We start from the raw sequence: 54,988 nt of genomic DNA on the forward strand, positions 1-54,988 counted from the left end.
GCAGGGCCGCCGCTACGGGCACCACCAGGAAGGGTGCGATCAACAGGGTGCGGACCAGGCCGCGGCCCCGGAACTTGCGGTCCAGGAGGAGGGCGAGACCCAGGCCCAGGACCAGGCTGGTCAGGACGACGCCGACGGTGAGCAGGATGGTCGTCCAGACCGACTTGCGCAGGGCCGCGTCGGTGAGGACCTCCGTGTAGTTGCCGAAGCCCGTGAAGCTGCGGGCGTCCGGGTAGAGGGAGTTCCAGTCGAAGAAGGAGATCACCAGCGTGGCCACGAACGGCAGCTGGGTCACGGCGATCATGAAGATCAGGGCGGGCAGGAGCGGGGCCCGGGTCGCCCAGGCGCGCATGCGGCCGGAGGGCTGCCTCTTCTGCGTGTGTACGGATGGTGCGGCCACGGGGGCTGTCGTTGTCGCGGTCATCGTCCCTCGTACTCCTCGGCAATCTCCTCGGCCAGCTTCTGGGACTTCTTCAGGGCCGACTCGACGGACTGGCGTCCGGCGATGGCCGCGCTGATCTCCTGCGAGACCTTGGTGCCGAGATCGGTGAACTCGGGGATGCCGACGAACTGGATGCCGGGCGCGGGCCGCGGCTGTACGCCGGGGTCGGTGGGCCGGGCGCCCTCGATGGCTTCCTTCGTCATCTCCTGGAAGGCGCCGGCCTCCTTGCGGTAGTCGGCGTTCGTGTAGGTCGAGGCGCGCTTGCCGGCCGGCACGTTGGACCAGCCGATCTCGTCGCCCACCAGCTGCTCGTACTCCTTGCTGGACGCCCAGGAGACGAACTTCCACGCCTTGTCGGGGTTGCGGGAGGCGTCCTGGATGCCCCAGGCCCAGGTGTAGAGCCAGCCGGAGGACTCCGTCTTGTCGACCGGCGCCGGGGCGTACCCGATCTTGCCCTTGACCGGGGACTTCGCCGACTCCAGGGAACCGGCCGCGGACGTGGCGTCGTACCACATGGCGACCTTGCCCTGGGTCAGGTTGTTGAGGCACTCGGCGAAGCCGGACTGGGCCGCGCCGGACTCGCCGTGCTTGCGGACGAGGTCCACGTAGAACTTGGTCGCCTTCTCGAACTCGGGGGAGTCGAGCCGTGCCTTCCAGTCCTTGTCGAACCAGGTGCCGCCGAAGGTGTTCACGACGGTGGTGAGCGGGGCCATGATCTCGCCCCAGCCGGGCAGGCCGCGCAGGCAGATGCCCTTCATGTCCGCCTCGGCGCCGTCGGTCTTGGCGGCGAGGTCGGCGACCTCGTCCCAGGTCGGGTTGGCGGGCATCTTCAGGCCCTTCTCGGCGAACACGTCCTTGCGGTACATCAGGAAGGACGACTCGCCGTAGAAGGGCTGTCCGTAGAGCTTGCCGTCCTCCGCGGTGAGGGACTGGCGCATGGGCTTGAGGACGTCCTGCTCGTCGTAGCCCGGGTCCTTGGCGACGTACGAGTCCATCTCGTGGAGCCAGTCGTTCTTGGCGTAGATCGGTATCTCGTAGTTGGAGAGCGTCGCGACGTCGTACTGGCCGGCCTGGTTGGCGAAGTCCTGGCTGATCTTGTCGCGGACGTCGTTCTCCGGCAGCACGGTGAAGTTCACCTTGATGCCGGTCTCCTTGGTGAAGTGGGCCGCGGTGAGTTTCTGCAGCTCCACCATCTGCGGGTTGTTGACCATGAGGACGTTGATGGAGTTGCCACCGGAGCCCGCACCGCCCGCTCCGGCCCAGCAACCGGAGAGCAGCGGGGCGAGCAGCGTCCCTGCGGCGGCCGCGGCGAACATCGCGCGCGGCCTCCGTCGGCTCTGGGTTCGCATGGATCACTCCTGGATGTATCAGTACAAATGGGATGACATGGGGAAGGCAAGGGGATGGCAGGGGCTCGCGAGGGACCTGCAGGGGGAGTGTGGTGCCGCTGTAGTGGGTCGGTTCGGTCGGGTTTTCGGACTCCTGGGTCAGACTCGGATGACCTGAGGGCCCTGCATCGAGTAGCGGTGGGCCTCGGAGGTGGGGAGGAACGTACTGGTGACGATCGCCTCCAGGGCGCCGATCTCCGCGAAGCGGCAGAAGCTGACGGCGCCGAACTTGGTGTGCACGCCCGCGAAGACCGTGCGGCGCGCGGCCCGGATGGCCTGGGACTTGACCTCGCTGACGGCCGGGTCGGGGGTGGTGAGGCCGTGTTCGCGGGAGATGCCGTTGGCGCCGATGAACGCCAGGTCGATGACGAAGCCCGCGAGCATCTTCGTCGTCCAGTGGTCGACGGTGGCCAGCGTGCCGGGCCTGACCCGGCCGCCCAGCAGCAGGACCGTCTTGTTGTCGGCCTCGGCGAGCGCGCCCGCGGTGGCCAGGGACGCGGTGACCACGGTCAGTGGCCGGTCCCTGGGCAGTGATTCGGCGATGAGCTGGGGGGTGAAGCCCTCGTCGACGAAGACCGTCTCCGCGTCCCCGAGCAGCTCGGCCGCGGCTGCGGCGATCCTGCGCTTCTCGGGTACGTGGCTGGTGGCGCGGAAGGCGAGCGTCGTCTCGAAACCGGCGCTCTCCACGGGGTAGGCGCCGCCGTGGGTGCGGCGGACGAGGCCGTGGTCCTCCAGGGCGCGCAGATCGCGGCGCACGGTCTCCCTGGCGACGCCCAGCTCGTCCGCGAGCTCGTTCACGTCGACGGCGCCCGTGCGCCGGGCGGTCTTCACGATCGCCCGTTGCCGTTCTTCCGCGCTCATGCCCGACACCCGCTTCCGCTCCCTTGCGTACGTGCCTACTGCCCGTTCGGGCCCGTTCGACCCTTGGGGGAAGTTCTACAGCGGGTACGCGCCACTGACCAGGTCTGTTGCGGGTCCGATGGCGCCCGTGTGTGCCCGTTGGGTGAGACGGGCGCCCGCTGCGGACCTGCGGCGGAGCGTAATTCGGGCAGGGGGCGTGCCCGAACGGCAGAGCGGACGGGCCCGTTCGGTGCCCGTCCGCCCTGTGAGGTCGTCCGTATGGAGTGGCTGGAAGTGTCGGCGGGGCCCGCTGCGGGCGGCCGGGAGCGTCAGTAGGGCCACACCGGGGGGTTGGTGACGAAGGCGCCGCCGAGGCAGGCGTGGTCCGGGTTCGCCGGGTCCAGTTCGCCCTGTTCCGCGATCAGCTTCTCGGCGTACTGCTCGGAGTCGTCCTGCGGCTCGTAGCCCAGTGCGCGGGCGGTCGACAGGTCCCACCACAGGCGGGTGTTGGCGGAGGAGCCGTAGACGACGCTGTGGCCGACCTGCTCGGCGGTCAGGGCCGCGTGGAGGAGGCGGGCGCCGTCGCCGGGGCTCATCCAGACCGACAGCATGCGTACGGTGGTCGGCTCCAGGAAGCAGGAGCCGATGCGCACGGAGACGGTCTCCAGGCCGTGCTTGTCCCAGTAGAACTGCGCCAGGTCCTCGCCGAAGGACTTGGAGAGGCCGTAGAAGGTGTCCGGGCGGCGCGGGGTGTCGATGGGGATGAGGGCGCCCGGCTCGTGGGGCGCCTCGCCCTCGGGGCGCGGGGTGAAGCCGACCGCGTGGTTGGAGGAGGCGAAGACGACCCGCCCGACGCCTTCCTCGCGCGCGGCCTCGTACAGGTTGTACGTGCCTTCGATGTTCGCCTTCAGGATCTTCTCGAAGGTGGACTCCAGGGAGATGCCCGCGAGATGGATGACGGCGTCCACGCCGCGCACGGCCTCGCGCAGGGCCTTCTTGTCGCCGAGGTCCGCGGTGATCGCGTCGGGCTCGCCCTCGATGGGCCGTATGTCGAGGAGGCGCAGTTCGTAGCCGTAGGCGGGGAGCAGTCCGCGCATCAGGGTGCCGAGGCCGCCGGCGGCGCCGGTGAGCAGGACGGTGCGGGGAGCGGTGCGCGGAGCGGGCATCCTCGGGTCTCCTAGAATCAGCAGCCGTATGCATATGCGTAAGCGTGTACGGCATTCACATCCATGGACACGCTATGGATCGTTCGCCGCTCACGTCAAGTGTCGCGCGAAGGGTGGGAATCCGCTGTCGGTCGCGCTCATTTCCGGTCCTTTCTTCCTCCGGATTTCCCCCAGTCTTCCTCCGGAACTGCTCCGGGAATGCGGGTTTGCCCGCTTGACCGGTCCCGACGGCGAGCTCTAGCGTGGGCGAGTTCAGAGATATGGACGCACATCAGAAACGTGCACGGGTGGCGTGTGCGTACATGCTCTAGGGAGAGCCCGTGTCGTCAGCCCCCCTCGCCGCTCGACTCAGTATCCCCAGCGGGCCGCTGTTCTTCCCCGTCACCGCGTACGACCGTGACGGAGCCATCGACCTGGACGTCTACCGCGAGCACGTCCGGCGGGGCGTCGAGGCCGGTGCCGCCGCCGTCTTCGCCTGCTGCGGCACCGGCGAGTTCCACGCGCTCACCCCCGAGGAGTTCCAGGACTGCGTCCGGGCCGCCGTCGAGGAGACCGCGGGCCGGGTGCCCGTCGTCGCGGGCGCCGGCTACGGGACCGCCCTCGCGGTGCGGTACGCGCGGCTCGCCGAGGAGGCCGGCGCCGACGGACTGCTCGCCATGCCGCCGTACCTCGTGGTCGCCGGGCAGGAGGGACTGCTGCGGCACTACACCGAACTGGCCGGCGCCACCTCGCTCGACATCGTCGTGTACCAGCGCGACAACGCCGTGTTCACCCCGGAGACCGTGGTCGCGCTGGCCCGCACCGAAGGGGTCATCGGCTTCAAGGACGGCACCGGCGACCTCGACCTCATGCAGCGCATCGTCAGCGCCGTACGGTCCGAGGTACCGGGCGAATTCCTGTACTTCAACGGGCTGCCGACCGCAGAACTCACCGGCCTCGCCTACCGGGGCATCGGCATCACGCTCTACTCGTCCGCCGTCTTCTGCTTCGCGCCCGAGATCGCCCTCGCCTTCCACCGCGCCTTCGGTTCCGGCGACGACGACACCGTCAACCGGCTGCTCGACGGCTTCTACCGGCCGCTCGTCGAACTGCGCGCCCAGGGTCGCGGTTACGCCGTCTCGCTCGTCAAGGCCGGGGTACGGCTGAGGGGGCTCGACGTGGGCGAGGTACGGCCGCCGCTGCACGAGCCGTCCGAGGACCACCTCAAGCAGCTCGCCCAGCTGATCGAACGCGGCCACGCGCTGCTGGAGGAGGCCAAGTGAGGGCATCGGCCTTCGTCTACCCGTGGGACGTCAACGGCGACCCCGGGGCGGCGGCACGCATCGCCGGACTCGGCGTACGGCAGGCGACGCTCGCGTCCGCGTACCACTCCACGCGCGCGCTGACCCCCCGGCACCCCCGCCACCGCATCGTCACCGCGCTGCACGCCGCCGTCCTCTACCCGCCGGACGCCGGACGCTGGCAGGGGCGCAGGCTGCGACCGTACGCCGCCGGGGACTGGGCGCCCGGCGACGCGTACGGGGAGGCCACCGAGGCCCTCGCGGAAGCCGGGCTCGACGTGCACACCTGGGTGGTCCTCGCGCACAACTCCCGGATGGGCGAGGAGTTCCCGGACACCTCAGTGGTCAACGCGTACGGAGACCGCTACCCCTGGGCCCCCTGCATCGCGCAGCCCGAGACGCGCGCCTACCTGACCGACCTGGCCGTCGAGGCGGCGGTCCGGCCGGGAGCGGCGGGCACGGAACTCGAATCCCTGGGCTGGTACGGGCTCCCGCATCTGCACGCCCACGACAAGACGTCCGGTGTGGCGCTCGGGGACGCCGGGACGTACCTGATGTCGCTGTGCTTCTGCCCGTCGTGCCGCGACGGGTATACGCAACTGGGTCTCGACGCCGACCAGTTGGCGTCGGCGGTTCGGCGCGCCCTGGAGCCCGTGTGGCGCGGCGAGACGCCCGCCGGGGGCTGGGAGGCCGTGGAGAAGCTGCTGGGCGGCGACCTCGCGACGGCCACGCGCGCGTGGCGTGACTCCGCCGCCCGCTCCCTCCAGACGGACGTCGTCGCCGCCGTCCGGGCGGCGGCCCCCGGCGGCTTCCGGATCCTGCTGCACGCGGACCCGGACTCGTACCACGTGGGCGCGAACGCCGGTGTGGACCCGCGGCACATCCTGGCGGTGGCCGACGGAGTGGTCGTGCCGTGCGGGGGAGGGTCCGGGCTGCTGACCCCCTTCGCGGCACACGCCGCAGAGGGAAACGTGCTGGCGGCCAACTTCCCCGTGGTGGCGGGAATGGGCGGCAGCCCCGGGACCCTCTACGAGGATGCGACACAGGCAGCCGGCCGAGGAGCCACCGAACTGCGGCTCTACCACGCGGGATTGGCGTCGGAGGAGGACTTGACCTTGGTGGAGCAGGCGCTGGCGAGGCTGGACCGACGGCGGGGCTGAAAAGCAGGGGCGACCCCCGTTGTTCAGGGGCGCGGGGAACGGCGTGGCCGGCCACGTCCGGGCGGCACTGTGACGAGTGGCGCGACCGCCGTTGTTCAGGGGCGCGGGGAACGGCGCGGCCGGCCACGTCCGGGCGGCACTGTGACGAGTGGCGCGGCCCCCGTTGTTCAGGGGCGCGGGGAACTGCGCGGCCAGCCACAGCCGGGCAGCACTGTGACGAGCCGCGCAACCCCCGCCCCCACCAACAGCCCCTGATACGGAACGAGTTCCACAAGACCGGCGCCGAGCGCGAGCCCCACCGCGTTCGGCGCGAACAGCAAGGTGTTCGCGGTCGCCGCCGTACGGCCGAGCAGCGCATCCGGAGTCTCGCGCTGCACAGCCGTGAGCGCCGCGATCAGAACGCACGGCAGCCCGACCCCCACCCCCACGGCCGAGCCGAGCGCCACCGCGTCGTACGGGAGCGCGCGAGCCGTCACGGCCACCGCGGTCAGCGCGATGCCGTACCGCGCGAAACGGTGTTCGCCCAGCCGGCGCAGGAGCGGCCCCGAGACCAGGCCGACCGCCACCGAGCCGGCGCCCTGGGCGACGTACAGCAGTCCCACGTACGCGGGGGAGTGCCCGAGGCCCTCCGCCACCGCGTAGACCGTCGCGCCGTTGACGCCCGCGAAGAGCATCGTCGTGCCACCGGCGAGGACGAGCGGGCGCAGGGCCGGGTGGCCCCAGAGGTAGCGCGCGCCCTCCGCGGTCCCGGCACGCCATCCGGCGGCGTCCTCCGACGGGCGCGGTGGCGGCTCGTGGACGCGCAGGAGTGTGTAGAGGCCCGCGGCGAGGGCGAAGGTCAGCGCGTCCAGGAGCGCGACGCGTGCGCCCCCGTACGCCGCGTACAGGCCCGCTCCGGCGAGCGGGGCGATCAGTTTCATGCCCTCGTTCGCCGTCATCCGCAGCCCGTTGAAGTCCCCGAGGAGCTGTGTGTCGACGGCGGTGGCCACCAGCGCCGCCTCCGCCGCGTCATGGACGACGCCGGCCGCCCCGTGGACGAGGAGCACGGCGAACAGGATCCACAGGGTGCCCGCCGAGTCGACCGCGAAGAGTGGCAGGAGGAGCGCGGCCAGCCCGAGGTTCGTCCACACCAGCAGTGGCCGGCGGCGGGTGCGGTCGGCGAGGGTGCCGAGGACCGGGCCGATCAGCGTGGGCGCCCAGAGCGCGAAGACGCAGAGGGCGGCCAGGCCGTCCGAGCCGGTCAGGTCCTTCACCCAGATCCCGGCCACCAGCCACATCGCCGACGAGCCGAAACCGGAGACCACGACTCCGCTCAGGTACAGGCCGGCGTTGCGGTCCCGCAGGACACGGACCACCGCCCACGCCGGCCGGGCCGCCCGGGACGTCCTGGCCGCACGAGACGTCCGCGGTGACCGCCATGACCGCCATGACCGCCATGGCCGTGATGACCGCGGCGTATGTTCCGTCTGTTCCGTCATGCCTGGTCATCGTGGGGCTAAGGCCCCGGGGCGGGGATCAGGCAGGTGCCTTAGCCGGGGTACGCAGCCGGGGTGCCGGCGCGTCGGCCCCTAAGGGACGGTGATGACGAGTTTGCCCCGCGGGTGGCCCTTCTCCAGATGGCGGACGGCGTCGGCGGTCTCGGCGAGGGGGTAGGTGCGGTCGACGGGCGGGACGAGCTTGCCGTTCTCGGCGAGGTCCTTGAGGGTCAGCAGGTCCTCGCGGCGGGCCACGGAGACGAGGTTTCGGAGGTTCTGGCGGACGAACGGCGAGAGCAGGACGGCCCGCAGCCCGCGGCTCAGCCCGCCGAACAGCGCGGTGCCGCCCTCGCCGCCGACGATCACGAGCGTGCCGCGCGGGGCCAGGGCACGGCGCAGCACGGGCAGGGGGCGCTGCCCCGCGTTGTCGACGATGACGTCGTAGCGGTGGGGGTGCGGACCGTCGGTGATGTCCTCGGTGGTGTAGTCGATGACGTGCGCGGCGCCCTGGGCCCGTACGAAGTCCGCGCCGCCGGGTCCGCAGACACCGGTGACCTCGGCCCCGTACACCGTGGCGAGCTGGACGGCGTAACAGCCGACCCCACCCGAGGCGCCGATGACGAGGACCCGTTGGCCCGGTTTCGGGCGGGCGGGGCCGCTCAGGGCCTGCAGGGCGGTCATGGCCGACACGGGGAGGGCGGCGGCCTGCTCGAAGGTGAGGCCGGCCGGTTTGAGGGCGAGTTTCGAGGCCTTGGAGCACGCGAACTCGGCGAAGGAGCCCTCGCAGTTGCCGAACACCTCGTCGCCCGGCTTGAAGTCGGTCACCTTCGCCCCGACGGCCTCGACCCGTCCGGCGCCGTCCCAGCCCCGCACCGGGTTCTTGGGCCTGCGGAGTCCGAGGACGGCGCGCGCCACCAGCGGGCGGCCGGTCATGAGGTGCCACACCTCGGGGCCGAGCCCGGCCGCGCGGATCTCGACCAGCACCTCGTCGTCGCGGGGGACGGGACGCTCGATCTCGCGCAGTTCCAGCAGGTCCGCCGATCCGTAGGCATCCTGGACGATCGCCTTCATGGCGTGGCTCCCCTCGTGGTCCCGGCACCGGGAATCCCGGCATTCCCGAGCATCCCGGCGGTTCGGACGCCTGGCCAGATTCCTGAGCACGATCTTGGGAGCGGAAGCGATGAGTTTCCGTACGGCGAGCGGTCTACCTCCCGACGACCCGGATACGACCCTGTGACGAGAGGAACCCACCATGGGAGACGGCGAGAGCACGGCGGCCACCCTCGACCTGGGGCCGCAGGCCCTGATCGTGGCGCGCGTCGCGGACGCGGTGCGCGAGGACCAGCTGGACGACGCCACGCCGTGTCCGGAGTACGCGGTACGCCATCTGGTCGGGCATCTGACCGGCCTCGCCGCGGCCTTCCGGGACGCCGGGCGCAAGGAACTCGGGGCCACGACGGACACCGCGCCCACCGCCGGGCTGCCCGGCCTGACACCCGGGTGGCGGGGCGAACTGCCCAAGCTGCTCGTCGAGTTGGCCGAGGCATGGCGTGACCCGGCCGCGTGGACGGGGCAGACGCGGGCGGGCGGGGTGGATCTGCCCGGCGAGATCGCGGGCATCGTCGCCACCGACGAACTCGTCGTGCACGGCTGGGATCTGGCCCGCGCGACCGGCCAGGAGTACGTGCCCGACGAGGCGGCACTGCGGGCGGCGTACGGGATGCTGGCCGCGTCCGTCGACGACCCGTCGCGCGGCAGCATCTTCGGCCCGGTGGTGGCCGTCCCGGAGGGCGCGCCCCTGCTGGACCGGGTGATCGGGCTGAGCGGACGGGACCCGGGGTGGCGGGCCGCCGCCGGGGAGCGCTGAGGGGATCGCAGGCCCCCGGACCTCAAGCTCCGGGCCCCACGCTTCGGACCTCAAGCTCCGGGCCTCAAGCTCCGGGCCCCATGCTCCGGGCCTCAAGCTCCGGGCCTCAAGCTCCGGGCCCCATGCTCCGGGCCTCAAGCTCCGGGCCTCAAGCTCCGGGCCTCAAATTCCGGGCTTCAGGGGCCCCGGGCAGTTTCACCGTGACGCGCAGGCCGCCGTCGGGGCGCGGGGTGAGGGCGAGCGTTCCGTCGTGCGCGTGGGCGATGGTCCTGACGATCGCCAGGCCGAGGCCGACGCCTCCGTGATCGGTGTGGACGCGTTCGGTGCCGCGCCGGAACGGCTCGGTGAAGGTCGAGGCCAGCTCGGGGGAGATCCTCTCGCCGGAGTTCTCGACCGTGAGCACCACACCGCCGGGCCGGACGCCGGTCCGCACCCACACCGTGCCGCCGCCGGGCAGATTGTGGACGATCGCGTTCTGGACGAGGTTCGTGGTCAGCTGCAGGAGGAGCGCGTGCGATCCGGTGGTCAGGGTGATGTCGCCGCGGGTCTCCAGGGTCACGCCCCGCTTCTCCGCGAGGGGCAGCAGCGTTTCGGCGGCCTCCTCGGCCAGGAGGGACAGGTCGACGTCCTCGCGGGTGAACGTCCGCCGCTCGGCGCGGCCGAGCAGGAGCAGCGCCTCGGTGAGGTCGATGGCCCGCGTGTTGACGGCGTGGAGGCGTTCGACGACCTCGGCGTGGTCGTGGTCCGGATCGGTGCGGGCCACATCGATGAGGGCCTTCGAGATCGCCAGCGGGGTGCGCAGCTCGTGCGAGGCGTTCGCCGCGAACCTCCGCTGTTCGGCGACGTGTTCTTCGAGCCGGGCCAGCATCGAGTCGAAGGCGTCGGCGAGTTCGCGGAACTCGTCCTTGCGGCCCGGCAGCCGGATGCGGTGGGAGAGCGCCCCGGCCGAGGCGAGGCGGGTGGCGCCGGTGATGCGGGTCAGCGGGGCGAGCATCCGGCCGGCCAGGACCCACCCTCCGACCAGGCCGAACACCAGCAGGAACGCCAGCACGGCGGCCGCCCTCGGGGCGAACACGCGCAGCAGGCCGGACCGGATGGGGAAGACACCGTGCGTGGTGTTGTCCTCGGCGTTGATGAGCATCGCCCGGTCGGGGACGTACCGCAGGAGGAACAGCCACACCGCGGCGAGCAGCAGAACACCGGCGAGCATGAGGAACCCGGCGTAACTGAGGGTGAGTCTGGCGCGCACGCTCAGCCCGGGGGCCCTATCCACCCTCGTCCCCCTCGTGTTGGGCGTCTCCCTCGTGTCGGGCATCCGCCGCCTCCGGCCGTGGCTCGATGCGGTAGCCGACGCCCGGCACCGTGGTGATGATCCAGGGTTCGCCGAGCCGTTTGCGCAGGGCCGAGACGGTGATGCGCACGGCGTTGGTGAACGGGTCGGCGTTCTCGTCCCACGCGCGTTCCAGCAGCTGCTCGGCGCTGACGACACCGCCCTCGGCGGCGACGAGTACCTCCAGCACGGCGAACTGCTTCCGGGTCAGGGCGACATAGCGGCCGTCGCGGTAGACCTCGCGGCGGAACGGGTCCAGCCGCAGGCCCGCGATCTCCCGTACGGGCGGCCTGCTGTGGCCGCGTCTGCGGTCGAGCGCGCGGAGCCTGAGGACGAGTTCCTGGAGGTCGAACGGTTTCGTGAGGTAGTCGTCGGCGCCCAGCTCGAACCCGCTGGCCTTGTCGTCGAGACGGTCGGCGGCGGTGAGCATCAGGATCGGCATGCCGCTGCCGGAGGCGACGATGACCTTGGCGATCTCGTCACCGGACGGCCCGGGAATGTCGCGGTCGAGCACGGCGATGTCGTACGCGTTGACGCCCAGCAGTTCCAGCGCGGTGTCGCCGTCGCCCGCGAGGTCCGCCGCGATCGCCTCCAGGCGCAGGCCGTCGCGGATGGCTTCCGCCAGATAGGGCTCGTCCTCGACGATCAGCACTCGCATGTGCTTGAGGCTACGAGCCGACGCCTATCGCCGGCGTATCGAAAACCGGATACATGTGGGCAACATCGCGCCGCCTTGACTGGCGGTATGACTCGAAACCCGCCCCCTGCGCGATTACCGACCCGCCCGACCCGCCCGACCCGCCGTATCCGCCGGTTCCGCCCGCTCCTTCTCGTCGTCGGGGCAGTGGTCCTGGCAGGCGTCGTGGCGGGCGTGGCAGCGATCGCCCTCGCCCTCGGCCCGCAACTGCCGACGTCCTGGCTGTCGTCGAGACCGTCGTCGGAGTCCTCGGCGAGGTCTTCGCTCTCCTCGGCCGACGGTGTCGTCCCCGAGGGCGTGACGGTCTTCGACGACACGTACGAGGCCGTGGCGAGACTGGATCCGGAGCTGCTCGACGCCCTGCGCGACGCCGCGACGGCAGCCGCGGCCGACGGGGTCGAGTTCTACGTCAACAGCGGCTGGCGTTCGCCGAGGTACCAGAACCGGCTTCTGCGCGAGGCGGTCGCCGCCCATGGGTCCGAGGAGGAGGCCGCCCGATGGGTGGCCACTGCGGCGACGTCTCCGCATGTGTCGGGGGACGCCGTCGACATCGGGCACTCCGACGCGGCGAAGTGGCTGTCCGAGCACGGCGTGGACCACGGGCTGTGCCAGATCTACCGGAACGAGCCCTGGCACTTCGAACTGCGTACCCAGGCGATCGGGCACCGGTGCCCGGACCTGTATGCCGACCCCACCGAGGACCCGAGGATGCAGCAGTGACCGACAGTGAGCGGGGACGGACGATGACACAGGGCGACACGGAGGACTTGGCGGACATGGCTGACGCGACCGGCGTGACCGACACGGTGGACGTGACAGACACAGCGGGCGTGACCGGCACGGCGGGCGTGACCGGCACGGCGGGCACGGCGACCACGGCCCGTATCCGCCGCACGGTCCGCGCAGGCCTCCGCCCGGCCCCCTGGAAGCGCGGCCCGCTGCTCACGGTGCTCGCGCTGCTCCTCGGCCTGACCCTGCTGCTGCACGCGAGCATCCCGAACCGGATCGGGAACCTCGGCAGCTTGGTGGAGACCTTCCTGCCCTGGTTCGGCCTGTTCGTCCCGGTGCTGCTCGTCGGTGCGCTGTGGCGCCGCTCCGCCTCCGCGGTGCTCGCGCTGCTGCTGCCGGTCACGGTGTGGCTGCACCTCTTCGGCGGGCTGCTCGGCGACAGGTCCCAGCCGGGCGGCGACCTCACCGTGGCGAGCCACAACGTCGGCGCCGCCAACCCCGATCCGGCCGGCACCGCCCGCGCCCTGGCCGCCTCCGGCGCGGACGTGCTGGCGCTGGAGGAGGTGACCCCTCAGGACCGGGGCACGTACGAGAAGGGGCTGGCGAAGGCGTACCCGCACCACACGGTCCTCGGCACGGTCGGGCTGTGGAGCAGGCTGCCCCTGTCGGACACCCGGCCGGTCGACCTCAGGACGGACGTCGGCCTGCTGGCGAGGACCAGGCCGGCCGACGCGACCTCGGCCGAGAACCGGGCGCTGCGCACCACGGTGGCCACGGAGCACGGGCCGCTGGCGGTGTACGTGGCGCACCTCGGATCCGCCCGGGTGAACCCCAGGTCGGGCTTCTGGACGGACTCGCGGGACAGGAACGCGCAGGCGCTCGGCGAGGCTGTCGCCGCCGAGCCGAACGAGCGGGTGGTGCTGCTCGGCGATCTGAACGGCACCATGGACGACCGCGCGTTCGACGGGCTCACTTCGCGACTGCACTCGGTGCAGGACGTGGCCGGGGACGGCTTCGGCCTCACCTGGCCGGCGAGTTTTCCGGTGGCGCGGATCGACCAGATCCTGGTCCGCGGGGTGGAGCCGAGGAGTGCGCGGGTGCTGCCGTCCACGGGCAGCGACCACCTGCCGGTGGCGGCCGCGATCGACTGGTGATCCCACGGCCCCGTACGTCGACCGCAACTTCTTTTGTCGGAAGCATTGACGAAACACAGAGGCGCTTCTAGCTTCGTCGCGTCGTACTTCGTACGTCATATATGAGACGAGATACGCGAGATCAGATACGCGATCCCTCGATCCCTGAGGGCTCCGCGCCACCGATCCGTGTCACCGAGAGGCGAGCATGACCTCTGCGCCCACGCCGATCCCCTCCCGCACGCAGTTCGTGCAGGAGGGGATCAAACACCGCATCCTCACCGGGCAGTTGACGCCGGGGCAGGCCTTGGTCGAGACCGAGCTCGCCGCACAGTTCGGGGTGTCCAAGACCCCGGTGCGCGAGGCGCTCAAGACCCTGGCCGGTACCGGGCTGGTCGTGATGAACCAGTACAAGGGCGTCACGGTGCGCATGGTGGACGCGGACATGGCGCGCGAGGTGTACGACGTGCGGCTGCTGCTCGAACCGGAGGCCCTGCGACGCTCCGTGCTGCGCGGCACCTCCCTCGACACGGCGCGTGAGGCGCTGGAGCGCGCCGACGCCGCCACCGACACCGCCCAGCGGTCCCTCGCCAACCGCGAGTTCCACCGCTCCCTGTACGTCCGCTGCGGCAACCCGCTGCTCGGCCGGATGCTGGACGAGGTCCGGGACCAGGCCGCCCTGGTCTCCGCGGTGGCCTGGGCCGCCGACCCGTCCTGGGAGCGCGAGGCCGCCGAGCACCGGGAGATCCTGCGGCTCGCCCTCGACGGCGACTCGGACGGCGCGGCGCGCGCCCTGTACTCGCACATCGCCTCGTTCGTGCAACGGGCCTTCCCCGAGGCCCAGGGAAAGGGTGAGCAGGAATGACCGCGAACACGACCACGTTCGAGGCCCAACGGGCCGCCCTCGCCGACGTGGTGGCGATCCCCGTGACCCCCTTCGCCGAGGACGGCTCCATCGACCAGGACGTGCACCGCGCGCTGCTGCGCCGGGCGCTCGACGGCGGTGTCCGCATCGTCACCCCGAACGGCAACACCGGCGAGTTCTACGCCCTCAGCCCCGACGAGCGGCGCCTGGTCACGGAGTTGACCGTCGACGAGGCGCGGGGCCGGGCCACCGTCCTGGTCGGAGTCGGGCACGACCTGCCGACCGCCGTCGCCTCCGCCCGCCACGCGCGGCAGCTCGGGGCCGAGATGGTGATGGTCCATCAGCCCGTGCACCCGTACGTGTCGGAGGACGGCTGGGTGGACTACCACCGGGCGATCGCGGAGGCCGTTCCCGAGCTGGGTGTGGTCCCCTACATCCGCAATCCGGTGCTCGCCGGCGCCCGGCTCGCCGAACTGGCCGACGCCTGCCCGAACGTGATCGGCGTGAAGTACGCCGTGCCGGACGCGGCCCGCTTCGCCGCCTTCGCCCGGGACGCGGGGCTCGAACGCTTCGTGTGGGTGGCCGGACTCGCGGAGCCGTACGCGCCCTCGTACTTCTCGGCGGGCGCCACGGGCTTCACCTCCGGCCTGGTGAACGTCGCCCCGGCCGTCTCGCTGAACATGATCGAGGCGCTGCGCTCCGGTGACTACGCGGGCGCGATGAAGGTCTGGGAGCAGATCCGCCGCTTCGAGGAACTGCGCGGGGCCAACGGCTCCGCCAACAACGTGACGGTCGTGAAGGAGGCCCTGGCCTCGCTGGGCCTGTGCCGCCGGGACGTCCGCCCGCCGAGCAGGCAGCTCCCCGAGTCCGAACGGGCCGAGGTCGCCGCGATCGCCGGGGGGTGGTCCATATGACCGACGTCGGCCCATCGACGCCCGCCAGCGGTGAAAGCCCGGCTCCGGAGCGGCAGTTGCGCAGCCACCAGTGGTACGGCACGGAGGGACTGCGCTCCTTCAGCCACCGCGCCCGCACCCGTCAGCTCGGCTACCTTCCCGAGGAGCACCTCGGCAAGCCGGTCATCGCGATCCTCAACACCTGGTCCGACATCAACCCCTGCCACGTCCATCTGCGCGACCGCGCCCAGGCGGTCAAGCGGGGTGTGTGGCAGGCCGGCGGCTTCCCCCTCGAATTCCCGGTGTCGACGCTGAGCGAGACCTTCCAGAAGCCCACCCCGATGCTCTACCGCAACATGCTCGCGATGGAGACCGAGGAACTGCTGAGGTCGTACCCGGTGGACGGGGCCGTCCTGATGGGCGGCTGCGACAAGTCCACGCCCGCGCTGCTGATGGGCGCCGCGTCCGTCGACCTGCCGACCGTGTTCGTGCCCGCCGGGCCCATGCTGCCGGGCCACTGGCGCAACGAGATCCTCGGCTCGGGTACCGACATGTGGAAGTACTGGGACGACAAGCGCGCCGGGCTCATCGGTGACTGCGAGATGACCGAACTGGAGAGCGGTCTGGCGCGTTCGCCGGGACACTGCATGACCATGGGTACGGCGTCCACGCTGACCGCCGCCGCCGAGGCGCTCGGGGTGACCGTGCCCGGCGCCTCCAGCATCCCCGCGGTCGACTCGGGGCACGACCGGATGGCCGCCGCCTCGGGGCTCAGGATCGTCGAACTGGTCCGCAAGGACCGGAAGTTGTCGGACATCCTCACCCAGGAGGCATTCGAGGACGCCGTGACGACCGTCCTCGGACTGGGCGGCTCCACCAACGCGGTGATCCACCTCATCGCCATGGCGGGACGCGCGGGCGCCCGGCTCACCCTCGACGACTTCGACCGCATCGCCCGTACGGTGCCGGTCCTCGCGAACGTACGGCCCGGCGGCCGGAGGTACCTCATGGAGGACTTCCACTTCGCCGGCGGACTGCCCGGGTTCCTGTCGCGGATCACCGATCTGCTGCATCTGGACCGGCCGACCGTCTCGCACGACACCCTGCGCGAACAGCTCGCCCCGGCGCAGGTGCACAACGACGAGGTCATCCGCACCCGGGAGAACCCCGTCGCCGCCGAGGGAGGCGTCGCCGTCCTGCGCGGCAACCTCTGCCCCGACGGCGCGGTCATCAAGCACATCTCCGCCGAGCCGCACCTGCTCAAGCACACCGGCCCCGCGGTCGTCTTCGACGACTACAGGACCATGCAACGCACCATCAACGACCCGGAGTTGGGCATCACCGCCGACACCGTGCTGGTGCTGCGCAACGCGGGACCCAAGGGCGGCCCCGGCATGCCCGAGTACGGGATGCTGCCGATCCCCGACCATCTGCTGAAGCAGGGCGTACGGGACATGGTGCGGATCTCCGACGCCCGGATGAGCGGGACGAGTTACGGCGCCTGTGTGCTGCACGTGGCACCGGAGTCGTACATCGGCGGGCCGCTCGCGCTGGTCCGCACCGGGGACAGCATCACGCTCGACGTCGACGCGCGTTCCCTGCAACTGAACGTGGACGAAGCGGAGTTGGAGCGGCGGCGGGAGCGGTGGACCGCACCGCCCGAGCGCTTCGAGCGTGGCTACGGCGCGCTCTACAACGACCAGATCACCCAGGCCGACACCGGCTGCGACTTCGCCTTCCTGGCCCGGCCGGGCAAGGTGCCGGACCCGTACGCGGGCTGATCCGTACCACCCGGGGCCGTCTCGCACCGCGCGGCCCGGCTTCCGCACACCGTACGTGAAAGCGCTTGCCATCAAGATCGCGCGCCCGTACCACCGGCCCGACCCGTACCACCGGCTCGATCCGTACGACCGGTTCGACCGCACCACCGGCTCGACCCGCACACCCGAGAACGGAGAACAGTCATGGCACAAGCCGCAGCCGTGGCGAAGCAGCCCGCGCCACCGAGGCGGCGCCGTGGCTCGGCGACGCCCCGCAGGCTCCCGTATCTGCTGATCGCCCCGGCGGTACTGCTGATGCTGGGCTTCATCGCCTACCCGGTGCTCAGCGTCTTCTACTACAGCCTGCAGCACTACAACCCCACCAAGCCGTGGCGCAACGGCTACGCGGGCTTCGACAACTTCACCCGCATCTTCACCGAGGACCCGCAGTTCTGGGACACGCTGGTCTTCAGCGCCAAGTGGGTCGTCGTCGAGGTCGGGCTGCAGCTGCTGTTCGGTCTGGCCCTCGCGCTGATCGTCAACCAGACCTTCGTGGGCCGCTCACTCGGCCGCGCCATGGTCTTCTCACCCTGGGCCGTCTCCGGGGTGCTCACCTCCGCGATCTGGGTCCTGCTCTACAACTCCCAGACGGGCATCACCCGTTACCTCGCGGACATGGGCATCGGGGAGTACGGCACGAGCTGGCTCTCGGACACCTCCACGGTCTTCCCGGCGGCGGTGGTCGCGGACCTGTGGCGCGGAGTCCCGTTCTTCGCCATCCTCATCCTCGCCGACCTCCAGTCCGTGTCGAAGGACCTCTACGAGGCCGCCGAGGTCGACGGCGCCAGCCGCCTGAGGCAGTTCCTGCACATCACCCTGCCGCACCTGAAGGACGCGATCATCCTCTCCACCCTGCTGCGCGCGGTGTGGGAGTTCAACAACGTCGACCTGCTCTACACGCTCACCGGCGGCGGACCCGCGGGGGAGACGACGACACTCCCGCTCTACATCGCCAACACCAGCGTCGACGCGCACAACTTCGGCTACGCCTCGGCCCTGACCACCGTCGCGTTCGTGATTCTCCTCTTCTGCTCGATGGTCTATCTGCGGCTGAGCAAGTTCGGAGTGGGTGGGGACAAGTGATCACCAAGGACATCGACACCATTGCTCCGGCCGAGCGGTCCGCGCCGGTGGCCGACGAACCGCCGCAGCGCCCCCGCAAGGGCAGGCGCGCCTGGGACGAGGCCCCGCGCTGGCAGATCTACCTCCCGCTCGGCATCTACCTCGTCTTCACGCTCGTCCCCTTCTACTGGATCCTGCTCTTCGCCCTCAGGCCGACCGGCTCCACCTCGCTCGTCCCCTGGCCGATGACGTTCGAGCACTTCGACAAGGTGTGGAACGACCGCAGCTTCGGCACGTACTTCGAGAACAGCGTGTACGTCGGTCTCGCCACGCTCTTCATGACGACGCTCGTCGCCCTGGCCGGCGGCTACGCGCTGGCCCGCTTCGACTTCAGGATCAAGCGTGCCTTCATGCTGGCGCTGCTCTGCTCGCAGTTCGTGCCGGGCGCGCTGCTCCTGGTGCCGCTGTTCCAGATCTTCGCCGAGCTGCAGATGATCAACTCGCTGGGCAGCGTCATCATCGCCGAGACCGTCTTCCAGCTGCCGCTGTCGATGATCCTGATCAGCGGCTTCATCCGGAACGTGCCCTACACCCTCGAAGAGGCCGCCTGGGTCGACGGCTGCAACCGCTTCACCGGCTTCCGGGTCGTCGTCCTGCCGCTGCTGCGGCCCGGACTGATCGCGGTCGGCTCCTTCGCCTTCGTGCACTCCTGGAACCACTTCCTGTTCGCCCTGATGTTCCTCAGCAACCAGGAGAAGCAGACGATCCCCGTCGGCCTCAACAGCCTGATGAGCGCCGACAGCGTCGACCTCGGCGCACTCGCCGCCGGCGGCATCGTCGCGGCCGTACCCGTCGTGATCGTCTTCGCCTTCATCCAGAAGTGGCTGATCACGGGCTTCAGCGCCGGGGCGGTGAAGGGATGAGCGACTACGGGGGACCCCTTCCCGTCGTTCTCGCGGGCGCCCGCGGACACGGCCGCTGGCACCTGGAGAACATCCGGCGCCTCCAGGACAAGGGCCTGGTGCGGCTCGCCGGGATCTGCGAGCTGACCCCGCTCACCCCGGAGGAACTGGCCGGCTTCTCCGCGGCCGGTTCCGGTTCCGGCCCCCGTACCGCTTCCGGTGCCGGTGAACTGCCCGAGCAGTCCGCCGACTTCGGCGCCCTGCTGGACTCCACCGGCGCCGCCGTCGCCGTGATCTGCACACCGATCCCCACCCACACCGACCTGGCGCTGACGGCCGCCGCCCGGGGCGTGCACCTGCTGCTGGAGAAGCCGCCCGCCCCGTCGTACGCCGAGTTCCGCCGCATGGCCGACGGGGTCGCGGCGGCCGGGGTGGTGTGCCAGATCGGCTTCCAGTCGATGGGCTCGCACGCCGTGCCCGCGATCCGGGAACTGATCGCGAAGGGCACGATCGGCCGCGTGGACGGCATCGGCGGGGCCGGGGCCTGGGGCCGTGCCGAGGAGTACTACCGCCGTGCGCCCTGGGCCGGACACCGCAGGCTGAACGGGGCCGACGTCGTCGACGGCGTCCTGACGAACCCCCTCGCCCACGCCGTGGCCACCGCCCTCGCCCTCGACGGCGCCACCCGCGCCGAGGACGTCGCCGGCATCGAGACCGAGCTGCTGCGGGCCAACGACATCGAGTCCGACGACACCTCCTGCGTCCGTGTCACCACCACGGGCGGCAGCCGGATCACCGTCGCCGCGACCCTGTGCGCCGAACACCCCGACGAGCCCTACGTCCTCGTGCACGGCAGCAGCGGCCGCATCACCTTCTGGTACAAGCAGGACCGCGTCCTCGTCCAGCGCTCGGGGCACGGCCCGCAGGAACTCACGTACGGCAGGACCGATCTGCTGGAGAACCTGGTCGAACATCTCGAAGGCCGGGCCGCGCTGCTGGTCACCCCCGACGGGACGGGCGCCTTCATGAAGGTCGTCGAGGCGATCCGGCGGGCGCCGGACCCGGTCGCGCTGCCCGGCGACGCCTGGTACCTCGACGCCGACGAGAACCGCCGGGTCGTGCCCGGGGTCGACGGACTCGTCGCGGCCGCCGCCGACACCCTCGCCCTCTACTCCGAACTGGGCGCGTCGTGGGCACTGTCGAAAGAGGTGAGCACCTGATGAACAACGAGTCGCTGGTCCTGCGCGTCGCGGGCCGCCCCGTCGGCCGCTACACCGCCCGGCCCGAACTGGCGCCGACGCTGTCACCGCGTCCGTACCTCCACCCCGTCACCACCCTGGCCGGCACGGCAGTCACCGAACTGAGCCCCGCCGACCACCTCCATCACCTCGGCGTCGGTGTAGCCGTTCCCGACGTCGAGGGTCACAACTTCTGGGGCGGCCGCACCTTCGTACGCGACCAGGGGCCGACCGAGCTGGACAACCACGGCTCCCAACGGCACACGACGTTCCAGCTCCGCGACCCGGACGGCTTCGTGGAGGAGCTGCGCTGGGTCGCCGCGGGAGCCGAGCTGCTGCGGGAGCGGCGTACCGTCGCCGCGACCGAACTCACCGACACCGCCTGGGCGTTGGACTTCACCTTCTCGCTCACCAACACCACCTCCGCATCCCTGTCGATCGGCAGCCCGGCGACCAACGGCCGACCCGGCGCGGCCTACGGCGGCTTCTTCTGGCGGGCCCGCAAGGAGGCCGAGCCGCCCGCCGTGTTCACCGCGGACACCGAGGGCGAGGACGCGGCGCACGGCACCCGCGCCGGCTGGGTGGCCCTCGCGGGGGACGGCTGGACGCTGGTGTTCGCCGGGGCCACCGACCGCACCCGCCGCGACCCGTGGTTCGTGCGCAGCACCGAGTACCCGGGCGTCGGCTCGTCCCTGGCCCACGAGGAGCGGCTGCCGGTCCCGGCCGGGGAGACCGTCGTACGCCGGGTCGTCACCGTGGTCGCCGACGGCCGGCTCGACCGGGCCGAGGCGGCGGCGCTCGTCCGAAAGGCAGTGAGCCCATGACAGGCCAGGAGAAGCCCGCCTTCACCGCCGACCTCGGCGACGGCACGTACCGCAATCCGGTCCTGAACGCCGACTGGTCCGACCCCGACCTCCTTCGTGTCGGCGACGACTACTACCTGACCGCGTCCAGCTTCGGCCGGGCCCCGGGTCTGCCGCTGCTGCACTCCCGCGACCTGGTCAACTGGACGCTGATCGGCCACGCGCTCCAACGCCTGGAACCCGCGCGGGAGTTCAAGAAACCTCGGCACGACTGCGGGGTCTGGGCACCGGCGTTACGGCATCACGACGACCGTTTCTGGATCTTCTGGGGCGACCCCGACCACGGTGTCTTCCAGGTCAACGCGCCAGAGATACGCGGCCCTTGGACCCGTCCGCACCTCATCAAGGCGGGCAAGGGACTCATCGACGCGTGCCCTCTGTGGGACGAGGACAGCGGCGAGGCGTACCTCGTGCACGGCTGGGCCAGATCCCGCTCCGGCATCAAGAACCGGCTCACCGGGCACCGGATGCGGCCCGACGGCACCGGTCTGCTCGACGAGGGCAAGCTGATCGTCGACGGCGACCGCATCCCCGGCTGGTTCACCCTCGAAGGGCCGAAGCTGTACCGGCACGACGGCTGGTTCTGGATCTTCGCCCCCGCGGGCGGGGTCGAGACCGGCTGGCAGGGCGCCTTCCGCTCCCGCGGCTTCTTCGGCCCGTACGAGGAGAGGGTCGTCCTGGAGCAGGGTGACACCGACGTCAACGGCCCCCATCAGGGCGGCTGGGTGACCACCCCGTCCGGCGAGCACTGGTTCGCACACTTCCAGCAGAAGGGCCCGTACGGGAGGGTCGTCCACCTTCAGCCGATGCGCTGGGGCCGGGACGGCTGGCCGGTCATCGGCGACGAGGGCACCCCCGTGACCGTGCACCGCAAGCCCGACCTGCCGTCGCAACCGCTCTCCGCGCCCGCCACCGACGACGACTTCCCCGGCGGGCGGTTCGGACGGCAGTGGCAGTGGACCGCCAACCCGCAGGACGGCTGGGCGACCCAGCACACCGGCGACGGGCTGCGGCTGAGCTGTGTGCGCTCGGCGGACGCGGACGATCCGCGCAAGCTGGCGAACGTGCTCACCCAGCGGCTGCCCGGCGCCCCGTGCACCGTCGAAGTCGAGCTGCGGCTCGACGCCGAGGAGCCCGGCGCACGGGCCGGACTGACCGTACTGGGCGACGCGTTCAGCTGGATCGGGCTCGAACGGGGGGCCGACGGGACGGTCCACCTCGTGCACCGGTTCGGCGACCCGGTCGCCGAGCGCGAGCGCGACGCCGCGCATCCGCGGATGGCACCCGAGGGACGGGTCCGGCTGCGGATCGAGGTGGGCGCGGGCGCGCGCTGCCGCTTCTCGTACGACCTCGGCGGCGGCTGGGAGTCCTCGGGACAGGTCTTCGCCGCCACGCCCTGGCGCTGGGTCGGCGCCCTGCTCGGCCTCTTCGGGGTCGCGCCGTCCGGCGGGGGACACGCCGGAGCGGCCACGTTCACGCGGTTCCGTGTCGCCGCCCGCGAGACCGATGGCGTCACCGCCCGCGGGACCGACGGTGGCACCGGCCGTACCACCACCACCGGCGGCGCGGCCGGCCGCAGTACCGACCTGGGCACCGATCGCACCACCGCGTCACCTGCTTGACCGCACCACGTCATCACCGTCGTAAGCCTGTGGGGAGCCGCAATGACGCACTTCCGGAGCAAGCGCTTGCCGAGACCGGGGCCCAGGTGGGGACCTGGGCCGGGGCCCGGGTCGGGACCGAAGCCGGGTGCCGGGTCGGGACCGAAGCCGGGTGCCGGGTCGGGTGGCGGGTCGGGGCCCGGCGCGGGCCGGGTGCTGGCCACCGTCGCCGTACTGGTGGCCGCGCTGGGGCTGGGTGCCCTGAGCCCGGCCGAGGCGGTTTCCCCGGCGGCCTCCGGGGGGTCTTCCGAGGTGACCTCCGACGGCTACCCGGCGGGGGCCGCCGACACAGCGCACGGCTTCGCCTCGCTCGAAGGCGGTACGACGGGAGGCGCCGGCGGCGAGGTCGTCACCGTGACCACCCAGGCCGGCCTGGAGCGCTACGCGGCGGCCGAGGAGCCGTACGTCATCCGGGTGGCCGGGACGATCACGGCCGAGCCGTTCGGCGCGGACATCGCCGTGGCCCCGGACAAGACGATCATCGGCGTCGGCACGACCGGAGAACTCGTCCAGGGCGAACTGCACCTGGCCCCCGGCACCCACAACGTGATCATCCGCAACCTGACGATCCGCGACTCGTACGTCGAGGGCGACTGGGACTGCAAGGACACGGACTTCGACGGTATCCAGATGGACACCGCCCACCACGTCTGGATCGACCACAACCGCTTCTCGCGGATCTGCGACGGACAGCTCGACATCCGCAAGGACAGCGAGTACGTCACCGTCTCCGCCAACCGCTTCGAGGACAACAACAAGACCTTCGGCATCGGCTGGACGCCGAACGTGAAGACGCAGATCACCATCGACCACAACTGGTTCCGCGGCACGAAGCAGCGCAACCCGTCCGCCGACAACTGCGCCTACGCCCACCTCTACAACAACTACATGACCGCCCAGGCGGACCCCGGCGACCCGGTGTGGACGTACGGCAACTGGTCCCGCGGCGCCACGAAGATGGTCATCGAGAACAGCTACTACGACGGCGTCCAGCACCCCTACCAGGCCGATGCCACGGCCGAGTTGGTGCAGCGCGGATCGATCCTGAAGCACACCACCGGCCGTCACGACGCATGGGGCGCGGCATTCGAGCCGCGGGACTTCTACGCCTACCGGCTCGACCCCGCGGCGGCCGTACCCGCGCTCGTGTCCAGGTTCTCCGGGCCGCAGCAGAAGCTCGGACACAACTTCACAGCGACACAACCCTCGTTGGATCCAGAAGAAGAGAGCCGATCATGAAGAGCAGCATTCGAAGCAGCGGCATGCGCAGCAGCAGAGGAGCGCGCCGTTCCGCGGCCGCCGTCGCCGTGAGCGCGGTCCTCGCGCTGACCGCCACCGCCTGCGGTGACGACGGCAGCGGGTCGTCGGGCGACAAGGGCGCCGAGGGCAGTGGCAAGGGCGAGATCACCTTCTGGGACAACAACGGCGGTGTCCGCACCGACATCTGGAAGGAGATCATCGCCGACTTCGAGAAGGCGAACCCGGACATCGACGTCAAGTACGTGCCGATCGCCGCCACCGAGTACCAGTCCAAGGTCGACACCTCCATCCAGGCCAAGGGGCTGCCCGACGTCGGCGGTGTCGGCGCGGCGATGCTCGCGGGCTTCGCCGCGCAGAACGCGCTGGAGCCGCTGGACGACCGGCTCGGCAAGTCCTCGCTGAACGGCAAGCTCAACGAGGACATGGTCAAGTCGCTGAAGGCCGCGGGAGGTGGCGGCGCCGACGACAGCACGCTGTACTCCGTCCCGACCTCCGCCAACAACGGCGTGCTCTACTACCGCACCGACCTGTTCAAGTCGGCCGGCCTGGACGCGCCGACCACCTGGGACAAGTTCTACGAGTCCGCCGACGAGCTCACCGACAAGGACAAGAACGCCTTCGGTTACACCATCCGCGGTGGCGCCGGATCCATCGCCCAGGCGCTGGACGCGATGTACGGGCAGTCCGGGATCACCTCGTTCTGGGACACCGGCAACGAGAAGACCACCGTCAACGACCCGAAGAACGTGGCGGCCCTGGAGAAGTACACGGGTCTCTTCAAGAAGGTCACCCCCGCCGCCGACCTCAACAACGACTTCACCAAGATGGTCGCGCAGTGGGACTCCGGCACGATCGGCATGCTCAACCACAACCTGGGCTCCTACCAGGACCATGTGAAGGCGCTGGGCGCCGACAAGTTCCGCGGTATTCCGCAGCCGGTCGGGCCCGGCGGAAAGCGGGTCCAGGTCTCCAACCCGGTGGACGGCCTCGGCATCTTCAAGACCTCCAAGAACAAGGACGCCGCCTGGAAGTTCATCGAGTTCGCCACGGAGAAGGCGCAGAACTCCAGGTTCAACGAGTCCGCGGGGCAGGTGCCGTCCAACAACGACGCCGCGAAGGACGCGTGGGTCTCCGATGCCGAGCCGACGAAGTTGGCGGCCGAGGCGTTGACCGATGGTTCCACGACCATCGTGCAGCTGCCTTACTACCTGCCCGACTGGAACACCATCTCGAAGACCGACAATGAGCCGGCTTTCCAGAAGGTGCTGAACGGGTCGTTGAGCGAGAAGGAGTTCCTGGACACGTTGGCCGAGCAGTTGAACACGGCTCAAACGGAGTGGAACGAGCAGAAGGGGTAACGCTGGCCGCTGGTTGCTGGCCGTTGGCTGGGGTGGTGGGGTGACTGCGGGGCCCGTCGTGGCTGGTCGCGCAGTTCCCCGCGCCCCTAAAGGCAAAGGCAAAGGCAAAGGATTGCGCCGTTCCCCGCGCCCCTTGAGGCAGAAGACGGAAGGCATATTGACGTGAGGCTCACTCGTAGACAGGTCACCACGGCTGCGCTCGCCGCCGTTCCGCTCGCTGTTGCCGGGACCGGGCCCGCTGTTGCCGCCTCGCAGGGGCGGCCCCGTGGGCGTACGGTCTTCGTCGCCGGTGATTCCACCGCCGCCCAGAAGTATGCCGACGCCGCGCCCGAGACCGGGTGGGGGATGCCGTTGCCGTTCTTTCTGCGGGAGGGGCTGGTCGTGGCCAACCATGCGGTGAACGGGCGGAGTTCCAAGAGTTTCATCGATGAAGGGCGGCTCGACGTCGTTCTTGGTGCCGTTCGGCCCGGCGATCTTCTGCTCGTCCAGTTCGGGCACAACGACTCCAAAACCGCCGATCCCACGCGGTACACCGAGCCGTGGACCACGTATCAGGACTATCTCCGGCAGTACGTCGACGGGGCGCGGGCGCGGGGAGTGCGGCCGGTGCTCGCCACGTCCGTGGAGCGGCGGAAGTTCGACGCCGACGGGAATGCCGTGGCGACCCACGGCGACTATCCGGCGGCCATGCGGGCCCTTGCCTTGGAGGAGGGGGTGGCGCTGCTCGACATTCAGGCGTTGTCGATCGCCCTCTGGCAGGAGCTGGGGGCCGAGGAGACGAAGAAGTACTTCAACTGGACCGAGGTCGAGCAGGACAACACGCATTTCAATCCGCCCGGGGCGGTTGCCGTGGCCCGGATGGTCGTGGGGGAGTTGTTGCGGCGAAGGGTGCTTTTGCCGCGGGATGTCCGGCGGTTGGGTGAGGTGATTCCCGAATCGTGGATCACTTGGCCTGCGGCCTGAGTCGAGCTTTCAGTTGGTTCGTTCGTACGTGCCGGTCCGTCGTGGCTGGTCGCGCCGTTCCCCGCGCCCCTGAAGACAAAGACGAAAGATTGCGCCGTTCCCCGCGCCCCTGAGTAAGTCGCCCCAAACTCTGCTGGAAAGGAACCGTGGATATGCGTTCTTCTATATGGCATGTACATGCCATTTCTGTCCTCGCCGGATGCACCGCGCTCGCTCTCGGTGCGACCGCGACCGTCGCCCATGCCCAAGCGGGGCAGGCTGTCCAAGGTCGTGATCTCGGGCGGGAGACCCTTGCCGTCGGGGACGGGTGGGGGGCCGAGGGGGCCGGGACCAGTGGAGGTTCGGCGGCCGACGCCTCGCACGTCTACACCGTCACCACCTGGGACGCCTTCAAGGCCGCGCTGAAGGCCGGTGGTGACGCGCCGAAGATCGTCAAGGTCAAGGGCGTCATCGACCCGGTCGCCGAGGGATGTGCCGCCTTCGCGGCCCCCGGGTATGACTTCGACGCCTATCTGGAGAAGTACTCGCCCGAGAACTGGGGCCTGGACACCGATCTGTCCGGGGAGCCCGCCGACAGCCCCGAGGGCCTGCGGGCCGCCTCGGCCGCCGGTCAGGACGCCGCCATCAAGGTGAACGTCCCCGCCAACACCACCATCGTCGGCGTCGGCAAGGGCGCCGGCATCAGAGGCGGCAGCCTGCAGATCAAGGGCGTCGACAACGTCATCCTGCGCAACCTCACCATCGAGGCCCCACTGGACTGCTTTCCGCAGTGGGACCCGACCGACACGGCCACCGGTGCCTGGAACTCCGAGTACGACGCGGTCGTCGTGTACGGCTCCACCCATGTGTGGGTCGCCAACAACACCCTGACCGACGGCCGTTACCCGGACAGCACCCTGCCCACGTACTTCGGCCAGACCTACCAGCAGCACGACGGCCTGCTCGACATCGTGCGCGGCGCCAACTACGTGACGGTGTCCTGGAACTCGGTCGAGGACCACGACAAGACCATGCTCATCGGCAACAGCGACAGCGCCGGAGCGACCGACACCGGCAAGCTCAAGGTCACCCTGCACCACAACAGGTTCGAGGGCATCGTCGAGCGGGCGCCGCGGGTCCGATTCGGGCAGGTCGACTCGTACAACAACCACTTCGTGGTGCGCGAGGGGCAGTCGTACGGCTACACCTTCGGCGTCGGGATCTCCTCCCAGCTGTACGCCTCCGACAACGCGTTCTCGCTGCCCACCGGTGTCAGTGCCGCCAAGACCCTGAAGAAGTGGAGCGAGGCGCCGCTGACCGCCGAGAACAACTACGTCAACGGCCGCAGGACCGACCTCATCGCCGTCCACAACGCGGAGATCCCCGCCGAGACCCTCCAGTCCGGCGCCGGCTGGACACCCACCCTGCGGACCAGGGTCGACTCGCCGCGTGTCGTGCCCGGCATCGTCGACGGCCGCGCGGGCGCCGGAAAGGTCTGCTGACCATGGCTCCGCGGACAGGGAGCAGCAGACGGTCCTTCGTCGTCGCGAGCGTCGGGGCCGCCCTCGCGCTGGGCGCCGGGGGCACCGCCCACGCGAGCGGCCGGTCCCCCTTCGGGCGGTACGGCTCGCCGTCGGCCCGCCTCGACGAGCGGACCCTGTACGTCCATCCCGGCGGCCTCGGCGATCACACCACGGTCCAGGCTGCCGTGACCGCCGCGAGCGGAACCGGACACACGCTGGTCATCGCGCCGGGAACGTACCGCGAGACCGTCGCCGTCGGCGCCGCCCGTACGGAGCTGACCTGGCTCGGTGCCTCCGAGGACGCGCGTGACGTCGTGATCGTCTACGACAACGCCAACGGGACGCAGAAGCCGGACGGCTCCGGCCCCTACGGCACGACCGGCTCGGCGACCACGACCGTGCAGGCCGACGGGTTCACCGCCCGGGACGTCACCTTCGCCAACGACTGGCTGCGCGCCGACCATCCCGAGATCACGGGCACCCAGGCCGTCGCCATCAAGGTGCAGGGGGACCGGTCGGCGTTCCTTCACTGCCGTTTCCTCGGCCATCAGGACACGCTGTACGCCGACTCCCTCGCGCTCACCGCCTTCGCCCGGCAGTACTTCGCGCACTGCTATGTCGAAGGGGACGTGGACTTCGTGTTCGGGCGGGCCACCGCCGTGTTCGAGCACTGCCACTTCCGCACGCTGCAGCGCACGGACCTCGCCGGGGCCCCGTACGGCTTCGTCTTCGCGCCCTCGACCGCGGTCGCCAACCCGCGCGGCTATCTGGTGACCGACAGCCGGGTGACCAGCGAAGCGCCGGACGCCTACTACAAGGTGGCCCGGCCCTGGGTGCCCGGGTCCGACCCCACCGCGCGGCCGATGCTGACCGTGCGCGAGACCCGCCTCGGCGCCGGGATCGACGCGGTGGAGCCGTACACCAACATGTCCGCCACCTATCCGTGGCAGAGCCAGCGGTTCGCCGAGTACCGCAACAGCGGTCCGGGCGCCGACATCACCGTCCCCGAGAACAGGCCCCAGCTCACCCGCGCCGAGGCCGCCTCGCACACCCGGCGGACCTATCTGGGCGACTGGGCCCCCTGGTCACGGGAGGGGTGCTGAGATGCGGCGGCGGACCCTGATCACGGGGGCGGTGGGTGCTGTCGGCGCCCTTGCGGCGGCCGGCGCCTCACCGGTCGCCGCTGCCTCCTCCTCTTCCGACCCGCGCCGCCGGGTGCTGCACGTCCGCCCCGGCGACTCCGTCCAGGCAGCCGTCGACGTGCTCGCGGACACGGCCGGCGTCACGGGGGACCGGTCGCGCTTCGAACGGGTCCGGTTCCTTGCCCATCAGGACACCCTGTTCGCGGACACCACCGCGCTGGGCTCCTTCGACCGGCAGTACTACCGGGGCTGCCACATCGAAGGTGACGTGGACTTCGTCTTCGGACGCGGGCGGGCGGTCTTCGACGGCTGCCGTCTCCACACGCTCGACCGGGACGTGAGCTTCCGGCCGGAGGGCATGGTGTTCGCCCCCGCCACGGCCCGCGCGAACCCGTACGGCTTCCTCGCCGTGCGATGCCGTGTCACCTCCGGTGCCGAGGACGGCGCGTACAAGGTCGCCCGGCCGTGGGTGCCGTCCTACGAGACCACCGCCTGGCCGTCGCTCGTGGTGCGGGACACCTGGCTGGGGCCCGGCATCGACGCGGCGGCGCCGTACATCGACATGCGTGAGGCGTACCCCTGGCAGACCATGCGCTTCCGGGAGCACGCCAACTCCGGTCCTGGCGCAGTCGTTCCGGCGCCGGAGAACCGGCCGCAGCTCACGGCGGCGGAAGCCGCCTCGCACACCCGCAGGACGTATCTCGGTGACTGGAGGCCGTATGAGCAACGGTAGTGAACAGTCATCCCTGGACCGGCCGTCCCTCGACCAGTCACCCCTGGACCAGTCGCGCCTGGACCGGCGGTCGTTCGTGGCGGGTGCCGGGGCGGCGGCGCTGCTGGGTGTGGCGGGAGCCGGAGCGTCCGCGGCCCAAGCCGCCCAAGCCACCGCCCCCGCGGCACAAGTGACGGGCATCGTGGAGGGCAACCTCCCCGACTTCCACCCCCTCCTCAAGGAAGAGCTGCGCTTCCCGCTCGCCTGGGGCACCTCCCCGGTCCGCGACTTCCGGGCCTGGCGGCGGACGGCCCGCGCGAGGGTCGAGGAGCACCTGCTCGTCGAGCGGGACCACACCCCGTACGGGCAGGAGTTCAGCGGGCGCGCCGAAGCCGACGGGTACACGCGCGAGTCGGTGACCCTCTCCCTCACCCGGTACGAGCGCGTCCGCGGCTCCCTGCTCACCCCGCACGGCACCGGACCCTTCCCCGCCGTCCTCCTGCTCCACGACCACGGCGCCAAGTTCGACATCGGGAAGGAGAAGCTGGTCCGGCCCTGGGACGACGACACGCGGCTGGCCTCCGCGCAGGCCTGGGCGGACCGCTGCTTCGGCGGGCGGTTCGTCGGTGACGAACTGGCCCGGCGCGGATACGTGGTCCTCGCCCTGGACGCCCTAGGCTGGGGCGACCGCGGCCCGGTCACGTACGAGCAGCAGCAGGCCCTGGCGAGCAACTTCTTCAATCTGGGGTCCTCGCTCGCCGGACTCATGGCCCGCGAGGACGTGCGCGCCGCCGCTTTCCTGGCCGGTCTGGACCGGGTGGACCGGCGGCGGGTCGCGGCCGTCGGGTTCTCCATGGGTGCCTTCCGTGCCTGGCAGACGGCCGCCCTCAGCGACGACATCGCGGCCGCGGCGAGCGTGTGCTGGATGACCGGGCTGAAGGAGGTCATGGTGCCCGGCAACAACATCCTGCGCGGCCAGTCCTCGTACTGCATGCTCCACCCCGGGCTCGCCCGGCATCTCGACTTCCCCGACGTGGCGAGCATCGCCGCGCCCAAGCCGTCGCTCTTCTTCCACGGCGCCCTGGACACCCTGTTCCCCGCGGAGGGTGTCCGGGTCGCCCACGAGAAGCTGCACGCCGTCTGGCGCTCGCGCCATGCCGGGGAGCACCTGCGCACCAAGGTCTGGCCCGAGCTGGGCCATGTGTTCACCGTGCCCCAGCAGGACGAGGTCTTCACCTGGCTCGACGCCGTCCTGTGACAGCGGACCCCATGACACCCCCCCACACCGCTCACATCACCCTCGTCACCCGCCGAACGACGAAAGGTCCCCCCACCATGTCCCGTCGTACCGTTCTCTCCTTGACCGCGGCCCTCGCCCTCGGTGCAGGACTCGCCGTGATCCCCACCCAGGCGCAGGCCGCCACCGTGGTCGTCAGTACGACCACAGACCTGACCAACGCCATCAAGAACGCCACCGCCGGTACGGTCATCCAGGTGCGCGCGGGCACCTACTACCCGACGGCGACCCTCCAGTCGACCACCAACGGCAGCTCCTCCAGCCGCATCCACCTGCAGCCCTACGGCTCCGAAACCGTGAAGATCGACGGCTCGAACCTCCCCGACGGGGACTGGATCTTCAAGCTCACCGCCGACTACTGGACCGTCTCGGGCATCACGTTCCAGAACTCCCCGGACAGCGCGGTCGTCTGCCAGTCGTGCGCCTCGACCGTCTGGGAGAACATCAAGACCATCAACGGCGGTGACTCGGGCTTCACGCTCACCGGGGACAGCACCACCAACAACACCGTCCGCAACATCGACTCGTACGGTCACTACGACGCCGCCACCCACGGCGAGAACGCGGACGGGATCGCCGTCAAGTTCGGCTCCGGCAGCGGCAACCTGATCACCGGGGCCCGCCTCTACAACAACTCGGATGACGGCCTGGACTTCTGGTCGTTCTCGTCCCCGGTCACCGTCGAGCACACCTGGGCCATGGGCAACGGCAAGAACCGCTGGTCGGACTCGGCGTTCGCGGGCGACGGCAACGGCTACAAACTCGGCGGCGACGGCGAGGTGGTGGCCCATGTCGTCAACAACTCGGCGGCCTGGGACAACGCGGGCAGCGGCTTCACGGAGAACAGCAACACGGGCGCCATCGTCATCAACCGCACCACCGCCTACGCCAACGTCAAGTACGGCTACTACTTCGCCACCGGCGCGGCCAGGCTCGGCAAGAACCTGGCCGTGGGCAACGGTTCGTCGGTCAGCAAGGGAAGCTCGGTCGTCTCGGCCGGCAACAACTGGGACTCGGGGATCTCGACGCCCTCGTTCCGCTCCACGGACGCCTCGACGACGTACAACAGCCGTCAGTCGAACGGCGCGCTGCCCGTGACCACGTTCCTGACCACGGGCAGCACGACGATCGGCGCGACGATGGACTGAGGCCGTCGGACGTGCGAACGCCCCTCGCGGTCGTCACCGGCGAGGGGCGTCGCTCTGACTGGCCGAGGGGGGCTCAGGCCAGCAGCTTTGTGGGGTCCGACGACCCTGCGGTCAAGGACCCTGTGTCCAAGGACCCTGTGGTCACCGACCTTGTGGTCACCGACCTTGTGGTCACCGACCTTGTGGTCACCGACCTTGTGGTCACTGGTACGTGATGTCAGATGCCGTGTAGTCGCAGTAGGTTCCGTCCGGGCCCGAACCGTTTGTCGTCGGCTCGGCGCCCGTGTTGTTGCCGATGTACTTCTGGCACGGCACGATCTTCTTGCTGCTGTCACCGACGACCGTGATGTTCCGCAGGGCCGCGGTGTCGCCGTAGTTGGTGTTGATGCCGACCAGCCGCGAACCCGGCGCGGTCACCTCGACGGTGTTGAAGATCGAGGTCCGCTTGTACTGCGTCGAGCAGTTGCCGCAGGAGCGGTACAGCGTCTTGAAGTCCTGGACCGCGAACTTCGACACGACGAGCTTGCCGCCCCCGTTGTGCTGGAACACCTTGTCCGCGGCCTTCTTCGCCCCGCCGCCGTACACGGTGTAGACGGCGGAGTTGCCGCCCTTGAAGGTCGCGGCGTCCTCGCCGACGTCCTCCCACCACACGTTCTGCAGGGTGCAACTGCCCTGGCAGTGCACGCCGTCGGCACCCGGCGCACCGATGATGACGTTCTTCAGTGTCGCTCCGTCGGCGAGCTGGAAGATCGGGTCCTGGCCCTCCTCCTGGCCGTCACCGGCGAGATCGCCGCTGCCGTAGTAGCGCTTGTAGCCGCCGTCCCGGGTGCCGGAGACGGCGATCGTCGACGAGACGGCTTCGCTGCCGGTGGCGGTCGGCCAGGTGGTGGCGGCGCTCGCCGTCGACATCATCGTGCTGGTGAACATCGCGGCTCCCGTCAGGGTGAGCGCGGACACACCACCGATGAGGGCACGCTTGCGGTCGGTCCTGCGGCGGTGACGTGCACGGGGTTCCACGCGTGAGGTCATGTCCCGTTCCTTCGGGTGGGGAGAGATCTTGCGTCTCCTGGTCGCCACCCGGACGGCATGGGTTGCCGCGCGCCGCGATTCTTCTCGACCTTCAGTCCTGCGCGAAGTCGCCCCCGACCGCCAGTTCCTCGCGGTCGGCGCGGGCGTCGGCCGTATACGCGTCGTCCCCGGCGTCGCGGCCACCGCGGTCGTGGTCGTACTGGCCCGCGAACACCCACTCGCCCGGCCACACCGTACGGCCCGGCTTGAGCGTCCATGTGTAGGTGAGGAAGCCGCCCTTCTCGGCGACGGACGCGGTGAAGTCGTCCTCGGGGGCGGACCGCCAGGAACCGGTCGAGGTGACCCCACCGGTCTGCCTGACCTTCAACACGACGGTCAGGGAGGTGAGTTGCTTCTCGTTCCTCACCGTCACATTGCTCTGCGCCCAGAACTCGTTGCTGTGCGGGTCGACCGACCCGTCCGACCACAACGGGCCGTCCTCGACGTCGGCACCGGTACTGGTACTCGTACCGGCGGTGGGGGAGGCCGGAGGGCTCGAACGCTCCGGCGAGGGAGCAGGACTGGGACTGACCGCCACCGTCTGGTCGTTCGGCGTCTCGGCCTTCAGCGCCGACGCGACGGCGTACCCGCCGACCGCGAGCACGCCCGCGACCGCGGCCGTGGCCCCGACGACACGGAACCAGCCGAGCGCGGTCGGCCGCGGGTCGGGCCCCGGCGCGTGCTGCCCACCGGCCATCCCGCGTTCGACGCGGGCCAGGATGCGGGCACGATCGGGCTCGTACGACTCGGCCGACTCCCGTAGCCGGGACCGCAGTTCGCCGTACGGTGCGCCGCCGTGCAAGTCGCCGTGCGGTTCGTCGCGCAGTTCGTCGTGCACGTCCTTCATCGGCCGCTCCCCCCGGTGATTCCCCCGGTGCCACCCGCACGCAGCGCCGCCGCGTGCATGCGCCGCGGAGCGTCCCGCGACCCCAGCAGCCGCTGCAGCTCAGCCATCCCCTTCGACGTCTGGCTCTTCACCGTACCCACCGAGACACCGAGGGTGAGCGCGGTCTCCTTCTCCGAGAGGTCGAAGGAATGGCGCAGGACCACACACGCCCGCTTGCGGAACGGCAGTCTGCGCAGCGCCTCCTGGACGTCCACCATGCCCGGCACGTCGGGGTTCTCGGTCCTGTCCTCACGCTGCGACCAGAACAGGGTGACCCGCCGCCGTTCGCGCACCGCGCTGCGGATCCGGCTGCGCGCCATGTTGGCGACCACACCGCGGGCGTACGCCACCGGGTGGTCCGCGGCGCGCACACGGTCCCAGCGGTGCCACAGTGCGAGCAGCGCGTCCGCCGCGAGATCGTCGGCCGCGTCCGACTCGCCGGTCAACAGATGGGCCAGCCGGGCCAGTTCGGAGTAGTGCCGCTCGAAGAAGTCATGGAACTCCACGGAGGCGGCGTCGTCGACGACAGTGCCCACGGGCGACCTCTCCCTGTCGGTTCATTCTGTAACACGATGAAAACCTGAAACTGGTTCAACGCGGGAACAATCCAGCCAGCATCCGCTCACCAGGCACGCAGGTAACGAGGAGCATCCGCCATGTCCGAAACGCAGCAGGTGGAGGACCGGCCAGGCGCCGGGCCGCCCCAGGACAACAGCGTCGACCGGTTCTTCAAGATCTCGGCCCGGGGCTCCACCGTCGGCCGGGAAGTACGCGGCGGCTTCGCCACGTTCTTCACGATGGCCTACATCCTTGTCCTGAATCCCATCATCCTCAGCAGCGCGAAGGACAAGTTCGGCGACCAGCTCGACAGCGTCCAACTGGTCACCGCCACCGCCCTGGTGGCCGCGGTGATGACGATCGTGATGGGCGTCGGCGGCAACCTGCCGCTCGCGCTCGCCGCGGGCCTCGGCCTCAACGCCGTCGTCGCGTTCCAGGTCGCCCCGCTGATGAGCTGGGACGACGCGATGGGCCTCATCGTCCTCGAAGGCCTGCTGATCTGCGTCCTGGTGGTGACGGGACTGCGCGAGGCCGTCATGTACGCGATCCCGCAGCCGCTCAAGCAGGCGATCAGCGTCGGCATCGGGCTGTTCATCGCGTTCATCGGCTTCGTCGACGCCGGGTTCGTCAGCCGCATACCGGACGCCGCCAACACCACCGTGCCGGTGCAGCTGGGGGCCACGGGCGCGCTGACCGGCTGGCCGATCCTGGTGTTCTGCCTCGGGGTGCTGCTGACCATCGGGCTCCTCGCCCGCAAGGTCAAGGGCGCGATCCTGATCAGCATCGTGACCATGACGGCCGTCGCGATCGTCGTCAACGAGATCGCGGACGTCAAGAGCTGGGGCCTGACCACGCCCCAGGTGCCCGACGACGTGGTGGCCTCGCCCGACTTCGGACTGCTCGGCGACTTCAGCCTGTTCGGCGCGTTCGGCGAGGTCAGTGTGATCACCGTCGTGCTGCTGGTGTTCACGCTGATCCTGTCGGACTTCTTCGACACCATGGGCACGGTCGTCGGCATCAGCGCGGAGGCGGGGCTGCTGGACGAGGAGGGCAAGGTGCCGAACCTGGGCCGGGTCCTGCTCATCGACGGCGCCGCCGCGGTCGCGGGCGGGGCGGCGTCCGCGTCCTCCGCCACGTCGTACATCGAGTCGGCCGCGGGGGTCGGCGAGGGAGCCCGTACGGGGTTCGCGAACCTCGTCACGGGCGGGCTGTTCGCCTGTGCGCTCTTCCTGACGCCGCTGCTGACGATCGTGCCGATGCAGGCGGCGGCGCCGGCGCTCGTCGCGGTCGGGTTCCTGATGATGACCCAGGTCAAGCACATCGACTGGGACAGGTACGAGATCGCCATCCCCGCGTTCCTGACGATCGCCGTGATGCCGTTCACGTACTCGATCACGAACGGGATCGGGGCGGGGTTCGTGTCCTACGTCCTCATCAAGACGGTGCTGGGGAGGGCGAAGGAGGTGCACTGGTTGCTGTGGGGCACGTCGGCGCTGTTCCTGATCTATTTCGCGATCGACCCGATCGAACAGATCCTGAACGTGAAGTAACCGCCGGCGGGGGCTGTCGGTAGCCTGCGGCCCCGGTGGTGGCGGGCCGCGCAGTTCCCCGCGCCCCCATCAGGGGCGCGGGGAACTGCGCAATCTTTTGGCTCGGCCCCCACCGGACCGCAGGTCAGGGAACGGGCAAGGAACGGGCAAGGTCACCCCTTGAGCGCGGCCCGCATCACGGCCTCGGCAACAGGCGCAGCCAAACCGTTCCCGCTCACTTCGGACCGCGCCGCATCCGACTGCTCCACCACCACGGCGACAGCGACCTCCTTCTCGGAGGAGTCGGACTTCGCGTACGACGTGAACCACGCATACGGCGTCTTGCTGTTGTTCTCGCCGTGCTGAGCCGTACCGGTCTTGCCTCCCACCGTCGCCCCGGAGATCCGCGCGTTCGTCCCCGTCCCCTCCTCGACGACCGTCCGCATCGCCGACTGCAGCTGCTCGGCCGTGGACGAACTGACGATCTCCTTGCTCTCCGTGTCGTCGTCGTAGTTCTCCAGCACATCCCCGTTCGCGTCGCTGATCCGCGACACCATGTGCGGTGAGACCAGCTTCCCGCCGTTGGCGATGGCGGCCGACACCATGGCCATCTGCAACGGCGTCGCGGTCACGTCGAACTGCCCGATGCCCGTCAGCGCGGTGGACGACCTGTCCATGTCCGACGGGTACACGCTCGTGTAGGCACGTACGGGCACGTCCTGGGACGTGTCGTTGAAGCCGAACTTCTCCGCCATCGCCTTGACCTTGTCCTGGCCGAGGTCGACGGCCATCTTCGCGAAGACGTTGTTGCACGAGTACTGGAGCGCGACCCGGATCGACGCGTCCTCACAGGGAGCCGACTTGCTCTCGTTCGCCAGGTCCGTCGTCGTGCCCGGCAGCGTGTACGGGTTCTCGCTGTCCGTCTTCTCGTCCACCGAGGAGTACAGGCCGTCCTCCAGCGCCGCTGCCGCCACGACCAGTTTGAACGTCGAGCCCGGCGGCAGCGGCTGGCGCAGCGCCCGGTTCGTCATGGGCTTCTCGGAGTCCTTGGTCAGCTTGTTCCAGGCGTCGGAGTCGCCCGCGCTGAGCACCGTGGGGTCGTAGGACGGGGTGGAGACGACACCGAGGATCCTGCCGGTCCTCGGGTCGATGGCCACGGCCGCGCCCTTCTTGTCACCGAGCGCCTTGTAGGCCGCCTTCTGCACGTCCGGGTCGATGGTGGTGATCACATCGCCCGGGTCGGAACGCTCGCCGGTGACCGTGTCGAGGGGGTTCTTCAGGCGGTTGTCCGTGCCGTCGAGCAACTGCTGGTAGACGCCCTCCAGCTGCGTGGCCCCGAACACCTGCGAGCTGAACCCGGTGACGGCCGAGTAGAGACTGCCGTCGGTGTACGTGCGCTTGTACTTGAGGTCGCTGCCTTTCGTCTGCGCGGAACCGGTGACCGCGTCGCCGCCCACGATGATGTTCCCGAGCGGGTACGCGTACTGCTCGATCGCGTTCCGACGGTTGTCCTTGTCCTCTGCGAGCGCCTGCCCCTCGTAGAACTGCACCCAGGTCGCTCTGACCAGCAGAGCGAACACGAGCAGCAGAGTGAAGACGGAGGCGCGCCTGATCGTTTTGTTCATCCCGCCCAGAAGGACGAGCAAGAACCCCCCGAACGTTCCCTTCGCCCACGTTTCTCATGGACAGTTCATCAACGCCAGCCCCGGTCAGGGGCGCGTGTTTTTTTGGGGGGCGCGGGGAACGGCGCAATCTTTTAGGGGCGCGGGGAACTGCGCGACCAGCCACGACGCACCCGCACGTCACCCCCGGAGCACAAGCACAACCTCGTCGATCTCGGCCCCCCGCGCGTTCGCGAAGCCCCGGTCCCGCCCGGTCACAACGAACCCACACTTCTCCAGCACCCGCAAGGATCCCGCGTTGTCCGCCGCCGCCCGCCCGTACAACGGCCGCTCGGGTACGACGACGAGCATCGCCCGCAGCGCGGCGGTCGCGATCCCCCGCCCCCAGTACGCGCGATCGATCCAGTACGTCACCTCGCGCTCGCCCGGTTCCCCGTACACCGCCGCGTTCCCGACGACATCCCCGTCGACGAGGATCGTGCGGTTCACGGCGGACGAGGCGAGGACCCGCTTCCAGTGGGCGTCGAAGGCGTCCCGGTCGGTCGGATCCTTCGAGGTGAACGCGGCCATCCGTACGGACTCGGGATCGTTCGTCTGCCGGAAGAACACCGGCAGATCACTGTCGTGGACCTCGCGGAGTTCGACCTCGGGGGACGGACGGGACGGGTAGGACGGGTCGGACATGTCAGAGCCTCCGGGTCGCGAGCGTCAGCCGGTCCCGCGCGTCGAAGAGCGCGTCCTTCACCATCTGTTCGTGCGCCGGCGTCAGCCGCGCCACCGGCACCGAGCAGCTGATCGCGTCCCGTGCGGGCGTCCGGTAGGGGATCGCCACGCCGAAGCAGCGCAGCCCCAGCGTGTTCTCCTCGCGGTCCACCGCGAACCCCTGCTCCCGTACCAGGTGCAGCTCCTCGATGAGCTTCTCCCGGTCGGTGATCGTGTGCTCGGTCAGCGCGGGCAGCGTCTCCGGCAGCAGTTTGCGTACCTGCTCGTCGGTGTGGGTCGCGAGGAGCGCCTTGCCGAGGGACGTGGAGTGGGCGGGCAGCCGGCGCCCCACGCGGGTGAAGGGGCGCAGATAGTGCTGGGACTGGCGGGTCGCGAGGTAGACGACGTTCGTGCCGTCGAGGCGGGCCAGGTGGATGGTCTCCGTCGTGTCGTCGGAGAGCCGGTCCAGTGTCGGCCGCGCCGCCGCGACGACCTCGTCACCGTCGATGTACGACGTGCCGACGAGCAGCGCCCGTACGCCGATGCCGTACCGCGTGCCCGTCGCGTCGGTCTCGACCCAGCCGAGCTCCACCAGCGTGCGCAGCAGCATGTAGAGACTGGACTTGGGATACCCGACGGCCTCCTGCACGGCGGCCAGGGAGTGCATACCGGGGCGTCCGGCGAAGTACTCAAGCAATTCAACCGTCCGCACTGCGGACTTGACCTGTGCTCCGCCGCCCGTCTCGCCTGCCGACATCGGCCTTGACCCCCTAGTTCGCCGGGAAATAGTCTCGACAGCATATTCACCATCAGAGACAGCGTTCAGCATATCGAACGCCCCTGGTGAGTGGCACATGTACTTCGGCATTACATCTGGAGGGACCCGCGGTGGCAGCAGCACCAGTCTGGAGTGTCGACCCCCGAACCGGGAAGCAGCGCGAGCAGGTTGCGGTGGAAGCCACAGCCCAGGAGGTGGACGACGACGTCCGCGCCGCGCACGCCGCCCGGGGGGCTCTCGCCGACCGCACGGTCCGCGCGGCCTTCCTGCGTACCGCGGCCGACCTGCTCGAAGGCGCCAAGGAGCACCTCGTGGAGGCGGCCGACGCGGAGACCGCGCTCGGCCCGGTCCGGCTCACCGGCGAACTCGCCCGCACCTGCTACCAGCTGCGGGCCTTCGCGGACATCGTCGACGAGGGCGAGTTCCTCGGCGTCGTGATCAACCACCCCGACGCCACCGCGACGCCGCCGATCCCGGATCTGCGCCGTTACAAGGTGCCGCTGGGTGTCGTCGCCGTCTACTCGGCCTCGAACTTCCCCTTCGCCTTCTCGGTGGCCGGCGGTGACACCGCGAGCGCGCTCGCCGCGGGCTGCCCGGTCGTCGTCAAGGCGCACCCCGACCACCCCGGACTGTCCGAGCTGGTCGCCTCCGTCGTGCGCCGGGCCGCGGCCCAGCACGACATCCCGGACGGCGTCCTCGGCCTCGTGCACGGCTTCGAGGCGGGCGTCGAGCTGGTCAAGCACCCGCTGGTGTCGGCCGCCGGATTCACCGGTTCGGTACGTGGCGGACGAGCCCTCTTCGACGCGGCGGCGGCACGGCCCGCGCCGATCCCGTTCCACGGCGAACTGGGATCGCTCAACCCGGTCGTGATCACCGAGGCCGCCGCCGCCGAGCGCGCCGAGGCGATCGGTACGGGGCTCGCGGGCTCCATGACGCTGGGCGTCGGCCAGTTCTGTGTGAAGCCGGGCCTGGTGCTGGCGCCGGCCGGTGCGGCGGGCGACCGCCTGCTGAAGTCCCTCACGGACGCGGTGAGCGACACGGAGGCGGGAGTCCTCCTCGACCACCGCATGCGCGACAACTTCGTCGCGGGGGTCGCCGAGCGTGCGGGGCTGCCCGGCGTGGACGCGCCGGTGACGCCGGGTGCGGGCGGTGAGCACACGGTGAGCGCCGGCTTCCTGACGGTCTCCGCGCAGAAGCTGGCCGCCGAGGGCGAGTACGACCTGCTGCTCGAAGAGTGCTTCGGGCCGGTGACCGTGGTCGCGCGCTACGAGGACGAGGCCGAGGCGAACGCGGTGCTCGCGCGGCTGCCCGGCAACCTCACCGCGACCGTGCACCTCTCCACGGAGGAGGAGGCCGGTGGAGGGCGTGGCGCGGAGATCCTCGCGGAGCTCACGCCGCTCGCGGGGCGGGTCGTCGTGAACGCCTGGCCGACGGGGGTCGCGGTGGCTCCTGCCCAGCAGCACGGGGGGCCTTATCCGGCCACCACGTCGACGTCCACGTCTGTGGGTGGGACCGCGATCGAGCGGTGGCTGCGGCCTGTCGCGTACCAGAACGCCGCGGAGGCGTTGCTGCCGGCGGAGCTGCGGGATTCCAACCCGTTGGGGTTGCCTCGGCGCTTCAACGGGCGGCTTGAGCGCTAGCGCTCCGCTTGTTCGACCGTTGGGCCCGGGGCCGGTTCGTCGGCCGCGGGCCCGCTGTGGTTGCCCGCGCAGTTCCCCGCGCCCCTGAAGGGCGCCGTTGGTGCGGTGGCCGGTTTGCCGGGTGCTGGTCCGCTGTGGCTGGTCGCGCCGTTCCCCGCGCCCCTGGAGTGCCCCTGGCCCCCAAAGGGGCTGTGGCCCCCGCGGAGCTGGCAGACTCTGTGGATGGACGTGAAAATTCCTGAACTTCCCTTTTCGCTTCGGTCGTACGGGCCCGACGGGCACTGGTCGTACGAGGACGGGGTGCTCACCGGGTGGGCCGGGGCCCGGCAGGACCGGTTCGTGCCGCCCACCGACGAGGGGCTGGACCCCGCGTCCGACGCGCCCCGGCTGCTGGGGGCGCCCGAGGGGGACTTCCAGCTCATCGCCCGTGTGACGGTCGGCTTCGCCGGGGCCTTCGACGCCGGTGTCCTCTACGCGCACGTGGGCGAGCGGGCCTGGGCCAAGCTCTGCCTGGAGAACTCCCCGGACGTGCCCACCGTCTGCACGGTCGTCACCCGCGGGCACTCCGACGACGCGAACTCCTTCACCGTCGACGGCAGCTCCGTCTGGCTCCGGATCAGCCGCACCGGCCGCGCCTTCGCCTTCCACGCCTCCAAGGACGGGGAGCGCTGGACCTTCGTCCGTCTCTTCACCCTGGGCGAGGAGAAGGAGACCGGGGCCGCCCTCGTCGGATTCATGACCCAGTCACCCATGGGTGAGGGCTGCGTGGTCACGTACGACCACATCGAGTTCCGCCCGGACTGGCCGGCCGACCTGAGGGACGGTCACTGATTTACGGGCGCTCCCCATTTCCCGGTCCACTTTGAATGCGGACCTAATTATGCTTTTATTTTCCTAGGGTTTCCCTTAAGCTTCTGCCCGATTTCTCGGAACCTAAACACCACAGTTTTGCGAAGATCGATCTCGTAATTCGGGCAGGTCTCACGGCGGTTAAGCCCTTGTGACGCAATACACAACCGCGCCACTTTGTCCGGTATTTCCCGGACAAAGTGGCGCTTTCGGCCAGCTCCACGCGCGGCCCGCGCCCGCGTGATAACACATGCGCTCTGCTTGTGTAACCCCACTCGGCGATGCGATTTCGATTTTTGCTGGGTAAATTCAATAGACATGACCGCCGCACAAGCAGACCTGCAAGCGGAATTCCTGGAAATGCCAGAAGGGTTGCGGATCGACCGTCCGCACGTGGACGACGGAGCCGCACTCTGGCGCATTGCCAAGGACTCCGGGACCCTCGACCTGAACTCCTCCTACAGCTACCTGCTGTGGTGTCGTGACTTCTCCGGCACGTCCGTGGTGGCGCGTACGGCCGACGGCGAACCCGTCGCCTTCGTCACCGGTTACATCCGGCCCGAGCGCCCGCACACGCTTCTCGTGTGGCAGGTCGCCGTCGACGCGGCGCAGCGGGGCCGAGGCCTCGCCGCCGCACTCCTGGACGGGCTGACCCGCCAGGTCATCGGCCGGCACGAGCTGACCTCCATGGAGACCACGATCTCCCCGGGCAACACCGCCTCCGAGCGGCTGTTCACCTCGTACGCGGCGCGTCACGGCGCCAGCGTCGAGCGTGAGGTCCTGTTCGACACAGGGCAGTTCCCCGACGGCCCGCACGACCCAGAAGTGCTGTACCGCATCGGTCCCCTGTCGTTCTGAACAACCCCCCACGCCCGAGGAGTGCACCTGTGACCATCACCCAGCCCGACCTGAGCGTCTTCGAGACCCTGGAGTCGGAGGTCCGCAGCTACTGCCGCAGCTGGCCCACCGTCTTCGACCGCGCGCAGGGCAGCCGCATGTACGACGAGGACGGCCACGAGTACCTCGACTTCTTCGCGGGAGCCGGCTCACTCAACTACGGACACAACAACCCGGTACTGAAACGGGCCCTGATCGACTACCTGGAACGCGACGGCGTCACCCACGGTCTCGACATGTCGACGACCGCGAAGCGCAGCTTCCTGGAGTCGTTCCAGAACCTGGTGCTGCGCCCGCGCGACCTGCCCTACAAGGTCATGTTCCCCGGCCCGACGGGCACCAACGCCGTCGAGTCCGCGCTGAAGCTGGCCCGCAAGGTCAAGGGACGCGAGTCGATCGTCTCCTTCACCAACGCCTTCCACGGCATGTCGCTCGGCTCGCTCGCCGTGACCGGCAACGCCTTCAAGCGGGCCGGCGCCGGCATCCCGCTCGTGCACGGCACGCCGATGCCGTTCGACAACTACTTCGACGGCCAGGTCCCGGACTTCCTCTGGTTCGAGCGGCTCCTTGAGGACCAGGGCTCCGGCCTCAACAAGCCCGCCGCCGTGATCGTCGAGTCCGTGCAGGGCGAGGGCGGCATCAACGTCGCCCGCGTCGAGTGGCTGCGCGCCCTCGCCGAGCTGTGCGAGCGCCAGGACATGCTGCTGATCGTCGACGACATCCAGATGGGCTGCGGCCGTACGGGCGCCTTCTTCTCCTTCGAGGAGGCGGGGATCGTGCCCGACATCGTGACCGTCTCCAAGTCCATCAGCGGGTACGGGCTGCCCATGTCCCTGTGCCTGTTCAAGCCCGAGCTGGACATCTGGGAGCCGGGCGAGCACAACGGCACGTTCCGCGGCAACAACCCCGCGTTCGTGACGGCCGCCGCCGCCCTCCAGACGTACTGGTCCGACGGGCCCGCCATGGAGAAGCAGACCCGCACCCGCGGGGAGCAGGTCGAGCAGGCGCTGATCTCCATCACCGAGGAGAACCTCGCCGACGTGAAGGAGTACCGCGGCCGGGGCCTCGTGTGGGGCATGGAGTTCCACGACAAGGAGCGCGCGGGCCGGGTGGCGCACCGCGCCTTCGAACTCGGCCTGCTGATCGAGACGTCGGGCCCGGAGAGCGAGGTCGTGAAACTCCTCCCCGCGCTCACCATCACACCCGACGAACTGGACGAGGGCCTTCGTACCCTCGCCCGTGCCGTCCGCGAGACGGCCTGAACCACCACACCCCCTTGCACGCCAGCCTGAAGGAGGCTTCGTACCACCGTGATAGTCCGTTCGTTCAAGGAGATCGAAGGCACTGACCGACACGTGAAATCGGCGTCGGGCACCTGGGAGAGCAAGCGCGTCGTCCTCGCGAAGGAGCGGGTCGGCTTCTCGGTGCACGAGACGATCCTGTACGCGGGCACGGAGACGTCGATGTGGTACGCGAACCACATCGAGGCCGTGGTCTGCGTGGAGGGCGAGGCCGAACTCACCGACGACGAGACCGGCAAGAAGTACACGATCACGCCGGGCACCACCTACCTCCTCGACGGCCACGAGAGGCACACCATGCGGATCAAGGAGGACTTCCGCTGCATCTGTGTCTTCAATCCGCCGGTGACCGGACGCGAGGACCACGACGAGAACGGCGTCTACCCCCTGCTGACCGAGCCCGAGGAGGTCTGAACGATGACGACCATCACCGACCTGTATCCCAGCCGCGGCACCAGTGAGGTGTCCGTACCCCGGCAGGACCCGGTCGTGTGGAGCGAACCGGGCGCGCCGGGGCCGATCCCGGCGGACGCCCTCCAGGGGTACGAGCGGGACGGGTTCCTCGCCGTCGAGCAGCTCATCGACGACGACGAGGTCGCGCTCTACCGGGCCGAGCTGGAGCGCATGGTCACCGACCCGGCGGTCCGCGCCGACGAGCGCTCGATCATCGAGCCGCAGTCGCAGGAGATCCGCTCGGTCTTCGAGGTCCACAGGACGAGTGAGATCTTCGCCCAGCTCGTGCGTGACGAGCGCGTGGTCGGACGCGCCCGGCAGATCCTCGGCTCCGACGTGTACGTGCACCAGTCGCGGATCAACGTGAAGCCCGGCTTCGGCGCCAGCGGCTTCTACTGGCACTCGGACTTCGAGACCTGGCACGCCGAGGACGGTCTGCCGAACATGCGGACGGTGTCCGTCTCGATCGCGCTGACCGAGAACCACGACACCAACGGCGGCCTCATGATCATGCCGGGGTCGCACCACACGTTCCTCGGCTGCTCCGGAGCGACGCCGAAGGACAACTACAAGAAGTCGCTGCAGATGCAGGACGCGGGCACGCCCTCCGACGAGGCGCTCACCAAGTACGCCTCCCAGCACGGCATCAAGCTCTTCACGGGCCGGGCCGGCTCGGCGACCTGGTTCGACTGCAACTGCATGCACGGTTCGGGCGACAACATCACGCCGTTCCCGCGCTCGAACGTCTTCATCGTGTTCAACAGCGTGGAGAACGCGGCGGTGGAGCCCTTCGCCGCGCCGGTGCGCCGCCCCGAGTTCATCGGGTCGACGGACTTCACCCCCGTGAAGTGACGTACGCCTGAAGGTGATCGGCCCGGTGCCCGACTCGAACGAGTCGGGCACCGGGCCGACTGCCTTACAGCGCCGGGTAGTCCGTGTAGCCCTTCGCGTCCCCGCCGAAGAACGTCGTCGGGTCGGCCTCGTTGAAGGGACCGCCGGCCTTCAGCCGCGCGGGCAGGTCGGGGTTGGCGAGGAACAGCTGCCCGTAGGCGACCAGGTCGGCGACGCCGTCCTCGACGAGTGCCAGGGACTCGGGCCCCGTCGGCCCCTCGGTCGCCGGGTTCAGGACGAACGCCCCGCTGAACCGCTTGCGCAGCGCGAGCGTCAGCTCACGGATGTCGCCGACCTCGGTGATGTGCAGATAGGCCAGACCGAGCGGCTCCAGCGCGTCCACGAGCGCGGTGTACGCGGCCTCGGGCTCGGGCTCCTGGATGCCGTTGTACGGGTTGCCGGGCGAGAGGCGGATGGCCGTGCGCCCGGCACCGATCTCCGCGGCGACGGCCTTGACCGCCTCGACCGCGAACCGGATGCGGTTCTCGACCGGGCCGCCCCATTCGTCGGTGCGGTGGTTGGAGCCCGGGGCGAGGAACTGGTGGATCAGATAGCCGTTGGCGCCGTGCAGCTCGACCCCGTCGAAGCCGGCCTCGACCGCGCCCCGGGCGGCGTCCACGAACTCGCCGATGGTGGCGCGCACCTCGTCGCCGGTCAGCTCGCGCGGGGTGACGAAGTCGAGGGGGCCCTCGTGGGTGTAGACCTGCCCCTCGGCCCGTACGGGCGAGGCGCCGACGTTGACGAGCCCCTCGGGCAGCAGGCTGGGGTGGCCGATCCGGCCCGCGTGCATGAGCTGCGCGAAGATCCGGCCGCCCGCGGCGTGCACGGCGTCGGTCACCTTGCGCCAGGCCGCGATCTGCTCGGCGGTGTGCAGCCCCGGCGTGTCCGGGTAGCCCTGGCCGACCGCCGACGGCTGGACGCCCTCGGTGACGATCAGGCCCGCGGAGGCCCGCTGGGCGTAGTACTCGACGCTGATGTCGGTCGGCGCTCCGCCCGCGCCGGCCCGGCTGCGGGTCATCGGCGCCATGACGATGCGGTTGGCGAGCGGTGTGCCGGACAGGTCGATCGGGTCGTAAGCGGTGGTCACGGCTGCTCCTGGGGAAGAGTACGGGGAATGTATGTGGTCGGCCAATGATTGGAACAAGGCGCCACCGTAACCCATTCCTTGGTCGGCCAAGTTATTGTCCGTGAAAAGCTGGCCGCCACGAACGTGCGCGGAACCGGGAGCCAGGATGAGTGCCACCCACGAGGTCGCGGCCTCTCAGGCCGACCCCGCCTGTACCGAGGAGACGCCCTCTGCGGCGTGCGGAGGTCAGGTCAGCTACGCCATCTCCCGGGTGGCCCGGATGCACCGGGCCGCGGCGGGCAGGCTGCTGCGCGGGTCCGGCCTCTACCCCGGCCAGGAGTTCGTGATGATGCACCTGTGGTACGCGGGCGCGGTACGTCAGTCGGAGCTGATCAAGGCGGTCGAACTCGACCCGTCGACGGTCACGAAGATGCTCCAGCGGCTGGAACAGGCGGGCCATGTTCGCCGCCGCCCCGACCCCAGGGACGGCCGCGCGGTCCTCGTCGAGGCGACGGAGGACAGCTGCGGCCTGCACGAGGAGGTCACCCAGGCCTGGACCAGCCTGGAGGAGCACACCCTCGCCGGGCTGAGCCCCGACGAGCGCGACCAGCTCTCCGGACTCCTCGCACGCGTCGAGGCGAACCTGTGCACGGAGTCGGGCGACTGCCCGGTCCCGTCCGGGGCCGACCGGCCCTGAGGCCCGGTGCGGGACCGGTTCGAGTGGGCCCGGTCCGGTCCGGGCGGGCCCGGCCCGGTTCGGCGGGCGCGGTCCGGTTCGGCGGGCGCGGTCCGGTGCTGACGGATACGCCCTAGAGCCAGGCCAGTGAGGCAGCCCGCTCCAGCACGTGGTGTACGGCCTCCTCGTCGCCCACCACCCCGCGAGGCACCGACGTGGGTGTGTGCCGTCCGCCCACCAGCAGGCAGAAGTCCACGGCCTGCAGGGCGAGTTCACCCCGGACCGGCTCCCCCTCGGAGCCGAGCACCCACTGCGGGTCACCCCCGACGCCCGTCACCGCGAACAGCACCGGCGGCGCCGCCGGCCCCAGCGCCAGACCGAGCATCCGGACGGCCAGCCGGACCATCTGCCCCAGATGCGCCTCGACCGGCGGCGGCACGGCGAGCCCGAGCGCACGGCCGATGTCCACCGTGTGGATCCAGGTCTCGAAGGCCCGCCCCAGGAAATGGTCGGCCACGGGCAGCCGTACGCCCAGCATCGTCGTGGCGTGCGAGGCCCGTTCGGGATCCCGGGCCTCCGGCGTCGCCAGCAGCGCCGAGCTCTGCGCGGACCACGCGGCCACCGTCTCCTCGGGGGAGCGCGTCCGCTCGTACGCGATCGTGTCGGCGGTCCTGGCCTCCCAGGCCTCCTCCCACGGCATCTCCGCCGTGCTCCAGGAGGCCGGAGCGTGCGCCGGAACCCCGACGAGGCGGGCCAACTCCCCGTCGGCGGCGATCAGATGGCCGACCGTGTCCCGGACGTCCCAGTCGTGCACGACGGGTGTGCCCCACGGCCGGTGGCCGTCCACCTCGCGCAGCAGCGCGGTGAGCCCGGTGACCGCGGCGGCGTACGGGGCGGCGTGTGCGGCGACGCGCGGCGCGGTGGGCCGCGCCCGCAGAGCGGCGGCGAGTACGCCTTCCGACAGGGCTGAACCGTTGTTCATGGCGGCCTGCTCCGGTATTCCCGGTGGCCCGTCCAGCAGCCGTACCGTCTCACGGAGCCGCTCCGCCTCCGCGGCGCAGCTCTCGCAGCCGGCCAGATGCAGCGGCACGGCCTTCTCGTCCGCGGGCTGCAGCGCGCCGAAGGCCCAGGCGGCCAGCAGTTCGGGCACGCCGTCGTGGTCGTCGCTCACCGGAGGCCGCCTTTCCCTGTCGCCATCATGCGCCCCTTTCCCACGCCGGATCCGACGGGTCGCCCAACGACACGGCCAACTTGCGCAACGCGGACCGTAATCGGGTCTTGGCGGTGCCCTCGGGGATACCCAGCTCGACGGCCGCCTGACGGTAGGTGCGGCCCGCGAAGTAGGCGAGGTGGACCACCTCCCGCTGGGGCTTGGGGAGTTCGGCGAGCGCGGAGTGCAGCAGGAGCGAGCGTTCACGGTCGACGACCGCCTCGTCGGGCCCGGGGCCGGTGTCCGGGATGGAGTGCAGCGCCGAGTCGTCCGCGCGGGTGTCCTTGCGGTGCCTGGCCTCGCTGCGCACCCAGTCCACGGCCCGCCGGTGCGCGAGCAGGGACAGCCAGGTGCGCATCGAGCCACGGCCCGGGTCGAACGCGTACGGCCTGCTCCACAGTTGGGCGAAGACCTCCTGCGCCACGTCCTCGGCGGCCGCCGCGCTGCGCGTGACCCTCACCGCGACGCGCCGGACCAGACCGCCGTACGCCGCGTACGCCTCGGCCAGCGCGGTCTCGTCGCCGTACACCAGCCGCCGGTGCAACTCCGCATCCGCGGACGGCCGTTCGGACGTGTGGAGAGTTGGCTCCACCGGCACCACCACCTCGTGGTGCCCTTCCTAGCGTTCCCGTGGGCCGGGCGCCAGTGGGCCGGGGAATCAGCCGGACAGGACATCCAGCAGACGATCGACATCCGCGGGCGCGTTGTACAGGTGGAAGGCGGCCCTCAGGTTTCCCGCACGGTCGGAGACCTCGATCCCCGCCCGGCTCAGCTCCGGCTGCCGGTGGCCGAGACCCGGCACGGAGACGATGGGCGAGCCCGGTGCCGGAACGGGCTCGTGTCCCAGCGAGGCGAGGCCCGCCCGGAAACGGTCGGCGAGACCGAGGTCATGGGCGCGTACGGCCTCCACGCCCAACTCCTCGACCAGTGCGAGGGAGTGCCGGGCACCGGCGTACGAGAAGAGGCTGGGGCTCTCGTCGAACCGCCGTGCGGAGTGGGCCAGTTCCTCGACCGGCCCGTAGCAGCTGTCCCAGGGATTCTCTCCCGCCACCCAGCCCGCGAAGACGGGATCGAGCCCCCCGAAGTCCTCCGGAACGACGAGGAAGGCCACGCCCCGCGGGCAGACGAGCCACTTGAAGGCGACGGAGGAGACATAGTCGTACGCGTCCGCGTCGACCGACAGCCATCCGGCGGCCTGGGATGCGTCGATGTACGTACGGGCGCCGTGTGCGCGGGCCGCCTCGCGCAGCGCCGGCAGATCGGCGATCCGCCCGTCCGCCGACTGTGCGGCGCTCACCGCGACGAGCGCGGTGCCGGGGCGCACCGACTCGGCGATCCGCTCCAGCGGCACCGTGCGCACCTTCAGGCCGCGGCGCACATGGAAGGGGTTCACCACGGAGGTGAAGTCGCCCTCAGCGGTGAGGACTTCGGCGCCGTCGGGCAGTGAGGCGGCGATCAGCGCGGTGTAGACGGCGACCGAGGCCCCGGCCGCGACGCGGCTGTCCGGGACGCCGACGAGCCGCGCGAAGGAGGCGCGGGCCGCCTCCACGTCGGCGAACATGTCCTGCGGCCGGCCGTCCGCCACGGACTCGACGCCGGCGCGCACGGCCGCCACCGCGCGGGCCGGGAGCAGCCCGGTGCTGGCGGTGTTCAGATAGGTGTTCTTCGGGGCGAACTCGGTACGGACGAGGCTCTCGAAGGTCTCCATGGCACCACTGTGCGGCGCGGACAACTCCCCGTCCATTGCGTTCTTTTAAGTGGTACCGCGAAGAGGCGCTTATATGTGCAGGTCAGAGGCTCACGCCAGACGTGCGGGGCGGAGCTGCGGGTCAGTGCTGGTGAGGTACCGCGCAGCCGTCCGGACCGCACGCCTCGGCATCGCCCTGACTGTCCGCCTGGATCAGCTTGAGCGGGGAGTGGCTCGCCCACGCCTGCTCCAGGGCCTGCGCGAAGACCTCGGCGGGCTGGGCGCCGGAGACGCCGTACTTGCGGTCCAGGACGAAGAACGGTACGCCGTTCGCGCCCAGCTCGGCGGCCTCGCGCTCGTCGGCGCGGACCTCGTCGGCGTACGCGGCCGGGTCGGCGAGCACCTTGCGGGCCTCGTCCTCGTCGAGTCCGGCGTCGACCGCCAGCTCCACGAGCCGTTCGTCGTCGCCGAAGACGGAACGCTCCTCGGCGAAGTTCGCCTTGTACAGGTTCTGGATCAGCTCGTCCTGGCGACCGCGCTCCTTGGCGAGGTGCAGCAGCCGGTGCATGTCGAAGGTGCTGCCGTGGTCGCGATCCCGGGTGCGGTAGTCGAGGCCCTCGGCGGCGGCCTGAGTCCCCAGATTCTCCTCGCCGGCCTGGGCCTGGGCCTTGCTCATGCCGTACTTCTTGGTGAGCATGGGGATGACGGGCTGGATGTCGTCCTTGGCACGGTTCGGGTCGAGCTCGAAGGAGCGGTGTACGACCTCGACGGCGTCGCGGTGCGGGAAGGTCTGGAGGGCCTTCTCGAAGCGGGCTTTGCCCACGTAGCACCATGGGCAGGCGATGTCGCTCCAGATCTCGACGCGCATGTCTCGGACTCTCCCTCAACTCAACCGATCAGTTCGCTGATGCATGAACATTCAAGAACCGGCTGAGTATTCCCTGCGGCCCGGTGGGGGCGGGCCCGAAGGATTGCGCAGTTCCCCGCGCCCCTGCATGTGCGGGTTCGGTGGGGGCGGGCCGCGCCGTTCCCCGCGCCCCTCGGGGAGGGGCTGCGCCCCGTCCCCCTCAGGGGCGCGGGGAACGGCGCAGTCTTTTGGCTTTTGAGGGGCGGAGCCCCTCAGGGGCGCGGGGAACTGCGCGAGCAACCCCCACCGGGGCCGCACCCGGCGTCGATGCTCAGGCGGACGCCGCCAGCGCCGCGCGCAGCGCGGTGAGGCAGGCGTCCACAGTCGCAGGGGCGGCCGCAGGCCCGTAGTGGTTGACCCGGATCATCTCCTTGGCCAGCGCACCCCCACCCGCCGCCAGCGGAAGCGCCCCGTCGACGGCCAGCGCGGCAGCGACCAGCGCCGACGCGTCCACCCCGGCAGGCGTCCGCAACGTCGTGGCGACGGGCGCCGCGTCGGACGCCGCGTACACATACGGCTCCAGCCCTCCGCCCAGCGCGAGCGCCCCCGCCCGCGTCGCCGCCGCGGCAGCCGCGTGCCGCGCCATCACCACATCCAGCCCCTCGGACTCGATCCGCTCCACACACGCCTCAAGCGCCAGCATCTCCAGTTGCGCCGGAGCGTGGAGAAGGGCCTTGCGCCCGGCGTCGACCCACCGCTCCTTCCAGTCCAGGAGGGAGAGGTAGGAGCGCCGGGGCGCGTGCGGGTTCGCGGCCATCCGCGCCCACGCCCGCTCGCTCACCGATACCGCCGAGACCCCCGCGGGCCCGCCCATCGCCTTCTGCGCCCCGATCACGCACAGGTCCACGCCCCACGCGTCCGGCAGCAGCGGCTCGGCGCCGACCGAGGCCACCGCGTCGAGGTAGAAGAGGGCACCGTGGGCCCGTACGACCTCGCCGATCTCCGCGACCGGGTTGGTGTTCCCGGTGGCCGCCTCCGCGTGCACCAGGGACACGAAGTCGATCTCCGGATGCTCGGCGAGGGCGTCGCGGATCTGGTCGGCCGTGACCGCCGTGTGGAAGGGGACGGCCAGGTCGTGCACGGTCGCGCCGCAGTCCCGCAGCCAGTCGCCGAACGTCTGCCCGTACGGGCCGGTGATCACGTTGAGAGCCGTCGTACCGGGACCGGCCGCGCCGCGAATCGCTCCTTCCAGCGGAAGCAGCGCCTCACCCTGCATGATCACGACGTCCTGCCGGGTGGAGAGCAGCCGCGCCACGCGGTCCTCGATCGCCGCGAAACGCGCGGCGCTCAGCGGCGCCAGGTCCAGGAAGGGGTGGGTCACGGCTCTGCTCTCTTCACTCACGTTGCTCTCGACGCTCACGTTGCTCCCGTCACTCACGGGGTAGGCAGCAACGAGCGTAACCGCCGACGCGGCAGTCACTCGGCAGTCACCCCAGCAGTCGTTCACCGGCGACTTCCGAGGCCGGACAGCCCGGCGGCCATGGGATTGGTTTGAGAGCCTCAAACCAATCCTTATAATCAGCAGTCACAGTTACCCCACAGGAGGTCTCCCCCGTGAAGATGGTCCCCGGGCGCCGAACCCGCATTCTGGCCGCCACCACCGCGACGGCCGGGCTGCTGCTCGTGTCCGGCTGCTCCTCGGACGACGACGGGGGCAAGAAGACCACCGCGAACGGGGTCGAGCTCGTCAAGGGCGGACAGCTCACCACCTGCACGCACCTGCCGTACCCGCCGTTCCAGTCGGAGATCGACGGCAAGGTCCAGGGCTTCGACGTGGCGCTGGTCGACCTCGTCGCCAAAAACCTCGGGGTGAAGCAGCAGATCCTCGACCAGCCCTTCGAGAACTTCAAGACCGGTGGATCCCTCAACTCCGGCCAGTGCGACCTCGCCGCGGCCGGTATGACGATCACCGACGAGCGCAAGAAGAACGTCGACTTCTCCGACCCGTACTTCGAGGCCACCCAGGGCATCCTGGCCGGCAAGAAGAGCGGCATCTCCTCGCTCGCGGACCTCAAGGGCAAGAAGGTCGGCGCGCAGGCGCAGACCACCGGCGAGGAGTTCGCGAAGAGCAAGGGCCTCAACCCGGTCTCCTTCGAGTCCTCGGACGCCCTCCTGAACGGTCTGCGCACCGGCCAGGTCAAGGCCGTCGTCATCGACTACCCGGTCGTCCAGGGCTGGCTGAAGGACAAGGCCAACGCCGCCGCCTTCGAGGTCGCCGACAACATCAACACCGGTGAGGAGTACGGCTTCACCATGAAGAAGGGCAACACCAAGCTCCTCGAAGCCGTCAACAAGGCGCTGGCGGACGCGAAGTCCGACGGCACGTACAAGAAGCTGTACGAGAAGTGGATCGGCCCGTACGACGAGAACGCCGCCTCCGCTTCGCCCTCCGCCTCCTCATGACCGAGACCGACACCAAGGTCAGGCCCCGCAGGCGCGGCCTGACCAGGAGCCAGAAGCGGACCGTGTCCCGGGGCGTCCAGTACGCGGTGTTCGTCGCCGCGCTGGTCGCCCTCGGGTTCACGGCCGACTGGGGACAGCTGCGGAACCAGTTCGCGCAGGTCGACCTGGCCGAGCGGATGTTCCCGGACATCATCACGCTGGCGCTCAAGAACACCGTCCTCTACACGGTGTCCGGCTTCGTCTTCGGCCTCGCCCTCGGCGTGGTCGTCGCCCTGATGCGGCTCTCCTCGGTCGGCCCGTACCGCTGGCTGGCCGGCATCTACATCGAGATCTTCCGCGGGCTGCCCGCCCTGCTGATCTTCATCTTCGTGGGCGTCGCCGTGCCGCTCGCGTTCCCCGGTACGGAGATCCCCGGCGGCACGTACGGGAAGGTCGCGCTCGCGCTCGGCCTGGTGGCCGCCGCGTACATGGCGGAGACGATCCGCGCGGGCATCCAGGCCGTCCCCAAGGGGCAGATGGAGGCGGCCCGTTCGCTGGGCTTCTCGCACGCGCGGGCCATGGTGTCCATCATCATTCCGCAGGCGTTCCGGATCGTGATCCCGCCGCTCACCAACGAGTTGGTCCTCCTCTTCAAGGACTCCTCGCTGGTGCTGTTCCTCGGGGTCACGCTGGAGGAGCGCGAACTCTCCAAGTTCGGCCGCGACCTGGCCAGCGAGACCGCCAACTCGACACCCATCCTGGTGGCGGGCCTGTGCTATCTGCTGGTCACGATCCCGCTCGGGTTCGTCGTACGCCGCCTTGAGGCGAAGGCCGGGGAGGCCACCAAGTGAGCACCGAGAACAGTGCCGGCGGCCGCAGCGGCACGCCGGAGATCCAGGTCCGCGGGCTGCACAAGTCGTTCGGCGACAACGAGGTGCTGCGGGGGATCGACCTGGAGGTCGGCGCCGGCGAGGTCGTGTGCGTCATCGGCCCCTCCGGCTCCGGCAAGTCGACCCTGCTGCGCTGTGTGAACCTCCTCGAAGAGCCCACCCAGGGGCAGGTCTTCGTGAGCGGCACGGAGGTCACCGACCCGGACGTCGACATCGATGCCGTACGCCGTCGGATCGGCATGGTCTTCCAGCAGTTCAACCTCTTCCCGCACCTGACCGTGACCGACAACCTCACGCTGCCGCAGCGGCGGGTGCTGGGCCGCGACAAGGCGCAGGCGGCGGAGGTCGCCGCCGAGAACCTGCGGCGGGTCGGGCTGTCCGAGAAGGCGACGGCCTACCCGGGATCCCTCTCCGGCGGGCAGCAGCAGCGCGTCGCCATCGCCCGCGCGCTCGCCATGGGGCCGCGGGTGATGCTTTTCGACGAGCCGACGTCGGCGCTCGACCCGGAGCTGGTCGGGGACGTCCTTGCCGTGATGCGGATGCTCGCGGACGAGGGCATGACCATGATGGTCGTCACGCACGAGATGTCGTTCGCGCGCGAGGTGGCCGACCGGGTGGTCTTCATGGACGGCGGGGTCGTCGTGGAGCAGGGCGCTCCCGCGCAGGTCATCGGCGCCCCGACCCATGAACGGACCCGCCACTTCCTCTCCCGCCTCCTGGACCCGGCGATGGCGGACGTGGAGGACGCTCCGCGGAAGTCGCCGTAAGGGCGGGGGCCGCGTCGACACGCGGGCCGGTGGGGG

General features: G+C 70.3%; 51 protein-coding genes and 1 pseudogene (1 of these 52 running past the window's edge). 32 read left to right on the top strand and 20 right to left on the bottom strand.

What is annotated here, in order from left to right; translation table 11 throughout:
- From C6Y14_RS17855 to C6Y14_RS17870, 4 genes are all read right to left on the bottom strand, one after another.
- Nucleotides 1–424, bottom strand: the beginning of a protein-coding gene (locus C6Y14_RS17855) for a carbohydrate ABC transporter permease (protein ID WP_107017683.1). The gene continues 518 nt to the left of window position 1, outside the view; only the first 424 of its 942 coding nucleotides appear in the window; its start codon is at nucleotides 422–424; its stop codon lies off the left edge, out of view.
- A complete protein-coding gene (locus C6Y14_RS17860; protein WP_107017684.1) occupies nucleotides 421–1,791 on the bottom strand; it encodes an ABC transporter substrate-binding protein in 1,371 nt (456 codons plus the stop codon). The genes C6Y14_RS17855 and C6Y14_RS17860 overlap by 4 nt, the downstream gene beginning before the upstream one ends.
- A 138-nt stretch (nucleotides 1,792–1,929) precedes the next feature.
- On the bottom strand, nucleotides 1,930–2,700 hold the full coding sequence (locus C6Y14_RS17865) for a DeoR/GlpR family DNA-binding transcription regulator (RefSeq protein WP_107017685.1): 771 nt from the start codon (nucleotides 2,698–2,700) through the stop codon (nucleotides 1,930–1,932).
- 299 nt (nucleotides 2,701–2,999) lie between these two features.
- A complete protein-coding gene (locus C6Y14_RS17870; protein WP_107017686.1) occupies nucleotides 3,000–3,836 on the bottom strand; it encodes an NAD-dependent epimerase/dehydratase family protein in 837 nt (278 codons plus the stop codon).
- A gap of 320 nt (nucleotides 3,837–4,156) precedes the next feature.
- Here C6Y14_RS17870 and C6Y14_RS17875 point away from each other — a divergent pair, with 320 nt between their 5' ends.
- A complete protein-coding gene (locus C6Y14_RS17875) occupies nucleotides 4,157–5,098 on the top strand; it encodes a 5-dehydro-4-deoxyglucarate dehydratase (RefSeq protein WP_107017687.1) in 942 nt (313 codons plus the stop codon).
- On the top strand, nucleotides 5,095–6,276 hold the full coding sequence (locus C6Y14_RS17880; RefSeq protein ID WP_107017688.1) for a hypothetical protein: 1,182 nt from the start codon (nucleotides 5,095–5,097) through the stop codon (nucleotides 6,274–6,276). Before C6Y14_RS17875 ends, C6Y14_RS17880 begins: the two co-directional genes overlap by 4 nt.
- Nucleotides 6,277–6,443: 167 nt before the next feature.
- On the opposite strand, the gene C6Y14_RS17885 is transcribed toward C6Y14_RS17880, so the two are convergent.
- Nucleotides 6,444–7,631, bottom strand: a complete 1,188-nt coding sequence (locus tag C6Y14_RS17885; protein ID WP_225891139.1) for an MFS transporter — start codon at nucleotides 7,629–7,631, stop codon at nucleotides 6,444–6,446.
- A gap of 213 nt (nucleotides 7,632–7,844) precedes the next feature.
- Nucleotides 7,845–8,822, bottom strand: a complete 978-nt coding sequence (locus C6Y14_RS17890) for an NAD(P)-dependent alcohol dehydrogenase (RefSeq protein ID WP_107017690.1) — start codon at nucleotides 8,820–8,822, stop codon at nucleotides 7,845–7,847.
- Nucleotides 8,823–9,003: 181 nt separating this feature from the next.
- Between C6Y14_RS17890 and C6Y14_RS17895 the strand changes: the two genes are divergently transcribed.
- Complete coding sequence (locus C6Y14_RS17895; protein ID WP_107017691.1) at nucleotides 9,004–9,618, top strand: TIGR03086 family metal-binding protein; 615 nt, start codon at nucleotides 9,004–9,006, stop codon at nucleotides 9,616–9,618.
- Nucleotides 9,619–9,766: 148 nt separating this feature from the next.
- Here the strand turns inward: C6Y14_RS17895 and C6Y14_RS17900 are convergent, their stop codons facing one another.
- Nucleotides 9,767–10,891: a sensor histidine kinase gene (locus C6Y14_RS17900; protein ID WP_107017692.1), complete on the bottom strand. Its 1,125-nt coding sequence runs from the start codon at nucleotides 10,889–10,891 to the stop codon at nucleotides 9,767–9,769.
- On the bottom strand, nucleotides 10,884–11,606 hold the full coding sequence (locus C6Y14_RS17905) for a response regulator transcription factor (protein ID WP_107017693.1): 723 nt from the start codon (nucleotides 11,604–11,606) through the stop codon (nucleotides 10,884–10,886). The genes C6Y14_RS17900 and C6Y14_RS17905 overlap by 8 nt, the downstream gene beginning before the upstream one ends.
- An 87-nt stretch (nucleotides 11,607–11,693) precedes the next feature.
- Between C6Y14_RS17905 and C6Y14_RS17910 the strand changes: the two genes are divergently transcribed.
- The 18 genes and pseudogenes from C6Y14_RS17910 (at nucleotide 11,694) to C6Y14_RS17995 (ending at nucleotide 32,193) form a co-directional block, all read left to right on the top strand.
- Nucleotides 11,694–12,365, top strand: a complete 672-nt coding sequence (locus C6Y14_RS17910) for a M15 family metallopeptidase (RefSeq protein ID WP_107017694.1) — start codon at nucleotides 11,694–11,696, stop codon at nucleotides 12,363–12,365.
- 56 nt (nucleotides 12,366–12,421) lie between these two features.
- Entirely contained in the window at nucleotides 12,422–13,528 is a 1,107-nt protein-coding gene (locus tag C6Y14_RS17915) for an endonuclease/exonuclease/phosphatase family protein (protein ID WP_225891140.1), read from the top strand.
- Nucleotides 13,529–13,715: 187 nt separating this feature from the next.
- Nucleotides 13,716–14,372, top strand: a complete 657-nt coding sequence (locus C6Y14_RS17920; protein WP_107017695.1) for a GntR family transcriptional regulator — start codon at nucleotides 13,716–13,718, stop codon at nucleotides 14,370–14,372.
- A complete protein-coding gene (locus C6Y14_RS17925) occupies nucleotides 14,369–15,286 on the top strand; it encodes a dihydrodipicolinate synthase family protein (protein WP_107017696.1) in 918 nt (305 codons plus the stop codon). The genes C6Y14_RS17920 and C6Y14_RS17925 overlap by 4 nt, the downstream gene beginning before the upstream one ends.
- Nucleotides 15,283–17,046 carry an L-arabinonate dehydratase gene (gene araD / locus C6Y14_RS17930; protein ID WP_107017697.1) on the top strand — a complete coding sequence of 588 codons (1,764 nt, stop codon included), beginning with the start codon at nucleotides 15,283–15,285 and terminating at the stop codon, nucleotides 17,044–17,046. The genes C6Y14_RS17925 and araD overlap by 4 nt, the downstream gene beginning before the upstream one ends.
- A gap of 183 nt (nucleotides 17,047–17,229) precedes the next feature.
- Nucleotides 17,230–18,168: a carbohydrate ABC transporter permease gene (locus tag C6Y14_RS17935; protein ID WP_107017698.1), complete on the top strand. Its 939-nt coding sequence runs from the start codon at nucleotides 17,230–17,232 to the stop codon at nucleotides 18,166–18,168.
- The gene (locus C6Y14_RS17940; RefSeq protein ID WP_107017699.1) at nucleotides 18,165–19,070 is read left to right on the top strand and encodes a carbohydrate ABC transporter permease; all 906 of its coding nucleotides are present in this window, start codon (nucleotides 18,165–18,167) and stop codon (nucleotides 19,068–19,070) included. The genes C6Y14_RS17935 and C6Y14_RS17940 overlap by 4 nt, the downstream gene beginning before the upstream one ends.
- The gene (locus C6Y14_RS17945; protein ID WP_107017700.1) at nucleotides 19,067–20,269 is read left to right on the top strand and encodes a Gfo/Idh/MocA family protein; all 1,203 of its coding nucleotides are present in this window, start codon (nucleotides 19,067–19,069) and stop codon (nucleotides 20,267–20,269) included. Before C6Y14_RS17940 ends, C6Y14_RS17945 begins: the two co-directional genes overlap by 4 nt.
- Nucleotides 20,269–21,111: a DUF6807 domain-containing protein gene (locus C6Y14_RS17950; RefSeq protein ID WP_404828800.1), complete on the top strand. Its 843-nt coding sequence runs from the start codon at nucleotides 20,269–20,271 to the stop codon at nucleotides 21,109–21,111. Before C6Y14_RS17945 ends, C6Y14_RS17950 begins: the two co-directional genes overlap by 1 nt.
- Complete coding sequence (locus C6Y14_RS17955; protein ID WP_107017701.1) at nucleotides 21,108–22,772, top strand: glycoside hydrolase family 43 protein; 1,665 nt, start codon at nucleotides 21,108–21,110, stop codon at nucleotides 22,770–22,772. Before C6Y14_RS17950 ends, C6Y14_RS17955 begins: the two co-directional genes overlap by 4 nt.
- Nucleotides 22,773–22,964: 192 nt before the next feature.
- Nucleotides 22,965–24,017, top strand: a pseudogene (locus tag C6Y14_RS17960) (pectate lyase family protein); the annotation flags it as partial.
- Nucleotides 24,018–24,073: 56 nt separating this feature from the next.
- Nucleotides 24,074–25,429, top strand: coding sequence for an ABC transporter substrate-binding protein (locus C6Y14_RS17965; RefSeq protein ID WP_107017703.1), 1,356 nt, complete (start codon nucleotides 24,074–24,076; stop codon nucleotides 25,427–25,429).
- Nucleotides 25,430–25,591: 162 nt separating this feature from the next.
- The gene (locus C6Y14_RS17970) at nucleotides 25,592–26,392 is read left to right on the top strand and encodes a rhamnogalacturonan acetylesterase (RefSeq protein WP_107017704.1); all 801 of its coding nucleotides are present in this window, start codon (nucleotides 25,592–25,594) and stop codon (nucleotides 26,390–26,392) included.
- A gap of 152 nt (nucleotides 26,393–26,544) precedes the next feature.
- Nucleotides 26,545–27,873 carry a pectate lyase family protein gene (locus C6Y14_RS17975; RefSeq protein WP_107017705.1) on the top strand — a complete coding sequence of 443 codons (1,329 nt, stop codon included), beginning with the start codon at nucleotides 26,545–26,547 and terminating at the stop codon, nucleotides 27,871–27,873.
- A 2-nt stretch (nucleotides 27,874–27,875) separates the two neighbouring features.
- Nucleotides 27,876–28,997, top strand: a complete 1,122-nt coding sequence (locus C6Y14_RS17980) for a pectinesterase family protein (RefSeq protein WP_107017706.1) — start codon at nucleotides 27,876–27,878, stop codon at nucleotides 28,995–28,997.
- Between the two features lies 1 nt (nucleotide 28,998).
- Nucleotides 28,999–29,769, top strand: coding sequence for a pectinesterase family protein (locus C6Y14_RS17985; RefSeq protein ID WP_107017707.1), 771 nt, complete (start codon nucleotides 28,999–29,001; stop codon nucleotides 29,767–29,769).
- Nucleotides 29,756–31,006: a dienelactone hydrolase family protein gene (locus tag C6Y14_RS17990; protein ID WP_107017708.1), complete on the top strand. Its 1,251-nt coding sequence runs from the start codon at nucleotides 29,756–29,758 to the stop codon at nucleotides 31,004–31,006. The genes C6Y14_RS17985 and C6Y14_RS17990 overlap by 14 nt, the downstream gene beginning before the upstream one ends.
- A 77-nt stretch (nucleotides 31,007–31,083) precedes the next feature.
- Nucleotides 31,084–32,193, top strand: coding sequence for a right-handed parallel beta-helix repeat-containing protein (locus C6Y14_RS17995; RefSeq protein WP_107017709.1), 1,110 nt, complete (start codon nucleotides 31,084–31,086; stop codon nucleotides 32,191–32,193).
- Nucleotides 32,194–32,394: 201 nt separating this feature from the next.
- On the opposite strand, the gene C6Y14_RS18005 is transcribed toward C6Y14_RS17995, so the two are convergent.
- From C6Y14_RS18005 to C6Y14_RS18015, 3 genes are all read right to left on the bottom strand, one after another.
- A complete protein-coding gene (locus tag C6Y14_RS18005; protein ID WP_107017711.1) occupies nucleotides 32,395–33,222 on the bottom strand; it encodes a pectate lyase in 828 nt (275 codons plus the stop codon).
- Nucleotides 33,223–33,313: 91 nt separating this feature from the next.
- Nucleotides 33,314–34,108 carry a hypothetical protein gene (locus C6Y14_RS18010; RefSeq protein ID WP_225891142.1) on the bottom strand — a complete coding sequence of 265 codons (795 nt, stop codon included), beginning with the start codon at nucleotides 34,106–34,108 and terminating at the stop codon, nucleotides 33,314–33,316.
- A complete protein-coding gene (locus C6Y14_RS18015) occupies nucleotides 34,105–34,683 on the bottom strand; it encodes a SigE family RNA polymerase sigma factor (protein WP_107017712.1) in 579 nt (192 codons plus the stop codon). Before C6Y14_RS18015 ends, C6Y14_RS18010 begins: the two co-directional genes overlap by 4 nt.
- 120 nt (nucleotides 34,684–34,803) lie before the next feature.
- Between C6Y14_RS18015 and C6Y14_RS18020 the strand changes: the two genes are divergently transcribed.
- Nucleotides 34,804–36,255: an NCS2 family permease gene (locus C6Y14_RS18020; RefSeq protein WP_107017713.1), complete on the top strand. Its 1,452-nt coding sequence runs from the start codon at nucleotides 34,804–34,806 to the stop codon at nucleotides 36,253–36,255.
- A 152-nt stretch (nucleotides 36,256–36,407) separates the two neighbouring features.
- Here the strand turns inward: C6Y14_RS18020 and C6Y14_RS18025 are convergent, their stop codons facing one another.
- From C6Y14_RS18025 to C6Y14_RS18035, 3 genes are all read right to left on the bottom strand, one after another.
- Nucleotides 36,408–37,859 carry a peptidoglycan D,D-transpeptidase FtsI family protein gene (locus tag C6Y14_RS18025; protein WP_107017839.1) on the bottom strand — a complete coding sequence of 484 codons (1,452 nt, stop codon included), beginning with the start codon at nucleotides 37,857–37,859 and terminating at the stop codon, nucleotides 36,408–36,410.
- 177 nt (nucleotides 37,860–38,036) lie between these two features.
- The gene (locus tag C6Y14_RS18030; RefSeq protein ID WP_107017714.1) at nucleotides 38,037–38,540 is read right to left on the bottom strand and encodes a GNAT family N-acetyltransferase; all 504 of its coding nucleotides are present in this window, start codon (nucleotides 38,538–38,540) and stop codon (nucleotides 38,037–38,039) included.
- Nucleotide 38,541: 1 nt separating this feature from the next.
- Nucleotides 38,542–39,315: an IclR family transcriptional regulator gene (locus C6Y14_RS18035; RefSeq protein ID WP_107017715.1), complete on the bottom strand. Its 774-nt coding sequence runs from the start codon at nucleotides 39,313–39,315 to the stop codon at nucleotides 38,542–38,544.
- 131 nt (nucleotides 39,316–39,446) lie between these two features.
- On the opposite strand from C6Y14_RS18035, the gene C6Y14_RS18040 reads away from it, so the two are divergent.
- From C6Y14_RS18040 to thpD, 6 genes are all read left to right on the top strand, one after another.
- Nucleotides 39,447–40,976, top strand: coding sequence for an aldehyde dehydrogenase (NADP(+)) (locus C6Y14_RS18040; RefSeq protein ID WP_107017716.1), 1,530 nt, complete (start codon nucleotides 39,447–39,449; stop codon nucleotides 40,974–40,976).
- Nucleotides 40,977–41,198: 222 nt separating this feature from the next.
- Nucleotides 41,199–41,807 carry a DUF1349 domain-containing protein gene (locus C6Y14_RS18045; protein WP_107017717.1) on the top strand — a complete coding sequence of 203 codons (609 nt, stop codon included), beginning with the start codon at nucleotides 41,199–41,201 and terminating at the stop codon, nucleotides 41,805–41,807.
- 336 nt (nucleotides 41,808–42,143) lie between these two features.
- Nucleotides 42,144–42,683, top strand: coding sequence for a diaminobutyrate acetyltransferase (gene ectA / locus C6Y14_RS18050; protein WP_107017718.1), 540 nt, complete (start codon nucleotides 42,144–42,146; stop codon nucleotides 42,681–42,683).
- A 29-nt stretch (nucleotides 42,684–42,712) separates the two neighbouring features.
- Entirely contained in the window at nucleotides 42,713–43,984 is a 1,272-nt protein-coding gene (gene ectB, locus C6Y14_RS18055; protein WP_107017719.1) for a diaminobutyrate--2-oxoglutarate transaminase, read from the top strand.
- 48 nt (nucleotides 43,985–44,032) lie between these two features.
- The gene (locus tag C6Y14_RS18060; protein WP_107017720.1) at nucleotides 44,033–44,437 is read left to right on the top strand and encodes an ectoine synthase; all 405 of its coding nucleotides are present in this window, start codon (nucleotides 44,033–44,035) and stop codon (nucleotides 44,435–44,437) included.
- Between the two features lie 3 nt (nucleotides 44,438–44,440).
- Nucleotides 44,441–45,328, top strand: coding sequence for an ectoine hydroxylase (gene thpD, locus C6Y14_RS18065; protein ID WP_107017721.1), 888 nt, complete (start codon nucleotides 44,441–44,443; stop codon nucleotides 45,326–45,328).
- A gap of 64 nt (nucleotides 45,329–45,392) precedes the next feature.
- Here the strand turns inward: thpD and C6Y14_RS18070 are convergent, their stop codons facing one another.
- The gene (locus C6Y14_RS18070) at nucleotides 45,393–46,454 is read right to left on the bottom strand and encodes an alkene reductase (protein ID WP_107017722.1); all 1,062 of its coding nucleotides are present in this window, start codon (nucleotides 46,452–46,454) and stop codon (nucleotides 45,393–45,395) included.
- A 145-nt stretch (nucleotides 46,455–46,599) separates the two neighbouring features.
- Here C6Y14_RS18070 and C6Y14_RS18075 point away from each other — a divergent pair, with 145 nt between their 5' ends.
- Nucleotides 46,600–47,130, top strand: a complete 531-nt coding sequence (locus tag C6Y14_RS18075) for a MarR family winged helix-turn-helix transcriptional regulator (protein ID WP_107017723.1) — start codon at nucleotides 46,600–46,602, stop codon at nucleotides 47,128–47,130.
- Nucleotides 47,131–47,242: 112 nt separating this feature from the next.
- Here C6Y14_RS18075 and C6Y14_RS18080 read toward each other — a convergent pair whose 3' ends face one another.
- The 5 genes from C6Y14_RS18080 to C6Y14_RS18100 all read right to left on the bottom strand — a co-directional run bounded on the left by C6Y14_RS18080 (nucleotide 47,243) and on the right by C6Y14_RS18100 (nucleotide 52,234).
- Nucleotides 47,243–48,280: a maleylpyruvate isomerase family mycothiol-dependent enzyme gene (locus tag C6Y14_RS18080; RefSeq protein ID WP_107017724.1), complete on the bottom strand. Its 1,038-nt coding sequence runs from the start codon at nucleotides 48,278–48,280 to the stop codon at nucleotides 47,243–47,245.
- A gap of 25 nt (nucleotides 48,281–48,305) precedes the next feature.
- Complete coding sequence (locus tag C6Y14_RS18085; RefSeq protein ID WP_107017725.1) at nucleotides 48,306–48,923, bottom strand: RNA polymerase sigma factor; 618 nt, start codon at nucleotides 48,921–48,923, stop codon at nucleotides 48,306–48,308.
- A gap of 54 nt (nucleotides 48,924–48,977) precedes the next feature.
- Nucleotides 48,978–50,027 (bottom strand): aminotransferase class V-fold PLP-dependent enzyme, encoded by a 1,050-nt coding sequence (locus C6Y14_RS18090; RefSeq protein ID WP_107017726.1) that lies wholly within the window; start codon nucleotides 50,025–50,027, stop codon nucleotides 48,978–48,980.
- A gap of 121 nt (nucleotides 50,028–50,148) precedes the next feature.
- Nucleotides 50,149–50,874: a DsbA family oxidoreductase gene (locus C6Y14_RS18095; protein WP_107017727.1), complete on the bottom strand. Its 726-nt coding sequence runs from the start codon at nucleotides 50,872–50,874 to the stop codon at nucleotides 50,149–50,151.
- 310 nt (nucleotides 50,875–51,184) lie between these two features.
- A complete protein-coding gene (locus C6Y14_RS18100; protein ID WP_107017840.1) occupies nucleotides 51,185–52,234 on the bottom strand; it encodes a pyridoxal-phosphate-dependent aminotransferase family protein in 1,050 nt (349 codons plus the stop codon).
- Between the two features lie 233 nt (nucleotides 52,235–52,467).
- On the opposite strand from C6Y14_RS18100, the gene C6Y14_RS18105 reads away from it, so the two are divergent.
- From C6Y14_RS18105 to C6Y14_RS18115, 3 genes are read left to right on the top strand one after another with little or no spacing between them, the layout of a single operon-like run.
- Nucleotides 52,468–53,316 carry a transporter substrate-binding domain-containing protein gene (locus C6Y14_RS18105; protein ID WP_107017728.1) on the top strand — a complete coding sequence of 283 codons (849 nt, stop codon included), beginning with the start codon at nucleotides 52,468–52,470 and terminating at the stop codon, nucleotides 53,314–53,316.
- Nucleotides 53,313–54,146, top strand: a complete 834-nt coding sequence (locus tag C6Y14_RS18110; protein WP_107017729.1) for an amino acid ABC transporter permease — start codon at nucleotides 53,313–53,315, stop codon at nucleotides 54,144–54,146. The genes C6Y14_RS18105 and C6Y14_RS18110 overlap by 4 nt, the downstream gene beginning before the upstream one ends.
- Nucleotides 54,143–54,952: an amino acid ABC transporter ATP-binding protein gene (locus C6Y14_RS18115; protein WP_107017730.1), complete on the top strand. Its 810-nt coding sequence runs from the start codon at nucleotides 54,143–54,145 to the stop codon at nucleotides 54,950–54,952. Before C6Y14_RS18110 ends, C6Y14_RS18115 begins: the two co-directional genes overlap by 4 nt.
- Nucleotides 54,953–54,988: the final 36 nt, after the last annotated feature.

This window comes from Streptomyces dioscori, from assembly GCF_003024195.1.
Taxonomy (GTDB): domain Bacteria; phylum Actinomycetota; class Actinomycetes; order Streptomycetales; family Streptomycetaceae; genus Streptomyces; species Streptomyces dioscori.

Bases quoted from the DNA above. Each gene is read 5' to 3' on its own strand.
- C6Y14_RS17860 (WP_107017684.1), bottom strand. From the start codon at position 1,791: ATGCGAACCCAGAGCCGACGGAGGCCGCGCGCGATGTTCGCCGCGGCC.
- C6Y14_RS17870 (WP_107017686.1), bottom strand. From the start codon at position 3,836: ATGCCCGCTCCGCGCACCGCTCCCCGCACCGTCCTGCTCACCGGCGCC.
- C6Y14_RS17890 (WP_107017690.1), bottom strand. From the start codon at position 8,822: ATGAAGGCGATCGTCCAGGATGCCTACGGATCGGCGGACCTGCTGGAA.
- C6Y14_RS17895 (WP_107017691.1), top strand. From the start codon at position 9,004: ATGGGAGACGGCGAGAGCACGGCGGCCACCCTCGACCTGGGGCCGCAG.
- C6Y14_RS17905 (WP_107017693.1), bottom strand. From the start codon at position 11,606: ATGCGAGTGCTGATCGTCGAGGACGAGCCCTATCTGGCGGAAGCCATC.
- C6Y14_RS17910 (WP_107017694.1), top strand. From the start codon at position 11,694: ATGACTCGAAACCCGCCCCCTGCGCGATTACCGACCCGCCCGACCCGC.
- C6Y14_RS17915 (WP_225891140.1), top strand. From the start codon at position 12,422: ATGGCTGACGCGACCGGCGTGACCGACACGGTGGACGTGACAGACACA.
- C6Y14_RS17920 (WP_107017695.1), top strand. From the start codon at position 13,716: ATGACCTCTGCGCCCACGCCGATCCCCTCCCGCACGCAGTTCGTGCAG.
- C6Y14_RS17925 (WP_107017696.1), top strand. From the start codon at position 14,369: ATGACCGCGAACACGACCACGTTCGAGGCCCAACGGGCCGCCCTCGCC.
- araD (WP_107017697.1), top strand. From the start codon at position 15,283: ATGACCGACGTCGGCCCATCGACGCCCGCCAGCGGTGAAAGCCCGGCT.
- C6Y14_RS17935 (WP_107017698.1), top strand. From the start codon at position 17,230: ATGGCACAAGCCGCAGCCGTGGCGAAGCAGCCCGCGCCACCGAGGCGG.
- C6Y14_RS17945 (WP_107017700.1), top strand. From the start codon at position 19,067: ATGAGCGACTACGGGGGACCCCTTCCCGTCGTTCTCGCGGGCGCCCGC.
- C6Y14_RS17950 (WP_404828800.1), top strand. From the start codon at position 20,269: ATGAACAACGAGTCGCTGGTCCTGCGCGTCGCGGGCCGCCCCGTCGGC.
- C6Y14_RS17955 (WP_107017701.1), top strand. From the start codon at position 21,108: ATGACAGGCCAGGAGAAGCCCGCCTTCACCGCCGACCTCGGCGACGGC.
- C6Y14_RS17965 (WP_107017703.1), top strand. From the start codon at position 24,074: ATGCGCAGCAGCAGAGGAGCGCGCCGTTCCGCGGCCGCCGTCGCCGTG.
- C6Y14_RS17975 (WP_107017705.1), top strand. From the start codon at position 26,545: ATGCGTTCTTCTATATGGCATGTACATGCCATTTCTGTCCTCGCCGGA.
- C6Y14_RS17980 (WP_107017706.1), top strand. From the start codon at position 27,876: ATGGCTCCGCGGACAGGGAGCAGCAGACGGTCCTTCGTCGTCGCGAGC.
- C6Y14_RS17985 (WP_107017707.1), top strand. From the start codon at position 28,999: ATGCGGCGGCGGACCCTGATCACGGGGGCGGTGGGTGCTGTCGGCGCC.
- C6Y14_RS17990 (WP_107017708.1), top strand. From the start codon at position 29,756: ATGAGCAACGGTAGTGAACAGTCATCCCTGGACCGGCCGTCCCTCGAC.
- C6Y14_RS17995 (WP_107017709.1), top strand. From the start codon at position 31,084: ATGTCCCGTCGTACCGTTCTCTCCTTGACCGCGGCCCTCGCCCTCGGT.
- C6Y14_RS18005 (WP_107017711.1), bottom strand. From the start codon at position 33,222: ATGACCTCACGCGTGGAACCCCGTGCACGTCACCGCCGCAGGACCGAC.
- C6Y14_RS18010 (WP_225891142.1), bottom strand. From the start codon at position 34,108: ATGAAGGACGTGCACGACGAACTGCGCGACGAACCGCACGGCGACTTG.
- C6Y14_RS18020 (WP_107017713.1), top strand. From the start codon at position 34,804: ATGTCCGAAACGCAGCAGGTGGAGGACCGGCCAGGCGCCGGGCCGCCC.
- C6Y14_RS18025 (WP_107017839.1), bottom strand. From the start codon at position 37,859: ATGAACAAAACGATCAGGCGCGCCTCCGTCTTCACTCTGCTGCTCGTG.
- C6Y14_RS18030 (WP_107017714.1), bottom strand. From the start codon at position 38,540: ATGTCCGACCCGTCCTACCCGTCCCGTCCGTCCCCCGAGGTCGAACTC.
- C6Y14_RS18035 (WP_107017715.1), bottom strand. From the start codon at position 39,315: ATGTCGGCAGGCGAGACGGGCGGCGGAGCACAGGTCAAGTCCGCAGTG.
- C6Y14_RS18045 (WP_107017717.1), top strand. From the start codon at position 41,199: ATGGACGTGAAAATTCCTGAACTTCCCTTTTCGCTTCGGTCGTACGGG.
- ectA (WP_107017718.1), top strand. From the start codon at position 42,144: ATGACCGCCGCACAAGCAGACCTGCAAGCGGAATTCCTGGAAATGCCA.
- thpD (WP_107017721.1), top strand. From the start codon at position 44,441: ATGACGACCATCACCGACCTGTATCCCAGCCGCGGCACCAGTGAGGTG.
- C6Y14_RS18075 (WP_107017723.1), top strand. From the start codon at position 46,600: ATGAGTGCCACCCACGAGGTCGCGGCCTCTCAGGCCGACCCCGCCTGT.
- C6Y14_RS18090 (WP_107017726.1), bottom strand. From the start codon at position 50,027: ATGGAGACCTTCGAGAGCCTCGTCCGTACCGAGTTCGCCCCGAAGAAC.
- C6Y14_RS18095 (WP_107017727.1), bottom strand. From the start codon at position 50,874: ATGCGCGTCGAGATCTGGAGCGACATCGCCTGCCCATGGTGCTACGTG.
- C6Y14_RS18110 (WP_107017729.1), top strand. From the start codon at position 53,313: ATGACCGAGACCGACACCAAGGTCAGGCCCCGCAGGCGCGGCCTGACC.